This window comes from Bacillus sp. V3-13, assembly GCF_002860165.1.
Classification (GTDB): Bacteria; Bacillota; Bacilli; order Bacillales; family Cytobacillaceae; genus Bacillus_BJ.
Genome location: NZ_PGUZ01000048.1, coordinates 1 through 43,009, shown reverse-complemented (window position 1 = coordinate 43,009; position 43,009 = coordinate 1). Strand labels below are relative to the sequence as shown.

36 protein-coding genes, 1 tRNA gene, 1 pseudogene and 1 riboswitch are annotated in these 43,009 nt (G+C 40.6%); of the genes and pseudogenes, 10 read left to right on the top strand and 28 right to left on the bottom strand.

Annotated features, from left to right (window positions below):
• Positions 1-204: 204 nt before the first annotated feature.
• Both CU633_RS16985 and CU633_RS16980 read right to left on the bottom strand, forming a co-directional pair.
• A complete protein-coding gene (locus tag CU633_RS16985) occupies positions 205-2,340 on the bottom strand; it encodes an ATP-dependent Clp protease ATP-binding subunit (protein WP_101661774.1) in 2,136 nt (711 codons plus the stop codon).
• Between the two features lie 445 nt (positions 2,341-2,785).
• Complete coding sequence (locus CU633_RS16980) at positions 2,786-3,895, bottom strand: HD-GYP domain-containing protein (protein ID WP_101661773.1); 1,110 nt, start codon at positions 3,893-3,895, stop codon at positions 2,786-2,788.
• 354 nt (positions 3,896-4,249) lie between these two features.
• Between CU633_RS16980 and CU633_RS16975 the strand changes: the two genes are divergently transcribed.
• Entirely contained in the window at positions 4,250-5,119 is an 870-nt protein-coding gene (locus tag CU633_RS16975) for an EAL domain-containing protein (RefSeq protein WP_101661772.1), read from the top strand.
• 69 nt (positions 5,120-5,188) lie between these two features.
• Here CU633_RS16975 and CU633_RS16970 read toward each other — a convergent pair whose 3' ends face one another.
• The 5 genes and pseudogenes from CU633_RS16970 to CU633_RS16955 form a co-directional block, all read right to left on the bottom strand.
• On the bottom strand, positions 5,189-6,169 hold the full coding sequence (locus CU633_RS16970) for a GGDEF domain-containing protein (RefSeq protein ID WP_101661771.1): 981 nt from the start codon (positions 6,167-6,169) through the stop codon (positions 5,189-5,191).
• Positions 6,170-6,739: 570 nt separating this feature from the next.
• The gene (locus CU633_RS16965; protein WP_257958935.1) at positions 6,740-7,621 is read right to left on the bottom strand and encodes an ABC transporter permease; all 882 of its coding nucleotides are present in this window, start codon (positions 7,619-7,621) and stop codon (positions 6,740-6,742) included.
• A gap of 235 nt (positions 7,622-7,856) precedes the next feature.
• A complete protein-coding gene (locus CU633_RS23665) occupies positions 7,857-8,804 on the bottom strand; it encodes a methyl-accepting chemotaxis protein (protein ID WP_374703384.1) in 948 nt (315 codons plus the stop codon).
• Positions 8,799-9,818: pseudogene (locus CU633_RS23660) on the bottom strand (cache domain-containing protein); the annotation flags it as partial. The gene CU633_RS23665 and the pseudogene CU633_RS23660, both read right to left, overlap by 6 nt.
• 544 nt (positions 9,819-10,362) lie before the next feature.
• Positions 10,363-10,644 carry a hypothetical protein gene (locus tag CU633_RS16955; protein ID WP_101661768.1) on the bottom strand — a complete coding sequence of 94 codons (282 nt, stop codon included), beginning with the start codon at positions 10,642-10,644 and terminating at the stop codon, positions 10,363-10,365.
• A 350-nt stretch (positions 10,645-10,994) separates the two neighbouring features.
• Between CU633_RS16955 and tatC the strand changes: the two genes are divergently transcribed.
• From tatC to tatA, 4 genes are read left to right on the top strand one after another with little or no spacing between them, the layout of a single operon-like run.
• On the top strand, positions 10,995-11,705 hold the full coding sequence (gene tatC, locus CU633_RS16950; RefSeq protein ID WP_101661767.1) for a twin-arginine translocase subunit TatC: 711 nt from the start codon (positions 10,995-10,997) through the stop codon (positions 11,703-11,705).
• Between the two features lie 15 nt (positions 11,706-11,720).
• The gene (locus tag CU633_RS16945) at positions 11,721-12,485 is read left to right on the top strand and encodes a gluconate 2-dehydrogenase subunit 3 family protein (RefSeq protein ID WP_257958934.1); all 765 of its coding nucleotides are present in this window, start codon (positions 11,721-11,723) and stop codon (positions 12,483-12,485) included.
• Positions 12,486-12,504: 19 nt separating this feature from the next.
• Positions 12,505-14,223 (top strand): GMC family oxidoreductase, encoded by a 1,719-nt coding sequence (locus CU633_RS16940; protein ID WP_101661765.1) that lies wholly within the window; start codon positions 12,505-12,507, stop codon positions 14,221-14,223.
• Between the two features lie 23 nt (positions 14,224-14,246).
• The gene (gene tatA, locus CU633_RS16935; protein WP_101661764.1) at positions 14,247-14,453 is read left to right on the top strand and encodes a twin-arginine translocase TatA/TatE family subunit; all 207 of its coding nucleotides are present in this window, start codon (positions 14,247-14,249) and stop codon (positions 14,451-14,453) included.
• A gap of 136 nt (positions 14,454-14,589) precedes the next feature.
• Here the strand turns inward: tatA and CU633_RS16930 are convergent, their stop codons facing one another.
• The 5 genes from CU633_RS16930 to CU633_RS16910 form a co-directional block, all read right to left on the bottom strand.
• Positions 14,590-15,021, bottom strand: coding sequence for a PTS sugar transporter subunit IIA (locus tag CU633_RS16930; RefSeq protein WP_101661763.1), 432 nt, complete (start codon positions 15,019-15,021; stop codon positions 14,590-14,592).
• Positions 15,022-15,209: 188 nt separating this feature from the next.
• Positions 15,210-15,767: a shikimate kinase gene (locus tag CU633_RS16925; RefSeq protein ID WP_101661762.1), complete on the bottom strand. Its 558-nt coding sequence runs from the start codon at positions 15,765-15,767 to the stop codon at positions 15,210-15,212.
• Positions 15,768-16,015: 248 nt separating this feature from the next.
• Positions 16,016-17,290, bottom strand: coding sequence for a C4-dicarboxylate transporter DctP (dctP, locus tag CU633_RS16920; RefSeq protein ID WP_101661761.1), 1,275 nt, complete (start codon positions 17,288-17,290; stop codon positions 16,016-16,018).
• Between the two features lie 178 nt (positions 17,291-17,468).
• Complete coding sequence (locus CU633_RS16915) at positions 17,469-18,158, bottom strand: response regulator (protein ID WP_101661760.1); 690 nt, start codon at positions 18,156-18,158, stop codon at positions 17,469-17,471.
• Entirely contained in the window at positions 18,148-19,749 is a 1,602-nt protein-coding gene (locus tag CU633_RS16910; RefSeq protein WP_101661759.1) for an ATP-binding protein, read from the bottom strand. Before CU633_RS16910 ends, CU633_RS16915 begins: the two co-directional genes overlap by 11 nt.
• A gap of 83 nt (positions 19,750-19,832) precedes the next feature.
• Between CU633_RS16910 and CU633_RS16905 the strand changes: the two genes are divergently transcribed.
• Positions 19,833-20,900: a TRAP transporter substrate-binding protein gene (locus tag CU633_RS16905; RefSeq protein ID WP_101661758.1), complete on the top strand. Its 1,068-nt coding sequence runs from the start codon at positions 19,833-19,835 to the stop codon at positions 20,898-20,900.
• A 76-nt stretch (positions 20,901-20,976) separates the two neighbouring features.
• Here CU633_RS16905 and ribD read toward each other — a convergent pair whose 3' ends face one another.
• The 6 genes from ribD to CU633_RS16875 all read right to left on the bottom strand — a co-directional run bounded on the left by ribD (position 20,977) and on the right by CU633_RS16875 (position 27,294).
• The gene (ribD, locus tag CU633_RS16900) at positions 20,977-22,089 is read right to left on the bottom strand and encodes a bifunctional diaminohydroxyphosphoribosylaminopyrimidine deaminase/5-amino-6-(5-phosphoribosylamino)uracil reductase RibD (protein ID WP_101661757.1); all 1,113 of its coding nucleotides are present in this window, start codon (positions 22,087-22,089) and stop codon (positions 20,977-20,979) included.
• Positions 22,082-22,840 (bottom strand): GTP cyclohydrolase II, encoded by a 759-nt coding sequence (locus CU633_RS16895; protein ID WP_101661756.1) that lies wholly within the window; start codon positions 22,838-22,840, stop codon positions 22,082-22,084. Before CU633_RS16895 ends, ribD begins: the two co-directional genes overlap by 8 nt.
• A 294-nt stretch (positions 22,841-23,134) precedes the next feature.
• Positions 23,135-24,028, bottom strand: coding sequence for an ROK family protein (locus CU633_RS16890; RefSeq protein WP_101661755.1), 894 nt, complete (start codon positions 24,026-24,028; stop codon positions 23,135-23,137).
• Positions 24,029-24,170: 142 nt separating this feature from the next.
• Entirely contained in the window at positions 24,171-24,596 is a 426-nt protein-coding gene (locus CU633_RS16885; RefSeq protein WP_101661754.1) for a GtrA family protein, read from the bottom strand.
• Positions 24,565-25,602: a glycosyltransferase family 2 protein gene (locus tag CU633_RS16880; RefSeq protein ID WP_101661753.1), complete on the bottom strand. Its 1,038-nt coding sequence runs from the start codon at positions 25,600-25,602 to the stop codon at positions 24,565-24,567. The genes CU633_RS16885 and CU633_RS16880 overlap by 32 nt, the downstream gene beginning before the upstream one ends.
• 21 nt (positions 25,603-25,623) lie before the next feature.
• Positions 25,624-27,294, bottom strand: a complete 1,671-nt coding sequence (locus tag CU633_RS16875; protein ID WP_374703383.1) for a DUF6044 family protein — start codon at positions 27,292-27,294, stop codon at positions 25,624-25,626.
• A gap of 417 nt (positions 27,295-27,711) precedes the next feature.
• Between CU633_RS16875 and CU633_RS16870 the strand changes: the two genes are divergently transcribed.
• Positions 27,712-28,059 carry a hypothetical protein gene (locus CU633_RS16870; RefSeq protein WP_101661751.1) on the top strand — a complete coding sequence of 116 codons (348 nt, stop codon included), beginning with the start codon at positions 27,712-27,714 and terminating at the stop codon, positions 28,057-28,059.
• An 87-nt stretch (positions 28,060-28,146) separates the two neighbouring features.
• The gene (locus CU633_RS16865) at positions 28,147-29,133 is read left to right on the top strand and encodes a ketoacyl-ACP synthase III (protein ID WP_101661750.1); all 987 of its coding nucleotides are present in this window, start codon (positions 28,147-28,149) and stop codon (positions 29,131-29,133) included.
• Positions 29,134-29,458: 325 nt separating this feature from the next.
• Here the strand turns inward: CU633_RS16865 and arcC are convergent, their stop codons facing one another.
• From arcC to CU633_RS16830, 7 genes are all read right to left on the bottom strand, one after another.
• Positions 29,459-30,421, bottom strand: a complete 963-nt coding sequence (gene arcC / locus CU633_RS16860; protein WP_101661777.1) for a carbamate kinase — start codon at positions 30,419-30,421, stop codon at positions 29,459-29,461.
• Between the two features lie 96 nt (positions 30,422-30,517).
• Positions 30,518-31,933, bottom strand: a complete 1,416-nt coding sequence (gene arcD, locus CU633_RS16855; protein WP_101661749.1) for an arginine-ornithine antiporter — start codon at positions 31,931-31,933, stop codon at positions 30,518-30,520.
• Between the two features lie 72 nt (positions 31,934-32,005).
• Positions 32,006-33,016 (bottom strand): ornithine carbamoyltransferase, encoded by a 1,011-nt coding sequence (argF, locus tag CU633_RS16850; protein WP_101661748.1) that lies wholly within the window; start codon positions 33,014-33,016, stop codon positions 32,006-32,008.
• A gap of 27 nt (positions 33,017-33,043) precedes the next feature.
• Positions 33,044-34,321, bottom strand: a complete 1,278-nt coding sequence (gene arcA, locus CU633_RS16845) for an arginine deiminase (RefSeq protein ID WP_101661747.1) — start codon at positions 34,319-34,321, stop codon at positions 33,044-33,046.
• A gap of 366 nt (positions 34,322-34,687) precedes the next feature.
• Positions 34,688-35,374, bottom strand: coding sequence for a Crp/Fnr family transcriptional regulator (locus tag CU633_RS16840; protein ID WP_257958927.1), 687 nt, complete (start codon positions 35,372-35,374; stop codon positions 34,688-34,690).
• Positions 35,375-35,420: 46 nt separating this feature from the next.
• Positions 35,421-35,873 carry an arginine repressor gene (gene argR, locus CU633_RS16835; RefSeq protein WP_101661746.1) on the bottom strand — a complete coding sequence of 151 codons (453 nt, stop codon included), beginning with the start codon at positions 35,871-35,873 and terminating at the stop codon, positions 35,421-35,423.
• A 243-nt stretch (positions 35,874-36,116) separates the two neighbouring features.
• Complete coding sequence (locus CU633_RS16830; protein ID WP_101661745.1) at positions 36,117-36,884, bottom strand: N-acetylmuramoyl-L-alanine amidase; 768 nt, start codon at positions 36,882-36,884, stop codon at positions 36,117-36,119.
• A gap of 392 nt (positions 36,885-37,276) precedes the next feature.
• Between CU633_RS16830 and pssA the strand changes: the two genes are divergently transcribed.
• Together pssA and CU633_RS16820 are read left to right on the top strand one after the other, a co-directional pair.
• Complete coding sequence (gene pssA / locus CU633_RS16825) at positions 37,277-37,978, top strand: CDP-diacylglycerol--serine O-phosphatidyltransferase (RefSeq protein ID WP_101661744.1); 702 nt, start codon at positions 37,277-37,279, stop codon at positions 37,976-37,978.
• Between the two features lie 186 nt (positions 37,979-38,164).
• Positions 38,165-38,238 (top strand) — tRNA-Arg (locus CU633_RS16820).
• A gap of 123 nt (positions 38,239-38,361) precedes the next feature.
• Positions 38,362-38,448: riboswitch (cyclic di-GMP riboswitch) on the top strand.
• Positions 38,449-38,727: 279 nt separating this feature from the next.
• Here CU633_RS16820 and hmpA read toward each other — a convergent pair.
• The 3 genes from hmpA to CU633_RS16800 all read right to left on the bottom strand — a co-directional run bounded on the left by hmpA (position 38,728) and on the right by CU633_RS16800 (position 42,877).
• The gene (gene hmpA / locus CU633_RS16810; RefSeq protein ID WP_101661742.1) at positions 38,728-39,948 is read right to left on the bottom strand and encodes an NO-inducible flavohemoprotein; all 1,221 of its coding nucleotides are present in this window, start codon (positions 39,946-39,948) and stop codon (positions 38,728-38,730) included.
• Positions 39,949-40,198: 250 nt separating this feature from the next.
• Entirely contained in the window at positions 40,199-41,380 is a 1,182-nt protein-coding gene (locus tag CU633_RS16805; protein WP_101661775.1) for a YeeE/YedE family protein, read from the bottom strand.
• Positions 41,381-42,310: 930 nt separating this feature from the next.
• Positions 42,311-42,877 carry a DUF5626 family protein gene (locus CU633_RS16800; RefSeq protein WP_101661741.1) on the bottom strand — a complete coding sequence of 189 codons (567 nt, stop codon included), beginning with the start codon at positions 42,875-42,877 and terminating at the stop codon, positions 42,311-42,313.
• Positions 42,878-43,009: the final 132 nt, after the last annotated feature.

Here is a 43,009-nt window from a genome sequence, read left to right as displayed (position 1 = left end):
GGTGGAACACCCTGAAACCCGAGGACAAGAAGACAATATCTAATTCCTGTTTTCTACTCTACTCTAAAAACGGTTAGTTGTTAAGAGGTCACCTTTCACTCATTAAAAGAAAATGAATAGCTTTCATTATTATGATTTTTTCTCCACACTAACCTATAAAAAAACGCCTCCCATCAGCCAGAGCCATGGGAGGCGTTTTTAATATTATATAGCAGAGACTGCAATAATTTTAATTTGACCGGATTCAACGACTGCTTTGAAGTCTTTTACTTCAGGTTGTTCGAAGATAAAGTCGGCAATCGCATCCTCTAGTTGTTCCTGGATGACTCTGCGGAGCGGTCTTGCACCGAATGCAGGATCGTAGCCAAGTTCAACTAATTTCTCTTTTGCTTCATTTGAAACTTCCAAGCTTAAGCCTTGTGAAGCGAGAGTTTGATCCAGATCTTTCAGCATAATATCGACAATTTGCAGCAGGTCTTCTTTCTTTAATGCTGAGAATTCGATAATGCTGTCAAATCGGTTCAGGAATTCCGGTTTAAAGAATCCTCCGAGCGATTGCAGGATTGAAGCTTCCTCAATGGCTGAGCTTGCACCGAAGCCCATGACATTGCGTTTTTCACCAACGCCTGCATTGCTTGTCATGATAATAACTGTATTTTTGAAGCTTACAGTGCGGCCCTGGCTGTCGGTTAGACGGCCATCATCCAAAATTTGCAGGAACATATGCATGACATCCGGATGTGCTTTTTCAATTTCATCCATTAAAATAATGCTATATGGGTTTCTGCGAACTTTTTCTGTTAATTGTCCTGCCTCCTCATGTGCTACATATCCAGGAGGGGAACCAATTAATTTGGACACACTGTGTTTTTCCATAAATTCACTCATATCAAGGCGGATCATCGATTCTTTATCGCCGAACAACTCTTCAGCAAGCGCTTTTGATAACTCGGTTTTCCCTACACCGGTTGGACCTACAAACAGGAATGAACCGATTGGGCGGTTTTTCGATTTGAGTCCGGCACGGCTCCGGCGGATCGCTTTACTTACTTTTTTAACTGCTTCTTCCTGGCCAATCACTTTCTTGGCAATTTCTTCTTGAAGACGGACCATTCTGATCTGCTCATCTTCTTGGAGTTTCCCAACAGGAATACCGGTTTTTTCTTCGATGATCTTTTGAATATCTTCCACAGATACAACCGGGCGTTCTGTGGTTTGTCCTGACTGCAGAAGCTTTTCCAGGTTTGCTTCTTCATCCCGAAGCGCAGCTGCTTTTTCATAAGCTTCTTCTTTTAGTGCTTCTTCTTTCTCTTGATGAATTTGATCCAGGCGCTCTCTAATATGATCTTCATTGCCACCCTCAATTGTTAAGTTGAGTTTTGATCCTGCTTCATCCATCAAGTCGATCGCTTTGTCAGGAAGGAAGCGGTCCTGAATATAGCGATGTGAAAGTTCAACGGCTGCTTTAAGGGCTTCTTCACTGTAAGTGACTTCGTGGTAGCTTTCATATCTTTCTTTTAAGCCTTTCAGTATCGCGATCGCTTCTTCGATAGTCGGTTCATCTACTTGAACCGGCTGGAACCGGCGTTCAAGCGCGCCATCTTTTTCAATTTTTCGATACTCGGAAAGGGTTGTAGCCCCAACGAGCTGCAATTCACCGCGTGCAAGCGCCGGCTTCAGGATATTTCCTGCGTCCATTGAACCTTCAGCAGACCCCGCTCCGACGATTTGGTGGATTTCATCAATAAATAAAATCACATTTTTTCGTGCCTGCAATTCAGAAATCAGCTGTTTCATGCGCTCTTCAAATTGGCCGCGGATCCCTGTATTTGAAACAAGTGATGCAACATCAAGCATATAAACGACTTTGTTGCGGAGTTTAACCGGGACAGAGCCTTCAGCAATTTTTAAAGCCAAGCCCTCTGCAATAGCGGTTTTACCGACACCTGGTTCCCCAATCAGGACGGGGTTATTTTTGTTTCGCCGGTTTAAAATTTCAATGACTCTGCTTACCTCTTTTTCGCGACCGATCACAGGGTCAATGAGGCCAGCTTTTGCAGCATCTGTAAGATTGCGTCCATATTGACCGATCAATCCTCCGCCGCTGCTTTGCTGTTTGCGTCCTGCTTCTGGCTGTTTTCCTGTATCAAACGGGTTAAATGAATGAGAGAACCCCTCAAATGGATTATTCCCGATATTCATGCCACCCATGGCTGCACCAAGTTTATTACGCTCTTCTTTATAGCAAGTGGAGCACAATTTTAATTCATGGTATTGGCCGTTCACATTCATACTTAACTTAATAGTAGCGTGATTTTCATGACATTTTTCACAATACATACTGTGACTCCTCCTTTTATTGTTATTGAATCATTTTTAATGGTCATCATTTTTGATTTTGACTTTGACTAACTTTGACCTTTATTGAATTATACACTAATTTTCTATAATTTCAAGGTGTTTGTTTGGCATGGAAAAAATTAGTTCCATAGAATGAATTTCATAAAGCGATTCTTTAATTGAAAAACGAACAGTTATTTAAAATTAAGATAGTATTATTTGTTTCCTACGGCATACTCCTGTTCATTTAGACAATTTCATTCGTTTTTCGGTCTAGCTTATTACATTGTGAAATTTACTCCTATAAGATGTTTTTATTGCGGATAAAAGGTGATTAAGGAGGGGAAGTTACTCGCAAATTGAAAAGTAGACTTGTTTAAGCGACACCATTATAGAAGCTCTTCTCGAAGTAAAGAAAAACCCTTGTAGGGTTTTTCTTTACTTATCAATATAACAGCGCATTCGCGTCTACAATCTCGACAGTTAAATTGTCATTTGTTGATAAATCAATTTCGTATGGTTTTACTTCCTGGTCATCTTCATCCCTGATAATTCTGATCTCAGGGCGTCCAACTGCATTAAAATTATATTTCGTCACGATTCCGGTTCTGCCGTCATTCAGTCTCACCGTTAGTCCTTGCGGATAGATCGCAATGCAATTTTTAAATAGTTCAACTTGCTTGCTTTCAAATTTGGTGCCACTCCCGGCGTAAAGCAATTCCATCCCTTTATGTGGTAACATTGCAGGTCTGTAAACACGGTGACTCGTCGCTGCGTCAAATACATCTGCGACACTGAGAATTTTTGCGTAATTATGGATTTGGTCGCCCTTTAAACCGCGCGGATATCCTGAACCATCATTTCTTTCATGGTGTTGAAGCGCACAATGAGAAACAGGTAAAGGTATTTCATGAATCTTTCGGAGAAGGTCAAATCCCAGCTCCGTATGAGTCTTTATATGCTCATATTCCTCTGGCGTTAAATTTCCGGGTTTATTTAAAATTTCCGGTGTGATATACATCTTGCCCACATCATGCAACATTGCGCCCAGCCCGAGTTCTTCAATGTTTTTTAGCGGCAGCCCGTTCTCCAGGGCCAACTGGCAGGCATATATGCTTACGTTAAGACTGTGGGTGTACACATAATTATCATGGGCCTTTGTCGTTGCCAACAAATTAAGTGCAGTAGGATTCTCGGTTAAACAACTTAGGATATCTTTAAATATTTTTTGGAAACTTCGTATCGCTCTGCCGCTTTTAATCATTCCCTCAATATTTGCGGTGTTTTGCTGCAAACCGGCAATGGTTGTTAAACCTTCTGTTATGACATTCACAGCTTCTGTACGTAACTCCGCCGGAATGGACTCAATGATCTCAATTCCTTCTGATGCTTCATCCTCTATGTAAACTGTAGAAATGTTAAATTTTCTTAACCGCTCAATTAAGCCATCCGTCAGCTCGGTTCCTTTAGCTAAAAGAATTTGTCCGTTTTGATTGTAAATAGATTGACCTAATTTAATTCCCGATTCACATCGATCCAACGTGATTAAACGCATTTGCTCTCTCCACTCCAAATATAATGGATGCCTTTTTCTAAAATTGTATATCCATTATACCATATAAGAATATAGGTCTTTTAACCTATTAAAAGACGAAAAATAAAATAGAACAGCTCTTCGCTTTCTATTACCATCTTTCTTTAATAGATGCCATTTGATTGTTTTCCCCTCCGCCGAGGAGTTCGGCGGAGTTTTTTTTATGAATATTTCTTCTGTAAAATGGCTTAGTCACTGCCAACTCAGGTAAATAGTTCAGTGTTTACTTAAATTTAACAAACACTTAAAGTAGGATAAGGGATTAAAGAACTATAATAATAGTATGTAATCGACAATTTTCAACAAGGTGAACGTATGAAAAATAACCGAATGATGAATTGCATAAATTTCCTTGGTTTTTTAAAGTCGAACCGGGATGTTCTCTTTCAAGAATTTAAAAAAAAGGAAGAACTCCAGAGGCTTATGCAACCTGAAAAAGTAAATACTGTTTTTCAGCCAATCCTTTCACTAGAAAAAGGACGGACAATTGGATTTGAAATTCTAAACCGCCCGCAAACTACACCGCTGTTCTCGACTACAGAAAAGTTTTATGACTATGTGGGTAAAAGCCGCGACGTCTTTCTGGTCGAACATTTCTTGCGTAATCTTTCTCTTGAAAGGTACTCTGAACAAATTAAAAGTTCACAATCTCACAAGGACAAACTGGTGTTCCTTAACATCCAGCCCCAAGTGCTCGCAGATCCCGCTTACCAAAGCGGTAAAACACTGGAATTGCTCGCTAAACACAATCTTTCCCCAAACCAGATTGTTTTGGAGCTTACAGAAAAAGAAGCAGTCATTGACTATAGGCAGTTCGAAGGAATGATTGAACACTACCGGCACCAAGGATTTCGCATTGCAGTAGATGATGCGGGGACAGGATATAACAGCTTGAAAACGCTGGTTTATTTAAAACCAGAATTTATAAAGCTGGATAAATCTCTGATCCGAAATATCAGTGAACATCCTGCACAACAGCATTTAGTCGAACTGTTATTGAAATTTGCCCAGCAATCCGAAACGTTGATAATAGCAGAGGGAATTGAGACATTGTCAGAACTGAGGTTTTTACAGAAGCTTGGAGTTCATATGGGCCAGGGCTTTGGACTTGGAAAACCGAAGCCAACATTAATAAATGGAAGCTTACCCATATCCAACCCTCATATATACAAAGAATTTGCTTGAAAAATCCTATAGAACTATGATCATCCATGATAAACGAAAAACCCTTGTGGACATCACAAGGGCTTTTCGTTAGACTGATTTAATGATCTCTTCATCCAAATCCTCAAGGGTAAGAAACACACTCTTCTTAATTGCCTTACATCTTTTTTTCACCTTGGCAGCTTTTTTGCTTAATTGCCCGACTGTTGCAAGTGAATTATTTGTATTTTGAACCACGGCAATCGAAATACTTACCAGGGGAACATTTTCAAGTATTCCTTGTCTGCTGATAGCTTGCACATAACCTTTTTCTAATTCTTCCTTTGTATAAAAGCGGCGTATCGAATTGTCAAAGCGAGTGATGATTGAGTTGCATATTTCTTCATGCTGAAAATGTGGAATCACTGCAATAAAATCGTCTCCGCCAATATGTCCAACAAATGAAGGTTCGTTATCAGCAGTTTGAATCGTCTCCGTTACAATATTCGCTGTTTCGCGAATTAATTCATCCCCTTCTCTAAAGCCATATGTATCGTTAAAGACCTTAAATGAGTCGATATCAATATAGAGGACACTAAAACTCTTGTAGGATAACACTTCCTGCAAAATTTCCTCAATGACGTAATTGCCCGGCAGACCGGTAAGCGGATTGGAGTAACGCGCAATGTGAATTTGTACCTCTGACAATTTGATTAACAATTCCCGTATGCTTACAATCCCATACATGCGGTCCTGTTTTGTGACAATAACGCAGTCATAAAGATTACCCTGTTTTCGATTCATCGCAAGCGCACTGACTTCAGCAATTGGCACAGAGTAATCTACCGTCAACAGTTCCTGGTCCATGACAAGGTCGATGGTTCGTTTCATAAAAAGGTCAAAGCCGTATTTAGTAGAAAGCTTTTGATAAAAATGGGTTTTCATTACCAATCCAACTGGCTGTTCATTCGTGCATACCACAATTCCCTCTAATGATGGAATTTCATTAAACATCCTGTAGACTTCCTCACATTTTGTTGAAGGAGTTACGGTTTTAATTTCCTCTGCAATATCTCCAATAGTTATGTGCATTAAGACACCTTCATTTCCATATATGAGTTTTTTTCTATAAGAAATTCTGGTCTTCCCCGATAATCATAATCTCCGACATACCGCTCAATATTTAAACATTTCTCAAGTAGGACATTACTCCTTTTCTATTAAAATGATCGCACAACGAAAACATCATCGACTTTGCTAAGCCTGGATGAGTACTATCTTTTAGACTATGAACTTGTTACCTTCCTGCCACACTTTATAAGGCAAAGAACTGAGCCGTCCTGATATGAAAAATAAGGGCTGGAATACGTGTAATTAGAGTTAGGAATGAATTTCACAGATGGATGTAAATGCGAGGCTGATTCATGGATAAACACCATCCCAAAAATTATCAAATGCTCTTATTTATAAGTTACTGTATTAATATTAATCGTTTGTAAAATAGATGTAAAATATAAGAATTATATTATGAATTTTTACCTATGACAGAAGTATCTCTTTTTTTATAATGGAACACAACTATTTTATGGAAAATTTTTTTAAAAAAACAAAATTGGCAAAAGAATTCCCCCTGCCAATTAAAAAATTCACTATAAATGGTATTTATTCAAATCGGATTCTGCTCATTCCAAAAAACAAGAACAATAACGCAAATGCAAGCAGGATCGCAACATTATCGAGCACATCAAGGAGAGTTCCTCCATTGGCGACAAGATCTGTGAAGCCTCTCATCGCCCAGGTTTGCGGCAAAAATTCTGCGATTTTTTGCATAAACACCGGTTCTATTTCAATCGGCCAGTAGACACCGCTCACCATACAGGTAGAAACGACAATCAGATTTCCGATTGAAGCTTGCTGCTCGACCGTGTTTACCATTCCTGCATTCAGTAAGCCCAAACCCACGACAGCAAACAACAGAGCTGAAACTAATAGAATGACAGCAACCGGGTCTCCCCAATTCACATCGAACAGAAAATGAGTAAAGATCATCAACACTCCGAATTGAATCCAACCTATCAGAAAGAAAGATAATAGATAACCTGTGGAAATTTCAAATCTTGAAGCAGGAGTTGCGAGCATACGATACCAAACTCCATTTTTCCGCGCCTCCAAAATCGTTCCGGTCACACTCATCATCATCATCATGACAAACATAATTGAAAACCCCGAAGCACTCGCCGACATGCCGCTCATTGGCAGTGCTGAGTTTTTCGTGTTGATGTTCATTTTATCAATAGCTAAAGGCTGTGTTTGCGACGCGTTTTCCAGTCTGGCAAACATCACTTTCCAAGCCTCACTACTGTATTCACTCCACTTTTTTGAAGCTAAAACCTCAAGTTTCATTTTTTCCAGCTTATTGGATAAAATTTGTGTAATCGTAGAAATTGAAGTGAACTCTGGGACATGCTGAAAAGTGATAATCGGCGTTTGATTTGCAAGCATTCCTTCTTGAAACCCTGTAGATACAATAATTGCTCCGCACAATTTAATAAAAAATAATTAAGCGGAAACAAGCAACAATTAAGCGTTCATTGAAATAATTGCGCCAAAAATCCAGGAATTAAGCGATAATCCGAATTAATTAAGCGAAACGGTTTTTTTGGGGTGTTCTCCTACATTAACACAACAACAAAGAGTTCAAATTAAAAAGAAGCGGATAAGAATAACCCGCTTCCTGGTAAATTTTCAAGCTAAATGTTGCCGACCAACCATTCTACTTCTATAATTTAAATCTCACTAACGTCGTTTGCATATCTTCAGCCAATACAGACAAGGATTGCGCCGATGCTGAAACCTCTTCCATTGTGGCAAGCTGTTCTTGACTGGCTGCTGCGTTCTGCTGGCTTGTGGTAGCTCCTTCTTCAGCTACTCCTTTTACTACTTCAATCGCTTCGACGATTTGTTTGCTTCCTTCTGACATCTGTGTAATAGAGGTTGCAACCTCTTGGACTTTATCACTGACAAGGGAGACCCCTTGTTCAATCATTTGGAATAGTTCTCCGAACTTTTGAGTTTTCACAACACCGTCTGCTACTTTTTCAGTACCAATTACCATTGAAGAAACAGCCTGGTCAGTTTCTTTTTGAATCGCACCGATTAGTTCAGAGATTTGTTGTGCCGAAGCAGACGATTGTTCTGCCAGCTTCCTTACTTCATCCGCTACAACGGCAAAACCTTGGCCATGTTCTCCGGCACGGGCTGCTTCGATTGCCGCATTTAAAGCAAGTAAATTAGTTTGGCTTGAAATTTCGGTAATGATGGAGACAATCCCGACAATTTCCTTGGAGCGCTCACCAAGATTTTGGATAATTGCAGACGTACTTTGAACGGTTTGATGAATATCGTTCATATGAGTGATCACATCTTCAACGCTGTTAGCACCATCAGTGGATATTTGTAACGTATGTTGAGTTAATTCGGATACTTCGCCACTGTTTGCTGCAATCTGCTCTATCCCTGCAGACATTTGGTTAATGGCAGTGGCCGCTCCATTAATGCTGTTTAGTTGTTCATCTGCACCCGCAGCAATCTGTTGGGTGGCTGCCGCGACTTGCTGGGCGGAAAGGCTGCTTTGTTCTGCGATTGCCGTTAACTCTTCTGAAGATGCCGTCAGCGTATTAGCTGATTTATTCACCTGACTTAAAACGGAACGAAGAGAATCTACCATGGCATTAAAGCTTTGTCCCAATTGTCCCAATTCATCATGCGATGTAATTTCAATCCTTTCATCGAGACTGCCTTGGTTGATTTTTTCTGTTGCAGCGATTAGGTTTCTTAACGGCCTGTTGATCGATTTGATAATAAAATAGACTAATATCGCTGCAGCAATCAATGCCCCTAAAATAACCATGAACGTCGTTACTAAAATCGAACGGGCCTCCTCGTCTATTTCCGAGGAATACATCGTTCCGGAAATTTTCCATCCCGTTAATTTGTTTGTTTCAAACATGAGCTTTTTTTCTTCGCCCTGCAGCATGTATTCTGTTGATCCTGAATCATGCTCAAACATATATTTATGCTCTGCTCCATTAGCATCGGCACCAACCGGTTGTTTAGGGTGAATCAAAAACTTGCTATTTTTATCAAGTACTTGCGGGTAACCCTCATTACCTATTTTCGCCTCGTTGACCATCGCAGCCAAAGTGTCAATATTAACGTCAAAAGCTACTACCCCGCTGTTGTCATTCAGCGTTTTTGCCACTGTTATCGTGACCAGGCCTGAACTTTTATCCTCGACAGGGTCAGTAATAATCACTTTTCCTGAATGATCGGCCGCCTGTTGAAACCATGCTTTTTCTTTAGGGTCGCCTGACACCTTTTCAGAAGAGCTTAATAAAGCTCCCGTACGGGTACCTATATAGACATTTTCAATTTCCGGATATATTTCAGTAAAATCGCCAAGCTTTTTTGAAGTGGTTGTAATTTGTGATTGTTCAAGCTGGTCATTTGTAAAAGAACCAGATAAATAATTTACCACTTTCATTTTATCTTCGAAAAATAGATTTACATTTTGATTGATTAATTTAACATTTTCACTGGCTGCATTCAGAATTTGCTCTTCAACTTTAACCTTTGCAGATTGATATGATATTAATCCAATTACTATGCTTGGAATTAATAAAACTAATGAAAAAGATACGATAAGTTTATTCTTGATGTTGAATTTTAAAAACGAAAACATATGTAATCCTGTTCCTTTCTGTAGTTGAAATATCTTTGATGAATTATACTTCTTTGCTAATCTCTTCCTCCCTTTTGCCATATAAAAAAACGCTTGCTGTTTTAGAGGATAATCCAGAAACAGGAAGCGTTTGGTTTTCAGCAGGTCCGCTACTAAATAACTACAAAACTTCACAAAGAAAGGTGTTGTTCATTTATGTACAACAGGTTCACTGATGTCATAATAAATTTCACCTTTTTATATTAGTACATATAGACTAAATTAAATTGCCTTATTTATAAAAATAAGGAAAATATGCCTGGTTTTATGATTAAAACATATATAAAATCCAATTGTCAATAAATTTTCCATAAAAAACGCGAAGTTATCGCCTACGCTTGAGAAGATCACTCTTCAAATTACGCAAAGAAGGACTTTCATCATGACCAAGAAAGTCCTTCTTTTGATTTGTTTGTTTGTATACAATCTGAGATCCGTACATATTTTTTTATTATTTTTTAAAGACGGAGAACAACTTAAATAATCAGCCGGGTGGCTTTTAGTCTTAGTGGACAGAAAAAATTGCACTCCAATTATATACGATTAAAAATACTGTCGTAGATACCAGCAAAGCAGTAATAAACAGTACAAATTTCTTTCCTGCCCAGCATAATAAAATGATTGATAAGCCTAATGATGCTCCCATGTATGTAAACCAGGGGAATTGTGCATGGTCCAAAGACAAATAAAAGCCAAAGTTCGCAGTTAAGACTATGGCAAACAGGATTTGATTCATCATCCTGATTTCTGATTTGTTATGTTCAGTCATAAAGCTTTGTTCACTCATAATCTTCCTCCTTTCTATTACAATATAACTTAAACAAGTTAAATAACTTATTTACAAATAGTTTTTGAGGAGTATAATAATACAAGAAACTGGAATGTCAATATGTTTATATTACTATAATTATGTTGAAATTAGTAATATTTTGTTGAAGTTTGTGAAAAATCATTACTTTTATTTCGATGTATCGCTTTTTATGCAACCAGAATGTCTACATAAATACTTTGGTTTGTTATTTTTAAAAAGTAAAAATTCCAACTATTATTATATCGATATTCTAATACATAAAAATCTTGATCGAAATAAAAGAGCGGAGGATGAATTTACTACATAATTAACGGGTGGTAAACAAAATGGATAAGGAATATACTCTCGAGGAGCATTTAACGGAGTTAAGAAAACGATTAATTATTGTTCTAATGTCGTTTTTAGTGTCTTTAGGAATAGGTTTTAGTGTTTCATCAAAGTTATTAAACTTTATAAAATCACAGCCTGCAGCTGTAGACATAGATTGGAATGTTTTTGGTTTTACGGATGGGATACTTATTTATTTTAAGTGCGCCATCCTCATTTCCATTCTAATTACATTACCAATTGCACTGCACCAAATCTGGCTTTTTGTAAAACCGGGGATGACGGTGGAAGAAGCAAAAGGAACCTTTTTCTATATTCCCGTTTCATTTTTCTTATTTTTAGCAGGTGCCTGCTTTAGTTACTTTATCTTATTCCCTTTAATGATGGAGTTCATGTCAACGATCAATCAAACAATAGGTGCAACAGAAACATATGGAATGAATCAGTATTTTACGTTTATGTTTAATCTTATTATTCCAGTTGCGATTGTTTTTGAGATGCCGGTTGTCGTTCTTTTCTTGACGAAGTTGGGGATGATCACTCCAAATTATTTGAGGAAAATGAGGAAAGCCGCTTATTTTGTACTGGTCATTATAGGTGTTTTTATTTCGCCTCCGGATTTAATCTCTGATTTCCTGATTATTATCCCGTTGCTGGTACTTTTTGAAATAAGTATTTTAGTTTCGAGTTGGTCTTTAAAACGAAAATAGATGGGGGAATTTTCATTGTCCGAAAAAGAAGTTGTAAAAAAAGAAAACAAGTCGACAAGACGTACCTTTATCCGGAATTCTGGTCTGACTGTCGGGGGCGTTGTACTCGGAGGCGCACTTGGAAGCTTGCTTGGTCAAAAGCCGGCCGCTCCGGTTTCAAAGCCGGCCATGGATCATTCAGAGATGGCTTCTAACCCTAACCAGGCCTTAATGTACTTCACTCCGGATCAATTTAAAGTTATCGATGCAGCTGCAGAGGTCATCTTCCCAAAAACTGAAGTCGGTCCTGGCGCAAAAGAATTACTTGTTGCCTACTATATTGACCACCAGTTGGCTGGCCCTTTTGGTATGAATACGAAGGAATATATGTCAGGTCCATTTTCTCCTGCTGAAGCTGTTCCTGAACAGGGATACCAAACGCACTTAAAGCGCCAGGAGATATTTGATCTTGGCATTATGGCTTTAAACGACGAAGCAAATAAGCGTTTCAAAGCTAAGTTTCCTGAACTGGAAGAAGAGCAACAGATTAAGATTTTAATAGACTTTGAAGCGGATAAAGTGAAAATCAATGGTTCAGTTACTTCAAAATTCTTCTTTACTTTATTGCGCAAGGTGACGATTGAAGGTGCCTATGCGGATCCAATGTATGGCGGTAATAAAGATATGTCCGGATGGAAGATGAAAAACTTCCCTGGACACCAGGCTGGATACACTCATCTCGGTAAAGATGAATTTGTCGCTGTTGAACCAAAAGCTTTGAATTCTCAACATAAACATTAAGGATAAAGGGTGAAAGAGAATGGCTACACAATTACCAAAAACGGACATCGTAGTAGTCGGTGTAGGCTGGGTTGGAGGCATCATCGCAGCCGAACTGGCTCGTAAAGGATATAAAGTTGTTGGCATTGAACGCGGAAAAGAACGCTCTACAGAAGACTATTTCATGGCTCATGACGAACTGCGTTACGCGGAGCGCAAAGAAATGATGCAGGATATGTCAAAGGAAACCGTCACATTCCGCCACAACATGAAACAAAAAGCTTTACCGTACCGTGAATGGGGTTCTTTCCTAATCGGGGACGGTGTCGGTGGTTCAGGTATGCACTGGAATGGACAAACATTCCGCTTCCTTCCATACGATTTTGAAATATATTCAAAAACGGTTGAACGGTATGGAAAAGATAAAATCCCTCAAGGAATGCAATTGCAGGACTGGGGTATTACTTATGATGAATTGAAGCCTTATTTTGATAAATTTGATTTGATGACCGGAATATCGGGTGAACCGAATCCATTACCAGATGCGCCGCAAATCGAGTATCCAAACCCGCCGATGATTGAAACACCGGTTACTAAGTTGTTTAAAGATGCAACCAAAAAACTTGGTTATCATCCGTACCATATGCCTTCTAACAACCTGTCACAAAATTATACAAATCCAGATGGCATCAGCCGCGGAGCATGTCAGTATTGTGGTTTCTGTGAGCGTTTCGGCTGTGAATATGGCGCAAAAGCTTCACCGATTGTAACGGTTCTTCCTGTTGCCAAAGAAACAGGCAATTTCGAAGTCCGTACACATTCAGTTGTACGGAAGGTTATCCATAGTAATGGCCGCGCTACTGGCGTTCTATATGTGGATACCCGCACAGGTGAAGAATTTATCCAGCCGGCTGAAGTTGTCGTTGTATCGGCTTATCAATTAAACAACATTAAGATTCTATTAAACTCTCAATTGGGTAAACTATATGATCCAAACACTGGGACAGGTGTTGTCGGCAAAAACTATGCCTACCAAACATACCTTGGCCGTGCAAGAGGATTTTTTGATGATAATGAATTCAACCTTTACGGTGGCGCTGGTGCACTTGGTGCACAAATTGACGATTTTAATGGTGATTTCTTTGACCATTCAAATTTAAATTTCCTGCACGGGGCAACGATTCATATCACCCATCTTGGCGACCGGCCGATTGCGAACAACTGGGTTCCACCTGGCACACCGACCTGGGGTAAAGAATTTAAGGACAAATCTACGTTCTATGCAAATAGAAACCTGATTATTGCAGCCCAAGGTGCGAGTTTGCCATTCCAGGACAATTACATTGATCTGGATCCAACATATAAAGATGCTTTCGGAGATCCTTTATTACGGATGACTTTCAACTGGAAAGACCAGGACCGCAACCTGATGAAGTTCATGGGTGATAAGTCCGAAGAAATTATGAAAGAAATGGGTGCGACTCATATCCTTAAAGGTGGAGAAGATGTTAAGGATTACGATATTCGCAACTATCAATCCACACATAATACAGGTGGAGTGATCATGGGGGATAACCCGCAAACAAGCGTGTTAAACAGCTATCTGCAAATGTGGGATTGTGAAAACGTGTTTGTACCAGGAGCTTCTGCATTCCCGCATAACTCCGGTTACAATCCAACGAACACAGTTGGAGCACTGGCTTACCGTGCAGCTGAAGGAATTGAGAAATACCTGGCTAACGGCGGATCATTAGTTTAATAGATTATTTGAGGTGAAGAGCAATGGCGAATATCGGTATACCGGGTTTAATCATCATTCTGATTCTTGCTTTAATCATTTTCGGGCCGTCGAAGCTGCCTCAATTAGGGCGTGCAGTTGGACAAACTTTGAAAGAATTTAAAAATTCTACTAAAGATGTTGTAGACGAAGTAACGTCTGAATTTGAATTAGAAGAAAAGCAAACAGATCTAAAAAAGAAAAACGTTTAAAAAAATGCTTCTGCCAGTTTATTAGCAACACTGCTGGCAGAAGCATTTTTTTAATCGATAATTGAAACTGTATGGCATTTAACCTTGTTCCGTGCCAGTTTTTCTCTAATGAAAAATTTATGTTGTATTTATCCCTTTAATCCAGAATTGAAATAATGTCCTCTTTACTGTGTGCACGCATAATAATTTCCAGTTTTTTCTCGTCTCTCAATACAGCGGCCAGTAATTGCAATATTTCTGTGTGACTCATTCCATCAGTTCCACAGACAGCGAAGACTAGCTTAATAGGATCATTGCTATGGTGTCCAAAAAAAACTGGATTTTTAAGGCGTATCAGGGCCAGACTCTGTTCAAGAACGCCTTGTTCCGGTCTTGCGTGCGGAATCGCAATTGATGGTGCGACAGCCATATAAGGTCCAAAATCATTAAACCCTTGCACCATGGCATCGACATAACGCTCTTCCACTTTACCTTCTTGCACTAACAGCGCCCCTGCCTTTCTTATTGCTTCTACCGGCGTTTCTGCTTCAACATCCAAACAGATTAAATTTTCGTTTAGAGGCAGCATCCCGTCACTTCACTTTCTTATTTATATGATTTCACTTGTTTCTCCAAAAAGGTCAATATCATATTGATAGCGATCTGAACGTTTGCCATTTTCACCAGTTCATACGCGGCTGATCAGGGAGATAAGAAATCCTTGTGATGTGAAGAATGGCTAAACGAGAGAACATCCCGGATCAATTGCTGCAACTGTTATTTGTTGGGCTCATATAAATCCCATGCCAGTTTCAATGAATCTACAATATAATCTGCTACTTCCTCGCTGTTGTGATTGTCTGTTTGAACTTTTGAATGGTGTGTGGAATATATTTCTTGCCGCTTATAAAACAGTTCTTTTATATCGTCAATTGATCTTCCTTGTAAAACAGGGCGGCTATCGATAATCAGGCTTATTCTTTCTTTCCATGATTCCCAGGATAAATCGAGAAAGAAAACGATGCAGGAGGCCAGGCATGCTTCCCTGATTTCCTCTTGTAAAAAAGCCCCGCCGCCGACAGAGATAATATGTAATTTTTGCTTGGACAATTCAATGATTAAATTTTTCTCTTTTTCCCTAAATGCCTTCTCGCCAATTTTTTGAAAAATCTGTGAAACCGGCATATTGAATTCCTTTTCAATTTGTTCATCGATATCGATAAAATCGCGGTAAAGTTTTTTAGCCACAAGCTTGCCGATCGTCGTTTTCCCCACACCCATAAACCCGATAAACACGATACTTCTTTCTCTTAACGAAACTTCACGGTTCTGCAATCCACTCAATCCCCCTGGTTTATACGGTCAAAAAACATTCAAATCAAAAGTTGAACTTATGTAATTTATACTATTAATAATAGCACAAGTTTATTGAACGAACCCAGTTTTCACGCGTGCATGCGGCTGACTCCCGTTCGGAATCCACAAAAAATCCCCCTAAGCAACAGCCGGCATTTTCCTAAGGCTGCTTACTCAGCGGGATTTATTGCTTGCTGACCCTTCATAGTGGTCAACAGCTTCTTTATTTAGACAGCTTTTTGCAAGTCCTTCATTTCTGAAATAGCCATTCCGCTCTTCGTTTCGTCAAATTCCTTTTCACTTTTTGCCACAACGATAGTGGCGATTCCGTTTCCAATCAGGTTTACAATCGCTCTTCCTTCACTCATGAACCGGTCGACACCAAGAAGCAATGCCAGCCCTTCGAGAGGAATTACCTGCAATGCTGCCAGAGTCGAAGCGAGGACGATAAATCCGCTGCCTGTCACGCCGGCAGCCCCTTTCGATGTCAGCATTAACACCAGGAGAACTGTAATTTGCTGCCCGATTGACAGGTCTACACCGAATACTTGGGCAAGAAAGACAACTGCCATCGATAAATATATGGAAGTTCCATCAAGGTTAAACGAATAGCCTGTTGGGATCACAAGCCCGACAACCGATTTCGAACATCCGTAACGTTCCATTTTGTCCATCATTCTTGGCAACACTGATTCTGACGAACTTGTGCCAAGTACGATCAGGATTTCGTCCTTAATAAACTTTAAGTAATTCCAGAGGCTAAAGCCATATGCTTTACAAATTATATTTAAAACGACAAAAATGAATAGGAACATCGTGATATAGACGGACATCATTAATTTAGCCAACGGTACCAATGAGGCGAGCCCAAAATTGCCAATTGTATAAGCCATTGCACCAAAAGCGCCAATTGGAGCCGCTTTCATAACATATCCGATAATCTTGAAGAACACGAGCGACAGTTTATCGAGGAAATCAATAAGGCCCTTTCCTTTTTCCCCAAGAGCTGCCAGACCTACTCCAAACAAAATCGAAAAGAATAATACTTGTAAAATATCACCCTTTGCAAATGCATCGAACATATTGGGAGGAACAATGTGGGTGATGAACTCGATCCAATTAAGACCCTCGCCGCCATTTTGCGTATATTGTGAGACATCGCCTTTTTCAAGTTCATTAAAATTCAAGCCTGCACCGGGCTTTACAACATTAACAACGATGAGACCAATTGCTAATGCTAAAGTGGTGACGACTTCAAAATAGATGAACGCTTTTCCGCCGACCTTGCCGACTTTTTTCATATCGCCCATTTTTGCGATTCCGAGGACGATTGTTAAGAAAATAATCGGTGCAATCACCATTTTTACCGCATTTATAAATGTGTCCCCTATTGGTTTCATTTCTTTTCCGACACCAGGCCAGATCAGACCAACCATCACACCTATAAAAATTGCAGTCAAAACTTGAAAGGTTAAATTCTTGAATAACGGTTTTAACTTCATTTAAACCCCTCCCCTTATTTGCCTGAAAAATTTCTGCCATCCCATGTTCATAACTGAATGATAGCGTTTTCATTAAAGGGTGGGAAGTTTATGGTCATAACGGATATTTTGTTCATTTTGGTCTATTTTCAACCAACTGCTGAAAAGGTGCCTTGTGCGTGGCAAACAGGAAGGACATTCACTTACTGAGTACGTAGCGATTAATCGGCCTGCCAACCCCTCCATACTGGACATCCAGCTTAATCACGCCACTTTTATCCAGATAATCTAAATAACGTCGGGCCGTTACCCGCGCGATTCCGATGCCGCTGGCTACCTCTTCTGCAGAACGCGGTTCAGATTGCTTCTGCAAATAGCTGGTAATCTCATTTAACGTAAATTCATTTAGGCCTTTTGGTAACTGAGGATCTGTTACCTTCGGTTGTTCCGCATACAGCAGCAGATCCAGCTGCTCCTGGGAAATGGTTCCTGAATCTCTCATGCTGATTCTGTATTGGCGATACTTCTCCAAAGCCTGTTGCATCCGCTGCAGCTTAAACGGTTTAATAATATAATCCATAGCGCCATTTTGCAGCATCAACTTGATCGTTTCACGGTCTTTGGCAGCCGATACGACGATCACATCGGAGTTCAGATTTTGTTTTCTAAATTCCTGAAGCGTCTTGATACCGTCTTTTTTGGGCATAAAAATATCGAGGATCACGAGCTCTGGATTCAATTTTTTCACAAGCTTGATTCCCTCTTCGCCATTTCCGGCTACTGCGACTACCTTAAAGCCGCTGACACTTGTAATAAATTCTTTATTTACTTCCTGGACCATTGGATCATCTTCAATCAGCAGCACTTTAATTTCCTCTTTATGTGCCATACAATCCCTCCTCCGCTCCCATTGGGAAGGTTATCGTAAAAGATGTGCCTTCACCAGGAAAAGATGAAACCTCGATTTGGCCTCTCCCTTTTTCGACGATTTGTTTAACCAGATAAAGCCCGTAGCCTGTGCCACCACGTTTATTTACGGTAAAACCTTTTTCAAATACCCTTGAAAGATGTTCTTCGTTGATTCCGCATCCGTTATCTTCAATTAGGATTGCGCACACATCCCCTGACTGTTCAAGGCTAATATCGATTCTTTTATTCTCTATTTCTCCGATTTCAAATGATCCAAAGGCGTTTTCGATCAGGTTCCCCAATAACACGACAAAATCGTGCTGGTCAAGCTGATACGGAAACCTTTCCAGATGGCTATTCTGGTCAATTACTACCTGGATTCCCAGCTCTTTTCCCCTGCTTACTTTACTCAAAAGCAGCCCTGCCACAGCGTCGTTCTTGATCGCTTTATTTAAAAAGTTTGTTAAGCTTTCTTGTTCTTCCGACGCATTAAAAGCGTGCTCCAATGCCTTGTCCGATTTTCCAAGCTGAATGAGGCCGGCGATCGTATGAAGCTTGTTCATATGCTCATGATTTTGCACCCTTAGTGCTTCAACAAAATTTTTTACACCCGTTAATTCTTCGGCGAGTTTTGCCACTTCAGTACGATCCTGGAAGATTGCGACGGCACCGACCGTTTTGTTATTGATCAATATCGGAATCCGGTTGCTGACAATGACTTTTCCGCTCACCTCTATTTCTTCATTATAAACCGCCTTGTTTTTCTCGACAATTTCCGGGAGCCTTGTATCTTTTAGCACGGTGCGAATCGGCTTGCCGACAACGTCTCCTTTTACGCTGAAAATCAGCTTCGCCTTTTCATTAAAAATCGTAATGATTTCCTGATTATCGATGGCAATCACACCTTCATTCATTGAATGAAATGTGGCCGTCCGCTCTTCAAACATGCGTTTGATTTGATGAGGCTCCAATTGAAACATTTGCTTTTTAATATGATGGGCGAGCATCAATGACCCGATTAACCCAAAGATCAATGTTAATAAGACAATAAATTGAATTTCATCAATTAATTCAACCATGATTTCCTGGAAGCTCGGAATCCGATTGCCAACAACGACGACGCCAATTTGATTTAAATCTTCATCTTTTATCGGAATAAACGCACGAAGAACGGTGCCAATTTCACCCTTTGCCTTTGAAAAATAGATATGTTCTGCAAAAGCGGGTTCTTCATCTTCGCCTATCGAACGTTTGCCGATTAACTCTTTCGCCGGATGTGAATAGCGGATTCGCTCCATGTTCATGACAATAATATAATCCGTTTCATTAATAATGCGGATTTCTTCCACGATCGGATTGACCTTGTCCCAGCCATTCGGTTCCTGGACAGCCTGCTTGACATCGGATAGCTCTGCGACGGTTCTTGCCGTATTCATCGATCTTATCCGCAAATCTCTTTCCTCTTTTTGCTGGATATTTGCGATGATGATGATCCCGCCTATCAATAAAGAAAAGATCACGACTACATAGGACAAAATCGTGATTTTCCAGCGAATTGATAATTGCTTCATGTTGTTCACCCCTCATCTGTTAAATCATCTTTACGAAACAAGCACTTCCCGGTATGCTTACAATAAGAGGAGGCTTGATCATCATGAAAAGAACGCTTGCTCTTTTGCTGCTTATCGCGGTCGGAATTGCGGCTGCTTTATTGATCGCGTTCCACAATCTCACTCCCCGGGAGGCACTTTCCTATGACGATGATCAGGAAGGACTGAAAGATCAAATAGTGTTTAAATTCAGTCATGTCGTTGCGGAAAATACCCCTAAAGGACGTGCAGCCAACAAGTTTGCTGAACTCGTCTACGAAAAATCAAACGGGGATATAAAAATCGAAGTTTTTCCAAATGGAAGCCTTTATTCTGACATAGAAGAAATTAACGCGTTAAAAGAAGGACAAGTCCATTTTATTGCTCCTTCAACATCAAAGCTTGGCATGCTCTCACCAGAGTGGGGTGTGCTTGACTTGCCTTTCGCTTTCCCAAACCATAAAGCTATTCAAGCAGGTTTAAACGGGAAGATTGGCGGGCAATTGCTCCGGTCACTGGAGAAAGATGGATTTAAAGGGCTTGCCCATTGGACAAACGGATTTAAACAAATTACTTCCAACAAAGGGCCTGTTTACAGTCCTGACGATCTGAAAGGACAATCGTTTCGAATTATGCAAAGCAAAGTGATCCAGGCGAAATACGATCTACTGGACGCCGAAGCCCATCAAGATTCATTTAATTCCACTTACGAGCTGCTTGAAGCAGGCCGGGTTGATGGAGAAGAAAACACGATTTCAAACATCTATTCAAAAAAATTTTATAACGTGCAAAAGTATTTGACAATCAGTAATCATGGTTATTTAGGTTATGCCGTGATGATGGATCAGCAGGTTTGGAAGCAACAATCAGAAAGAACACAGCAAATCCTGCTTGAAGCAATGGAGGAGACAACCGCCTGGAATGAACGGCATTCCATTCAACTGAATGAGGAACAGCTCGAGCTGATTAAACAACATTCATCTATTGAAATTCATGAACTAACTGAAACACAAAAACAGGAATGGATCAACAAACTCGATCCGGTTTATGACGACCTTGCACCACATATAGGGAAAGAATTAGTAGAGGAGATAAAAAAATTAAGAGAGCAATATGAGGCTGACGGGACCTAAATTGGCCAGAATTTAAGTTGATCGGCCAGAAAAAAAATCCTGAAGGAAACAGCGGGTTTCCTTCAGGATTTTTTTATTATTCATTTTTAATTTGTCGGTCGATGTAAACTGGGTACCCAACAAACTTAAAATCCTTTCCAACTGCAGTCATGCTGGCATCTGAAAGTTCAATGGCATCTCCCATTTTATCAATGCCTGTGCCTTCCAGAAAAGTTGGGGCTTCCCGTCCGCCGACTAATTTTGCTGCGATATAAATGACGGCTTTATCGACCAATTTATTTTCGAGAAAAGCCGCGTTTATCGTCCCTCCCCCTTCAATTAATAAAGATGAGACAAGCTTTTCTCCCAATGTTTGTACGACATCAACCGGGTTGACATGCGGGGATCCTGTTGTCGGCCAAACCTTGATCGCTAATTCTTCTAATGCTTTTCGCTTTTCTTCATCATAATGCTCGGCTGTAAAAATCCATGTCTCTGCCTGCTTATCTGTGATCACTTTAGCGTCTAAAGGAATTTTTAATGTCGAATCCAAAATGACTCGAATCGGGTTTCGTCCATTCGGTATCCTTGTAGTCAACGATGGATTGTCGTTTAGAATCGTATTAATACCGGCAAGTATCGCCATATTTTCATTTCTAAGCTGATGGACATCATGCCTCGCTTCTTCGGAGGTGATCCATTTACTGCTCGAAGAATACGTGGCAATTTTGCCATCGAGTGTGATGGCTGATTTTAGTGTGACAAATGGTTTTTTCTCGACAATGAATTTATTAAACACTTCATTCATTTTCCTCGACTCTTCCGCGCGTACCCCTGTAATGACTTCAATACCGGCCTCTTTCAGGATATTGACGCCCCGCCCGGAAACAAGCGGGTTTGGGTCAAGCGTTGCAATGACGACTGTTTTAATCCCCGCGTCAACAATTGCTTTTGCACATGGGCCTGTTCTCCCATAGTGGGAACACGGTTCGAGGGTGACATAAATGGTTCCGCCCCTTGCTTGATCCCCAGCCATTCGAAGCGCATGAATTTCGGCGTGTGGTTCCCCCGCTTTTAAATGGGCACCAATTCCAACGACGCGGTTGTGGTTAACAATAACGGCTCCGACCAATGGGTTCGGGTCGGTTTGCCCTTTCATTGCTTCAGCGTTTTTCAAAGCCAAATCCATGTAGAATTGATGATCAGTCATTTGGGCAAGTTCCTCCGTCTTCGATATGACCGGAGCGCTCTACCTTCGTTTTCAGATAGTTCTCGTTAAACTCGGATTTATCTCCCCATAATGGCGTTCGTCCAGAAACGGGCAAACCGGAATTTTTTAATGCCTCGAGCTTTTTAGGGTTATTGGTAATCAAAGTAACCGGCTTGGTACGCAACGCCTTTAATACATGAATGGCATCATCGTAATTTCGCGCATCATCAACAAAGCCAAGATGCAAGTTTGCCTCGACTGTATCGTAGCCATTTTCTTGAAGGACATAAGCCATTGCTTTACTGAATAAACCGATTCCCCTGCCTTCGTGGTTCGCCAGATAAAATAACGCTCCTGTTCCATTTTCGACGATCATTTTCATTGACTGTTTGAGCTGGAAACCGCAATCGCAGCGTTTGCTTCCGAAAATATCACCGGTATGGCAAATGGAATGCATGCGAATCACCGCATCATCGGCAAATTCAAAATCTCCGTAAACAAGCACGCTTGACTGTTGAAGTTCAGCGAGATTGGAAGATGACAGTTTATCAATAATCCGCTGATAATCCTCCGTTACTTCGTCGCATTGCAGCCAGCAATACCATTGAAAAATGACCGTTTCTCCATACAAATTAACCGGGAGCCGGATCGGCCCGACTAAATAAATCGCACTGTCCTCATTTGTTTTAATCAATTGGATTTTATCTTCTAAAATAGAAAGAACTTTTGATTCAAGTTCGGTTTGTTTCATAGTGTCATTCCCCTTTTTTCGTTAGTGTGCGAGAAGGTGTTCTATTACATGTAATGATTTTACCAAAAAGAGTGGTGACAGATAAGAAAAGCGCAAGCGCCTTGGTCAGCCCCGACAAGCGCTGGAGGGCCTGACAGTGAAGTCGCTTTTTGACTTCATTGGCAGGACCGAAGCGACTCGAGGGGCTAGGCGCTGGAGCTGGACATCGAAACGCCCAACTATATTTAGAAACGTTTATACTTTCCTATAGCTTAAAAAAAGGAACTACCTTTAGTAATTCCTTTTCTGCAAATTTTACTTTTCCCGTGTTGCTGCCTCTTCATAGGCCTGAACGGCCAGCAAAAGAGAACCGGTAATTCCTGCGTTATCACCCAGTCCGGGACTGACGATATATTGTTCGATACCGCTCGTCAATTCCGGGACAACTACATAGTTATTTAAAAATTGCTGAAGGTATTTATTTATGATCGGGAAGATTTGCTTCTGCTTCATCACTCCGCCGCCAAGAATGATTTTTTTCGGCGAAAGGATCAAAATGTATTGCATAAGGGCCTGGGCGATATAAAATCCTTCGAGCTCCCATACTTCCTGTTTGTTTTCCAGGGCAATCCCTTTTTCACCCCAGCGTTCTTCAAGAGCCGGGCCGGCCGCAAGCCCTTCAAGACAATCATGGTGATAAGGGCATTTTCCTTTATATGGATCATTTTCATGGCGCCGGACGAGGATATGCCCCATTTCCGGGTGTGAAAGGCCCTGGAGAAGCTTACCTTGAATGATCGCCCCTGCCCCTATTCCCGTTCCGACCGTAATGTACAAACAGCTGTCCAAACCCTTGGCGGCTCCAAGAGTTGCTTCCCCCAAAGCTGCAGCATTCACATCAGTATTGAATCCGATCGGCACCGGAAAAGACTCGCGAATCGTGTTGACAAGCGGATAATCCCGCCACGCAGTTTTCGGAGTGGTCGTGATATTCCCGTAGGCCGGACTGTCCGGGTTGACGTCGACAGGACCAAATGAGCCAATTCCGATTGCTCTCAACTGGTATTTTTTCAAAAATGCAATAACTTGTTCCATCGTTTCTTCCGGAAAGGTAGTTGGAACAGAAATTCTCTCAACAATATTTCCTTTTCCATCGCCGACAGCACAAATAAATTTTGTACCGCCTGCCTCAATTCCTCCAAAAAGCATGGTTTCTCCTCCTAAAACGGCTGCTTATTTGCAACGGTTTCTATTAAACTCTTTTAATGTTATTTTAAAGGAACCTGCTAAGTTTTCCTATGTATTTAAGTATGAAAAGTTTATGAAAAGAATATTCTACCTTTTTTGCAGGTCAGCGGCTGAACACAAAATACTTTTGTCCCAAAAAGTTGGTGACCGTGTACAGGGCCGTACCAATCAGGACTGCCAGCTCTTTTTCCGAAGAAATAACAGTGCCTAAAGTGCTTTGCATGATTGTCCAGCCGGCCAAAATATCAGCAGTTCCAAAGGCTAAAAAATAGCAGGCGAGTATGATCAGAAGGAAGCGGGGCACACCCTTCCTGACCGGAACCGTGCTTTCAAAGGTAAATGACCTGTTTAAGATATAACTTAGCAGCGCTCCGCTGCTATTTCCTATAAATGTTGAGACCCAGTAGGACTGCTGGAAGATGTTCATCAGGATAAACATGATCGATAGACCGGTGATCGTGTTAATGATGCCGACCATAAGGAAGCGCAGGAACGGCTTAATTTGATTCAGAGAGTTCTCGAAAATCACGGCTAAATGGCTCCCCTTCCCCTCTATTCGGATGTTTCAAATGTTCCGGCAATGGCAGATTGTAAAAGTCAATATCAACTGAAAATTTCGGGCGCCGCTTCGCTTCTTTATATATTTTTCCAATATATTCACCGACGAGCCCAATGGCAATTAGCTGCAGGCCGCCAATCAGCCAGATCGATGTAATCAGCGATGTCCAGCCGGTTTCAGTATTTCCCATGAATTTTAATGCGAAAAAATAGCTGCCAAAAAGGAGGCTTACTAAAAAAGAAGTACAGCCAATAAAAAGGACAAAGCGAATCGGTGTCACGGAAAAAGAGGTAATCCCGTCAAAAGCGAAAGCAAGCATTTTCTTTAAAGGATACTTCGTGTCGCCGGCAAGCCGTTCTTTCCGGTTATAATAAACGGAGGCAGACCGGAAGCCAATCAGGGGGACGATTCCCCGCAAAAACAAATTCACTTCATCAAACCGTTCAAGCTCCTGCACGGCCCTCCTGCTCATCAAGCGAAAATCGGCATGATTATAGATCAAGTCAACACCCATTTTTCTCATTAACTTGTAGAATGTTTCGGCTGTAGTCCGCTTGAAAAATGAATCCTTATCCCGTTTTTTCCTGACTCCATACACGATATCAAAGCCTTCATCAAACTTTTCGATAAATTCCCGGATCACTGAAATATCGTCCTGCAAATCGGCATCAATCGAAATCACACAATCAGATGTATCTTTCGCTGTAAACAGGCCCGCCAGCAACGCGTTTTGATGGCCTACGTTACGCGACAATTTTAAGCCGCGGATTTGTTCGTTTTTTAAGCCTTCCTTATAAATGATCGACCATGTTCGATCCTTGCTTCCGTCATCGACAAAAAGGATTCTGCTTTTATGCGAAATAAGTCCTTCCATGATCAGGTTGTTCAATAACGCGCCAAGCTCGGAAATCGTATATGGCAAAACCTCTTCCTCGTTATAACAAGGTACAACGATCGTTAAGATTGTTTGGTCCATTTGGTGGTCGGCCTCCTGTTGTTAAATGACTTTGTATAAGTAAATTTTCCAGACTGTAGTGTCCGACGTAAACACCCTGTCGAGCTGCAATCGATTTTCGTGCGCATTGTCGATCGGAAGTGCGGAGAAGATGTACCTGCCGCCCATTTCTTTAAAAGGTTCAATGTTTAATTCGAGGTTATCAAGACGCTTTTTTGAATTTTTTTTAAACATATAATGCTTTCCGAGCTCATCCGTAAAAAGATAGCAGCGCCCGCCCCATTCATCAAAATAAATCCGAATCGTTTTATTTTTTGCCAATTCCTGCTCGATTATTTTTCTAAATTGATATTTGTATGCAAGAGGATAGAAGTTATTGTACGTATCAAGGGTGTAAAATCCATTGTATTGCGGGATCGCCGGGTGGATTCCAATGCTGGCAACCCGGTAATCCTCAAGTGGCAGGTCAATATATTCCTTTATATCACGGAATAAGTTTTCGGCATAAAACTCTTTAACAGATGGCTTTGACTGGTAGATGATTTCATCATTAAAAGCGGCTAACAGGAGTATCTGTGCGACAATAAAGAATTGAACGACTGGTTTCCAGCCCTTTAAGTGCGTCCAAATGATTTTCAATCCTAAAGCAAACCCCGTGTAAATGATCAGCGGCCGCAAAAAATGAAATCGGGCAAAATTAAAAGTATCCATAAAGTGAAATCTTTCTGTAAGCGGGAGCCAGCCCTTATAAAACCAAAAGGCATACCAGGCGGATAGGGCAAAATTCAAAGCAAACAAATAATTAAACATTTTTTCCTGCTTCCAGAGCTTCTTTTTGATCACAACATATAGGGCAATCAGTGTGACCGGCAAAATAATTAAGCCATGGACGGTCATTACATGCGTATGCCCGAGAACAAAATTCTTAAACGTTAGCCGAATCGCGTGCCACAGGGACAATCTTGCATGAAAATATTCGTCCCGGCTGTTGGGTTCGTTATCGAACAGAAATGAATGGACAAGCCGATATTCGACAATCAAATAGATGGCTGCCATATAGATAATCGCAAGGAGAAAAGGGAGATTGAATTCTTTTTTTCTAACAAGGTCGATAAGCCAAAGCACTCCCATTGCAAACAGGAAAAAGAAAAAACCTAACACAATGCTTGAATAAAACGGCAAAAGGGTCAGAGCCAGATAATTTTTCCATGACCTTTCCCCTTTCCGGATATTTAAAAAAGCCCACAATGCAAGCGGCATGCCCAATGTGCTCAACATGCCGGAAGGCCAAAAAGGAGTCAGCGAAAAGGCCAATGCTGTTCCGACGGTGATCCAGGCCATGTCGGGGCTTTTGGTAAAATGCTTTTTAAGGAGAAGATACATGCCCAGAAAAGCAATCACTCTTGTAATCGTTTGGCTTAATGCATAAGCAACCATCGTCGGAAATAAGGCATAAAGCCAGACAATAATCGTAAACTCCGAGCCAAAGGCATTGCGCGGCAACCCGTTGATGATTTGGGGAATCACAGCGTCAACAGAACCAAATATTTCACCGCTCCTGGCCAGCACCTTATACCAGGCAAGGTTTGAATCCAAATTATCATGCACCCTGATATGGGCATTTTCGCCCAACAAAAATAACGGGGAAAGATAAATAGCTAAAATAAGAAAAGCAAAGAGGATTAGTCTTTGCTCTTTTTCATTTGGCTTCAAGGACAAGTGCAACACCTCAAGAATCGATAATTAACTATAATTTTCGCAATCGCGGTAAATTCTATTCTGATTAAAACTGTTGAAACATTTTATTAACATAATTTCTTTAAAAATAGCAAAATTCGTTAATTCATAGAGATCAAACCCATTTTTCTTAATGCTCGGCTTTAACTCGCAATATATAAGTTCTAAGGATCAGGATACTAAGAACCATTTTTGTAAACGATTTCATTACTCAAATGAGTCTATATACCTATAAAACTTCGTTAAGATAATTTAATAAATGGATATATAGACCGATAATATAATCAATACGCCAACACGAAAAAATTCATCTGAATTTCAACAATTTTTATCATGAAAGTTCATGTTGGGAGTATGGAAATTTAAACTTTTATAATGAGAGGATTGTGAAACATGTCAAACGGCAAGTACAGTATGAAAGTGAACCAGGGAGCGCAAACTATGGAGCTGATGGTTGGGGGAACATTTACTCCTGCTGATGTTGACAGCTTTATAAAAGACTATCAGCGCAACGTAGCCTCAATTGATGCAAAATCTTTCAGTCTTGAACTGGATTGCACAACGATGAACCTGGTAACTCCAGAAATGGTGCCTTTGCTTGAAAGCTGTTACAAACTGTACAAGGAATCAGGATTTAAGCAAGTAATTTTCAAAATAAAGCAAAGTACCATCTTAAAAATGCAATTGAGCAGACTTGCAAGAAATACCGGATTGCAAAACGCTCAGGTTGTCGAAATATAATCAGAAAAAAGACAAGACTCCTTCGAGTCTTGTTCTTTTATGAATCTATTTGATTCAATATTTTGAAATTCAAGGGGTATGAGCTAAATGGCAAACGTTAGAATAAAAGCAGTCGACATTTACCATCCGGAAAAGTCGGTCAATAATGAGTTCTACATTGAACATTTTAAGCAAAGAGGCAAAGATATTAACCGTTTTTTAGAGCATATGGGAAGAAAAGACCGGTATATCATCGATAATGAACATGAAAATGGCCTAACAATGGGAATTGAAGCAGCAAAGCGAGTGCTCGAAAAATCTAATATGGCTGGAAAAGACATCGATATGATCGTCTTTTCGACACAAATTCCCGAACAAAGCTTTCCGACCAATGCGACTTTTTTGCACGATGCAATCGGTGCGCACAAAAATACAATCGTGATCGATTCAAATGCGAACTGTGCAGGGATGACAGTGGCAGTAGAGCAGGCATGCCGCTACATGAAATCCAATCCAAACATCAAAACCGCTTTAGTGGTCGGTTCGGATTACAACTCGCTTGTTTGTAATCCCGAGGATGAAATCACCTATTCAAATTATGGGGATGCAGCCGCGGCGGTTATTTTAGAAATGACCGAAGAAGATACCGGGTTTATCGATTCCATTTATTTTACGGATTCAGTAAGCCGCAAGAACATTATGTATCCAGAAAACGGCTTGTCCAACGCCTTGCAGGACCGTGCCGACGGAAAGTATATTAGATGGATTCCATTTGATGGCACTGAAAGCATGCCATACGTTTATGAATCATTTGAAACACTGATGAGCACATACAATTTAACGCCGAATGATATTGCAGCTTATTGCTTATCTCAATTTGCCCTTGCTAACATTAAACTCATCCAGAATAAATTTGATATAGATGATGAAAAAATAGTTTATGTCGGAGACCGATTCGGTTATACCGGGACAAGCAGCCCGTTTCTTGCTCTTCATGAAGGGATCGAAAGCGGCCGCATCAAACGTGGTGACCATATAATATTCTGGACGATCGGTGCAGGATACCAAATTATTACCATGCTTTATAAATATTAATTGAAATCCCCCGCTTAAGCTTAAGTGGGGGTTATCAATATTGATCTGGCTGCACAATTGGTAATTTTCGTATTTATCGCCAACTTCTCAGAAATATCGATCAACCCGGCTGGTTTATCGCCAACTTTGCGGACATATCTTCAACTTCGGCCACTTTATCGTCAACTTTCCAATATATCATCAACTTCGCCCACTTCATCGTCAACTTTGCGGACATATCTTCAACTTCAGCCGATTTATCGTCAACTTCGCCTGCTTATTTTGCAAAGCCTGATAAAAAAAGAGCTGCCGAAGCAACTCAGATTTTTGTCAGTTGATCATTTATCTACATTAGAATTTTCATTCCATACATTGAAATAACGGTTCCGGATTTTCCGTTTATCGCATCATATGCCTGGTCTAAAGAGGTGATAATCGTCTTCCTTCCCGGATTGGTTTTTGCGAAATTAATGGCTGCTTCTACTTTCGGAAGCATGCTTCCAGCCGCAAAATGCCCTGATTGTATATACGCTTTCAATTCTTCTACACTTACATCCTCCAATTTCTTCTGTGTTGGTTTATTAAAGTCGATATAGACATGGTCGACCGCGGTAAGAATCAATAGTATGTCAGCATGGACAAGTTCAGCCAGCTTCTGCGATGCAAAATCTTTATCAATTACCGCTTCGACTCCGGTGATTCCGTTTTCCGTTTCAATGACCGGAATCCCCCCACCACCGACAGAAATCACGATATTCCCTTCATCAACCAATGAGTTGATTACCCTATGTTCCAAAATGCTGACCGGCTTTGGTGAGGGTACAACGCGGCGCCAGCCCCGGCCGGCATCTTCTTTAAAAACAGCACCTGTTTGTTCCGTAATTTTTCTCGCTTCATCTTCGCTGTAAAAAGGGCCGATTGGCTTCGTTGGATTTTTAAAAGCAGGATCATTTTGATCTACGACTACACGCGTCACAACCGTGACGACATTTTTTTCGATTCCTCTTTCCTTTAGCGCTTTTTCCATTGCGTTTTGCAGCCAGTAGCCGATCATCCCCTGGCTCATCGCTCCGCACGTATCGAGCGGCATTGCCGGATTGTTATCGGAGTCTGCTGCTTTTTGCTGCAATAATATATTTCCTACCTGTGGACCATTGCCGTGGGAAATGATAATGTCGATTCCGCTTTCGATAATATCGACCAGCCGCTCAGCCGTTTTTTCAAGTGCCTTTTGCTGGGCCTCGGCTGATGCATCACCCGATTGGATCGCATTGCCCCCTAAAGCAATAACCGCTTTCTTTCTAGTCATCTTTTTAACCTCCAGTATTTCATATTTTTTGTATAGATCCGTCATGGAGGTTCACTCCCTGGATAAAAACTTAAATGCTCACTGTTTTTAGTTCCGTTACACGGCAATATTGCCGATTACTAATTGAAAAATGGCCAGTACCGCAAGTAACACTAATCCGAGCGCGGCTGCCAGTTCCCTCTTGGTAAAGACAACTTTCGCCCTTGATTCTTTTTGAATACTTCTAAAAACGAAGATTCCTGGTGCATATAGGACCATGGTTAACAGTAAGTAACTAATTCCTGCCGCGTAAATCATCCAAACACTATAAATACTTGCGATAAGCCCAACCAGCAAATTTCTCGTCCGGTCAGGATGCTGATTTTGCAAAGAATATTTATATTGGTAGAAAGCCGAGAAAGCATACGGGATTAAGATCGCCGATGAAGCTAACGAAAAAGCAAAGTTATAGGCCTGCTCAGTAAATAAGAATGACAGCAGGAATAGTTGGATTAATCCATTCGTTATCCACAACGAATTAATTGGTGCGCCATTTTTGTTTTCTTTTGCAAACCATTTTGGAAACAGCCCGCTTTTCGCTGAAAGAAAAGGGATTTCGGATGCGAGAAGTGTCCAGCCCAGCCAGGCACCAAGCACAGAAATCATCAGGCCAATATTGATAAACGCCGCACCCCATTTTCCAACAACACTCTCGAATACATAGGCCATTGAAGGGCTATCCAATTTGGCAACTTCAGGCCTGCCCATAATTCCCAGGCTCATGATCGTGATAAAAATATAAATAGAGAGCGTTCCAAGCAGCCCGATAATCGTTGCTCTTCCCACGTCTTTTTTGTCTTTTGCACGGCTGGATAGCACGACCGCCCCTTCTACTCCTATAAATACCCACAGTGTTACAAGCATTGTGCTTTTGACCTGTGCCATGACATCGCTGAACTGGAAGGTACCTCCTGTTCCCCAGAAATCCGCAGTAAAGGTTTCAAAATGAAAAGCAAAAATTCCAATGATGATAAACAGGAACACAGGAACTAATTTTGCAATCGTAGTAATTAAGTTAACCAATGCGGCCGACTGGACACCGCGCAAAATTAACGAATGGACCAGCCACAGCAGAATACTTGCGCCGATAATGGAAGCCATATTTTGCCCGCCTTCAAATGCCGGCACGAAGTAGCCAATCGATGAAAAAAGCAATGTTGCATAGGCAACGTTTCCAAGCCATGCCGAGAACCAGTACCCCCATGCGCTGTTAAAGCCCATGAATCTTCCAAAACCTGCTGTCGCATAGCTGAAAATACCGCCATCAAGATCAGGGCGTTTCTCCGTTAAGTTTTGAAAACAAAGGGCCAGGGCAATCATACCTATTCCTGTTATGATCCAGCCCAGGATGATCGCACCTGCTGATGCCCCACCTGCCATATCCGTTGCAAGATTAAATGCTCCTCCACCGATCATGGAACCAACAACGATTGCGATCAACGAAAAAAGTCCAAGTTGCTTTCCATCAGCCATTTTGTTTCATCCCTTCATTTTAATTGGCAGCAAGGACGGAGAAGGGAGAAGCCTTCCCTTCTCCGTTCCTTATTACTCAAAATTCCCGAGTGTTGCCGCCATAACTGCTTTAATGGTATGCATTCTGTTCTCTGCTTCATCGAACACCTTTGAGTGTTTACTGCGGAAAACTTCATCCGTCACTTCCATTTCAGTAAGCCCATGTTTGGCATGAATATCTTGTCCATACGCAGTTTCAAGATCGTGGAAGGCTGGTAGGCAGTGAAGGAAAATGACGTTATCATTGCCTGTTTTCTTTATCATTTCCATATTTACTTGATATGGAGACAACAGTTTGATTCTTTCCGCGAATTTAGCTTCTTCCCCCATTGAAACCCATACATCTGTATAAATGACGTCTGCATCGAGGACGCCTTCATCTACATTGCTTGTGATCGTCACAAGGCTTCCGGATTGTTTTGCCAATTTGTTAGCCAGTTCGACGATTTCCTGGGAAGGGAACAATTCTTCAGGGGCACAGATCCGAATATCCATGCCTACAAGTGCACCGCCGATGAGCAGGCTGTTTGCAACATTGTTTCGGCCGTCTCCGACAAATACGAATTTAATCCCCTCAAGCCGGCCAAAATTTTCTTTCACCGTCAAAAAATCAGCGAGAGTTTGGGTCGGGTGCCATAAATCTGTCAGGCCATTCCAAACCGGAACACCTGAGTATTCAGCCAGCATTTCCACCTTTTTATGATCAAAGCCTCGAAATTCAATTCCGTCAAACATGCGCCCCAATACTTTTGCGGTGTCCTCAATCGATTCTTTTTTGCCAAGCTGGATATCATCTTTTCCTAAATACTCGGGATGTGCACCTAAATCGACGGCCGCAACGGTGAATGCACACCGGGTCCGGGTTGAAGGCTTTTCAAAAAGAAGCGCGATATTTTTCCCCTCCAGATAACGGTGTGTAATTCCAAGTTTTTTTTCTTCTTTTAACCTGTGTGCAAAGTCGATAAGATAGATAAATTCTTCTTTCGTAAAGTCCTTTTCAGCTAAAAAACTTCTTCCTTTATAATTCGGTGCAGTGACTAACATTGCAATCTCTCCTTTTTTGATCAAATTTTAGTTTTCTCTGTAAATAGGCATGCTCATGCAGCGCGGGCCCCCACGTCCTCGGGACAGCTCCGAGCTTGCAATTTCAAGCACTTCAATCCCTTGCTGTCGCAGCAAATCATTGGATATATAGTTGCGGTCATACGTTACGACGACTCCGGGAGCAATCGCCAATGTATTGGAACCATCGTTCCATTGTTCGCGCGATGAAGCGATTTCATCTTCACCGCCACACGGAATCAAGACGAGTTCGCTGAGCCCCAATACTTCCTTCAAAGCTTCCTGAAGATTGGACCGGTGTGAAATCGCAACATTGTCTTCTTCCGCTCCTTTTTCAAGGATATAAATATTCATATTGCCCTGCGGTCCGAGAATCGCCGGATGAATCGTAAACTTATCATGGTCTACCATGGTAAATACCGTATCAAGATGCATAAAGGCGCGGCACTTAGGAATCTCCACTGCCACCACTTTTTTAATAGAATCTTGTTTTTTAAATAAATTGATCGCAAGCTTCTCAATCGCTTTTGCAGAAGTACGTTCAGAAACACCAATTGCAACGATTTCGTTGCTGAGGATTAGTTCGTCCCCGCCTTCAATTGAAAATGGATAGTCACGATCGAGCCAAACCGGAATCTCAAATCCTGCAAATCTTGGATGATAGTTGATAATATACTCCATGAACAAAGATTCCCGTTGCCGGGCAGGTTCACGCATTCTGTTGATTGAAATTCCGTTCCCGATGCAGGCGGCGGGATCCCGGGTAAAGTAAAGGTTTGGCATCGGATCCAAATAGAATGGATAGTGATCATTCATCAGCTCATATAAATGGGCTTTTTTACTGATTTCAATTTCTTTCTTGAGCACTCCACTCATTATTTTTTCAACCATCTTTGCAGTGGGAAATGAAAGCAGGTACTCTTTCAAAATTTGCGTTGCGCCATTGACGCTTGCCTGGCTTTCAAATAAGAATTCATTGATAAATTGTTCGCGTATTTCCGGCTGGCTTAACGTTTCGACAACAAGGTTTTCCAGGTAGAGAATCTCGATCCCCCTATTTTTTAAAGTTTCGGCAAAATAATCATGCTCTCTTTGAATAATCGGCAAGTAGGGAATATCATCGAACAAGAGCCGTTGGAGGTACTCAGGTACTAGATTTTCAACTTCTTTTCCAGGGCGTTTGATCAAAACGGTTTTCAAAGCTCCAATTTCTGATCTAATATTGATTGGGTGCTTGAGTTGATTCTGTAATTTTAGTTCGGAAGCAGTCAGCAAAGCGCTATTCATGGTTATTCCTCCTTCTTTATTTCCCTTTACACTTTCATTGTAGGCGATGTTAGCGCTTTCTTTTGTAGTGTTGCTAACAAAGCAGGTGTGAAATCCTTCACATTTTTTTGTGCGGTATATAGAGATTTTTGTATGATTATGAGGTTTTTTATTCATATCAGACCCAATGAGATAAATAAAATGAATAAACTATGAATATATTCAAAATACCAGGTATAAAGTTCTATAATTATGAAAATTCAAATAGAAAAACAAAAAGAGCTGAAACCAAAAGCCTTTTACTTTCGGTGCCAGCCCTGTTTATTTAATATTAATATATTTGCGGGGAAGGAAAGATACTACTATTTTGATTATCTTGAGACTGGTTCAGTTTATTTGTTCAAAATAATCCGGTTTATGGATTCTGATTTTTTTGCAAGTAACAGACAAAACATTTTCCCTCTTTAACTGGTTCATTAATATGCTTACGGTTTCTCTTGAGGTTCCGGATATTTTAGAGATATTTAAGGCAGTCAACGGGCATGGGATAATAATTTCTTCTCCGTCTTTTTCACCAAGATCTTCCATCAAGAACTGGATTGAGTGCAAAACACGTTCTTGAGCATTGGGAATGAGGATTTTCTGTACGCGTTTTTGGTGGAGGTTTAGTATTTCTGAGAGTTTCCGGATGATATAGATTAGTTGCTTTGAGTTCGTTTTAAGCAATTCTTCCAATATATATGTTTGCATGAAAAAAGCACGTACATCTGTCACCGCGACCGCTGTATCCTGATAATTTTGCTCTTTAAATAAACCCCCATAAGGAAACATTTGATTACATTTGACGAAATCAAGGTAGAGCATGCTGCCGCCTTCGCTGCCTCTTTCGTACATCACATACCCATCCAGCAAAAAAAAGATTTTGTCGCGGGGGTCCCCCTCCATAAAAAGATATTGATTTTTCTTATAGGATCTAAAATAAATATAGGGAAGATACTTTTGCAAGGTTTTCTCTGGAAGGCAGGAAAAAACATCAAATTGTTGCAAGACTGATATTTCGTCAGTTTTTAGCATAACAAACCTCTCCCTTCCTTTTAGTCGCAGGTCCTGTCAAGCAGCATTACTTCCGATATGATTCTATTTGTTGCTTAAGCTTGTCCGCAGCTTCGGGTGACCGGCAAATAATTAAAACGGTATCATTTCCGCAGATGGTACCTGCTTTGCCGTCATATTTCATGGCGTCCAAAAAAACGCCGAAAGAGTGGGCATGGCCCGGCAAAGTCTTTAGAAGTATAAAAAAATTGATTACCTCAATGTCTACCAATGCATCCTTTATTTTGTGCTGAAATTTCTCCATCGTATAATGGTCATTTTCCACTCTAAAGCTGTACTTTTGCCCGCCATCAACTGAAGGCACTTTTATTAAATTTAACGTGCGTATATCTCTTGAGATTGTTGCCTGGGTAACCTGAAAGCCGATTTTTAACAACAATTCGCATAGCTCTTCCTGAGTCTTTATCTCCTGCTCAGAGATAAGTTTCTTAATCTGCTGCAATCTCATCTCTTTTTTCATGGTTAGATCTCGCCTTCCACAAAAGTATTCTATACTTCTATCATATGGGTGATTACATTGAAATGAAATGTACAAATAGTGAAATTTTACTATTTAAGAGACTTTCCATAGGAGGGCTGCGTTAATAAACTGGGCCGCCAATAAAAATTGGAGAACCCCTTTGTAATAGTTCTCCAAATTAAAAATCCTTAAAAAATTTATAGTTTACTTGATCGAATTTTGACAGAGTTAAGAGTCAGCGCCTTATTCCTGAATGACGATGGCTTCGAAACCGGCTTCTATTGCTTGCCCCGCCAGCTGATCCGCGTTTTCCCGAGTGGCGAATGCGCCGATTTGCACTTTATAGTATCCGTCGCGATAGCTTATATAGGCGTCAAATCCTTTTTCCTCTGCTTGTGCAGCTAACTGGTCAGCATTACTTCCCACAGTAAAGGCGCCGATCTGGACCCTATATAGCGGCCCGGCCGGATTTTTTCGCACCAGCCCGAATGAGCGAACTAATCCATTTATATGGCCGCGCGCGATTTGTTCAATAAATGATGATTGTTTAAGCTTTTCAGCATCCGATGTGTTGTCGATAAAACCGTTCTCGGTTAATACAGCCGGCATGTTGGACTCACGGAGGACATGAAGGTTTGCTTGCTTCTTTCCACGGTCGCGGTAATCAACTTGTTTAAGAACTTCCTCGTGAATCAAGTTCTGGTAAGTAGTCGTCGGCGCCCCAAGTCCCGGATAAATATAGTCTTCGTAACCAGTCCCGCCTCCAGCATTAACATGAATAGAAAGATAGAAATCTGCCCCCCAGTTATTCGCCGCATCTGTGCGCTGAGAAAGGCTCGTCGTTTGGTCACCTGTGCGGCTCATTAACACAGAAATTCCTTCGTATTCATTTAAAAGAATGTCCCTTATTCGCGAGCTGATCTGCAAAGTGAGGTTTTTCTCCTGCATTCCATTCCCCACTGCACCAGGGTCTGTTCCACCATGACCGGGATCTATGAAAATTTTTGTCACTTTTTATCACCTCATCCTATTCTATGTATTTCAAAAAAAAACTGTTTGTACATTTTATATAGGATAAATACTCAATTTGCATTAGATGAGGATCGGGTCATAACTGGATTGAAAATCATATAGTGCTTTCGCGGCGGGGGAAATTGGCTGATAAGTACTGGATTGAATTAAAAGCCAGTTACTTTTACATCTTAACTAAAATAATGCCGGGCCCGACTTGGAAACCATTCAGTTTATTTCCACATGATGTATAATATACTTATCAAACTGCTTCTCTTTTTGATGTTAGAATTGATTTTCAAAGGGTATATTGCAACAGATGGTGGCAAATTGGGAAAGCTGTGCATGTTTTAAGAACGATAAATTTATGTGATTTGGGGTTACTAAATAAGATGAGGTTTAAAAAAGCTATACCTAATTTATTTACGCTAAGCAATTTATTTTGCGGTTTTTTATCAGTATTATTAACTGCTCACGGTGATACAAGGAACGCATCGATCCTGATTTTGATCGGGATGATGCTGGATAGTATGGACGGACGAATTGCGAGAATGCTCAAAGCTGAATCGGAAATTGGAAAAGAGCTTGATTCTCTCGCTGATATAGTTACTTTCGGCGTTGCCCCTTCGATTCTCGTCTATTATGTATCGTTTTCTCAATATGGATTAATCGGAATGATCATCGCCGGTTTGTTTCCGTTATTCGGGGCGTTCCGGCTGGCGAGGTTTAATGTCAACGCAAAAAGCTCCATCAATTATTTTACCGGCGTGCCAATAACCGCGGCAGGAGGTTTATTGACGCTGGTGGCGATCCTGCACCGCTGGATTCCCGATATCCTGATCAGCGTGTCCTTCATGGCTTTATGTTTCCTAATGGTCAGCAAATACAAAATACCCAGCTTAAAAAGCGTTCCCCTGCCGAAATACGGAACGATCATCACAGCGCTGCTCGGATGCCTCATTTTTATTATTTTTAAAAATCAACAGCAAGAAATGCCTTATTTTATTTATATCGCAGTTCCCCTCTATATCGGTTTTATTGGCTACCGCCTTAAAAAGCGCCGGGCAAATGGCGGGAAAAATCATAAGAGCTAATGGATAGTCGCGCAAAAGAACCACACCAGAAATTTGATGTGGTTTTTTTGTGTCTGTATTCGATCGAGCCTGTGTTTACTGTAACGAAATGGATTGGAAGTGATTCGACTTTACAAATCTGGAAATACTCATCACTTGACCTTAGCGGCTTAAAACAATATAATTAATAATGTTTTCAACTCATATGTCCCAGTAGCTCAGTAGGATAGAGCAACAGTTTCCTAAACTGTAGGTCGGGAGTTCGAATCTCTTCTGGGACGTTCATTCATGCGGGAAATTCCTTAATTATCAAGGAATTTCCCCTTTATCTTTTCATTAAAAACTTTTGTAAAATAAAAGGGAAAAAATTTAAATTAACCTTTTTTCTACAATTTATGTTATTATATGCCTTAGGGCAAATTTTACGAAAGTAAAAGACGCAAAGCCACGGGCCTAAAGCAGTGAGTTGTCATGGCAGCCGGGTTGCATAAGTTACATACTTGATTGTTCGATCCCTTTCTAATTTGCCTAAATTAGCTAAAAAGAAGGGTGAAAAATGTTTTATCCAACCGTTTATAGTAAGGAAACTGATCAAAGGCATATTGTAAAAGACAAAAACATCTGTGAATGCGGGTTCAAATACAATGGTTTTGCAACGTTTATCATGCGCGACTTTAAAAAGATCCAATTTAAACATGTCAAAGAAATAACATGCCCAAAGTGTAAATCCGTCTTAAAACAATAAGACGGATTTTTTCATTTTCCAGAGGCTAATTCGCCAAACTTCCCATTGGCCCAAAGAATTCAAAATGAATTTTATCTTCACGAATGCCCAACTTATTTAATGATTGATAAACAGATTTCATGAACGGGACCGGTCCACAGAAATAAAAATCCGTTTCTTCATTAAATTCAATTTGTTCTTTTAACCATTCATATGAGATGAAGCCTTCAAAGTCGCAGTTCTTCGATTGACGGTCTTCTTCAGTAGGTGAATCATAGAATAGATAGGATGTTACGTTTTGTTTTTCATTGCTGATTTTGGCCAGATGATCGCGCATGGCGTGAACCTTGCTATTTGCGGCCGCATGGATGAATGTAACTTTCCTGTCCGGTTCCCTCTCAACAATGGTGTTTAACATACTTAGCATTGGAGTTATACCAACTCCTCCGCTTATTAAAACAACTGGAGTTAAACTGTCAGAATGTAAGACAAAGTCACCGGCTGGTGCACTTACTTGCAAAGTGTCTCCTACTTCTACTTGGTTATGAAGATAGTTTGAGACGATGCCATCAGGTGCCTTGTTTCCATCTTCACGTTTTACCGAAATTCGGTAATAATCTTTTCCGGGTGTATCGGAGAGGCTGTACTGGCGAATATGGTTGTACTTTTCGCCATCTATATTGAAATGAAGGCTTACATATTGACCCGGGATAAAATCGGCGATTTCTTTTCCGTCCTCAGGTTTTAAATAGAAGGAGGTAATGACATCACTTTCCTTTACTTTCCCGGTTACTATGAAGCTGCGGAAGTCTTTCCAGCCGCCTTTCTGGCTGGACGCCTGGTCGTACATGTCAGCTTCAACACTTATAAATGCATCTGCGATTATTGCATAAGCTCTTTCCCAGGCATGGATGATCTCAGGTGTTGCATGATCACCTAATACATCCTGAATCGCCAAAAGAAGGTGTTTCCCGACGATTGGGTATTGTTCCGGTTTAATCCCGATGCTTCGGTGCTTATGTGCTATTTGCTTCACAACCGGGATAATCGCTTCTAAATTATCGATGTACTTTGCTGCTGCATACACAGTACCGGCTAAAGCCTTCTGCTGTCTGCCCTGTTGCTGATTGACATGGTTAAAAATATTTAAGAGTTCCGGATGATTTTCGAACATTAATTGATAAAATCGGGTCGTTATTTTCTCTCCATGCTCCTCCAGTACAGGAATAGTAGATTTAATAATTTCAATAGTCTTGCTGTCTAGCATCAGTGATCGTCTCCCAACCTGGTTGTTTTTCTTATTTTCATAGTGATTATACTTAAAATAAAAAACATAGATTGTGATTTAAATCACACATAAAAATATATTTCCAGCGTCTGCAATAATCATTGTTCATCACAAACTATAGAGTATTCCATATCTATATCCAACCTGTGAGCTATGAAAGTAACTTTTGCAGATACTCTTGTGAACGCAAAAAAACTCCCTTCATTGAGGGAGTTTTTTAAAAAATTCATTAACACACTGAATCTGTCGGTTTCGGGACGTTTAATCCAAAGAGCGGACGGATAAATAACGCGAGCAATGTTCCGAGCATTGCCATGACCATCCATACCCAGCCATGGAGGCTGAAGGATGCGATTCCGCTAAAGTAAGCCCCGATATTACAGCCGAAAGCGAGACGCGCTCCATAGCCCATCAAAATTCCGCCCACGATAGACGCTGCCGCCACTCCCGGCTTAATTTTTCCGGGTTTGAAGGTACCTTGTGCTGCAGCGGAAACAAAAGCGCCAAGAATAATGCCAAAGTTCATAACACTTGTTGGATCAGCCAACACGGTATTGGAAAGCGCGGCACCGTTCGGTCCTGAATAATACCCCCAGCTCGTCACATCAATGCCCATTGCCATCATAGCCTTGCCGCCCCATAGTGCAAAGGCGGAAGTGATTCCCCATGGATTTCCGCGAACGGTTAACGTTAACGCGTTTAAAACAGCTAAAACGATTGCTGCTGTAAAGAGCGGCCAAGAACCGCGAATAATCTTTTTCCAGCCTGTTGTGGTCGGAAGCGGCTTCATCATCGGCGGATTTTTCTTTTTCGCAATTTGAACTGTTACCCAATAAATAAGGGCAAACGCCACCAATTGTACAAGCAGCGCACCGAAATAGCCGAGACCGGTCGATTGCGCAAGGGAAATCGCTGGCAGGGAAGGCATATCCTCCATCCAGAAAGTGAAATGGTAGGCTCCGAGCACGGATCCTGCAATAAAAGCCAAAAGCGTTAATATCATTGATGACGAACCGCCACCAACTGAATATAGGGTACCAGAGGCGCAGCCGTTGCCGAGCTGCATGCCAATTCCAAAAATAAATGCCCCAAATAAAACACTGACACCTACAGGTGAAACGTTCCCGGAGGGTGCGATACCAGTGAAGCTAAAACCTGTGCCAAGAATAATCGCAAATAAAGTGGATGCGACAGCAAGCATGAGCATGTGGGCTTGCAATCCCTGAACATTGCCGACTGACATTAAGCGCCGGAATGCCGATGTGAATCCAAATCGGGCATAAAGCAAAGTGATTCCCAACAAAAGCCCAATTACAAATAAAGTACCTTGTGTCCAGTTCGTTATAGAAACAATCATAATAAATAAAATAACTGCTGCAAAGACACCTAATGCCACAAGTGGCTTTTGCATTGGACTGAGGGTTGTCACAAAAGTTGTCGACTTTTTATCCCATTCCAATGAAGGAACTGTTGAAGTTTGTGCCAATCTAATCTACCCCTTTTCTTACCAGTTTACTTGGATTTGTTGTTTGACTATTTCATACTATAACGATTTGAACCAATTGTAAACCAGTTAGCTTTGAGTCGTAATAACTAAAATTTGTATAAATAAAGAAGGAGCAACCGCAACAATCCGGCTGGCTCCTTCTTAAGATATATTCTACTATTTTTTGTCGTCATCGAGGTAGTTCTCAATTATATACAGAAAGAATAGCGTTTTTTAATTTTTGTAGAAATGATTTTCCTAGCTTAAAGGCTATGTGGTGGGAACCCTAATAATGTCTATGCAATTAATTCTATTTTGCATATAATAAAACCCTCTCACGAATACTTAAGTTCTAGTTTGGTCGGTAATAATTTAAAAAAGGAAGTCCCTTTTATTAAAAGTCCAGAAATTTCATAATAAAGACAGATGAAAAGGATAGAGAGAGATTATTTTTGCATTATCTATCCTTTTTATACTAATACGACATTATTTACTACTACAACATTTAAGATTTATAACAACAAATATCATATGTTTTTCAACTATTGTAGCCTCGTAAGTTCAAAAAAGAGATATTACATATTTCTTTAATTTCAACCTTACTTTTTATTCATCTTAAAAAGCCTATACAATAAAAATATTCCACCGATCATTAGTGCTAAAGTCAAAAATAGAATTAAACCTGGTACACCAATATTTGATAACATATTCTTCACTCCAAATAAGAGTATCGTGATAGCTTATAATTTTTTGTGTAATAATGAAACTGACAGTTATAAATTGAAAAATGACACCGATTTTTATTTTCGAGGACATTTATCGTTAGCTTATTTCATGTATTATAACTATAAGTTTCTACATTCTTGTAGAAGTTGTTAATAAGTTATTATTTAAATGTGCTTTTAAATATGCATTAGCACCACCAAATCCACCAAGAACATTAAAATCGCCTTCATAGGTAACTAATTTGTCGGTTCTAGTAAATTTTCTATCAGTAAAAGTTGCTCCTATAACCCAGTAATTAGCATTATATGCCTTAGTAAATCTGGAGTTACTTGTATTTGATGGTACATATACATTCACGTAAAAACTTAGTCCTAAATAAGGTGTAGTTGCTGAAACTTTATATCCTGTTGTGGTGCCATACGGGAAATAGTGTGGCCTCCAGCCTAAAGTTGAAACATCTCCTAAATTACTAGAATTACCAGAAATACTAGCAGGTACAGGTTCTACAGTAATTGTAACATTTTCTCCGTTTTCATTAACATAACTTACTTCTTGAACTTCTTTTTTAGAGAGGTCAAACGTATTTTCGGTTGTTTTGCTCGGTTTTTCAGCCGCATGTGCTTCTGTAGTACCATTACTAAAAACTAAAATACTAACTACAACAATTAAAAAGCCAAACCATTTCCAATTTCTCACGTTACGTCCTCCTTATAACTAAAGTGTAATTTAGTACACTATTAATATACCAATAAATGAAATATATTTATTTGGTTAATTGTAAAATCAAATGCAACACCATAAAAATAGAAAAGCCATAGTGAAACCGTG

Excerpts from the sequence above, each read along its gene's own strand:
- CU633_RS16985 (WP_101661774.1), bottom strand. The coding sequence starts at position 2,340 with ATGTATTGTGAAAAATGTCATGAAAATCACGCTACTATTAAGTTAAGT.
- CU633_RS16980 (WP_101661773.1), bottom strand. The coding sequence starts at position 3,895 with ATGCGTTTAATCACGTTGGATCGATGTGAATCGGGAATTAAATTAGGT.
- CU633_RS16975 (WP_101661772.1), top strand. The coding sequence starts at position 4,250 with ATGAAAAATAACCGAATGATGAATTGCATAAATTTCCTTGGTTTTTTA.
- CU633_RS16970 (WP_101661771.1), bottom strand. The coding sequence starts at position 6,169 with ATGCACATAACTATTGGAGATATTGCAGAGGAAATTAAAACCGTAACT.
- CU633_RS23665 (WP_374703384.1), bottom strand. The coding sequence starts at position 8,804 with ATGGTAGATTCTCTTCGTTCCGTTTTAAGTCAGGTGAATAAATCAGCT.
- CU633_RS16955 (WP_101661768.1), bottom strand. The coding sequence starts at position 10,644 with ATGAGTGAACAAAGCTTTATGACTGAACATAACAAATCAGAAATCAGG.
- tatC (WP_101661767.1), top strand. The coding sequence starts at position 10,995 with ATGGATAAGGAATATACTCTCGAGGAGCATTTAACGGAGTTAAGAAAA.
- CU633_RS16940 (WP_101661765.1), top strand. The coding sequence starts at position 12,505 with ATGGCTACACAATTACCAAAAACGGACATCGTAGTAGTCGGTGTAGGC.
- tatA (WP_101661764.1), top strand. The coding sequence starts at position 14,247 with ATGGCGAATATCGGTATACCGGGTTTAATCATCATTCTGATTCTTGCT.
- CU633_RS16930 (WP_101661763.1), bottom strand. The coding sequence starts at position 15,021 with ATGCTGCCTCTAAACGAAAATTTAATCTGTTTGGATGTTGAAGCAGAA.
- dctP (WP_101661761.1), bottom strand. The coding sequence starts at position 17,290 with ATGAAGTTAAAACCGTTATTCAAGAATTTAACCTTTCAAGTTTTGACT.
- CU633_RS16915 (WP_101661760.1), bottom strand. The coding sequence starts at position 18,158 with ATGGCACATAAAGAGGAAATTAAAGTGCTGCTGATTGAAGATGATCCA.
- CU633_RS16910 (WP_101661759.1), bottom strand. The coding sequence starts at position 19,749 with ATGAAGCAATTATCAATTCGCTGGAAAATCACGATTTTGTCCTATGTA.
- CU633_RS16905 (WP_101661758.1), top strand. The coding sequence starts at position 19,833 with ATGAAAAGAACGCTTGCTCTTTTGCTGCTTATCGCGGTCGGAATTGCG.
- ribD (WP_101661757.1), bottom strand. The coding sequence starts at position 22,089 with ATGACTGATCATCAATTCTACATGGATTTGGCTTTGAAAAACGCTGAA.
- CU633_RS16895 (WP_101661756.1), bottom strand. The coding sequence starts at position 22,840 with ATGAAACAAACCGAACTTGAATCAAAAGTTCTTTCTATTTTAGAAGAT.
- CU633_RS16890 (WP_101661755.1), bottom strand. The coding sequence starts at position 24,028 with ATGCTTTTTGGAGGAATTGAGGCAGGCGGTACAAAATTTATTTGTGCT.
- CU633_RS16880 (WP_101661753.1), bottom strand. The coding sequence starts at position 25,602 with ATGGACCAAACAATCTTAACGATCGTTGTACCTTGTTATAACGAGGAA.
- CU633_RS16870 (WP_101661751.1), top strand. The coding sequence starts at position 27,712 with ATGTCAAACGGCAAGTACAGTATGAAAGTGAACCAGGGAGCGCAAACT.
- CU633_RS16865 (WP_101661750.1), top strand. The coding sequence starts at position 28,147 with ATGGCAAACGTTAGAATAAAAGCAGTCGACATTTACCATCCGGAAAAG.
- arcC (WP_101661777.1), bottom strand. The coding sequence starts at position 30,421 with ATGACTAGAAAGAAAGCGGTTATTGCTTTAGGGGGCAATGCGATCCAA.
- arcD (WP_101661749.1), bottom strand. The coding sequence starts at position 31,933 with ATGGCTGATGGAAAGCAACTTGGACTTTTTTCGTTGATCGCAATCGTT.
- argF (WP_101661748.1), bottom strand. The coding sequence starts at position 33,016 with ATGTTAGTCACTGCACCGAATTATAAAGGAAGAAGTTTTTTAGCTGAA.
- arcA (WP_101661747.1), bottom strand. The coding sequence starts at position 34,321 with ATGAATAGCGCTTTGCTGACTGCTTCCGAACTAAAATTACAGAATCAA.
- CU633_RS16840 (WP_257958927.1), bottom strand. The coding sequence starts at position 35,374 with ATGCTAAAAACTGACGAAATATCAGTCTTGCAACAATTTGATGTTTTT.
- argR (WP_101661746.1), bottom strand. The coding sequence starts at position 35,873 with ATGAAAAAAGAGATGAGATTGCAGCAGATTAAGAAACTTATCTCTGAG.
- pssA (WP_101661744.1), top strand. The coding sequence starts at position 37,277 with ATGAGGTTTAAAAAAGCTATACCTAATTTATTTACGCTAAGCAATTTA.
- hmpA (WP_101661742.1), bottom strand. The coding sequence starts at position 39,948 with ATGCTAGACAGCAAGACTATTGAAATTATTAAATCTACTATTCCTGTA.
- CU633_RS16805 (WP_101661775.1), bottom strand. The coding sequence starts at position 41,380 with ATGCAAAAGCCACTTGTGGCATTAGGTGTCTTTGCAGCAGTTATTTTA.